The sequence below is a fragment of the Cupriavidus sp. H18C1 genome (assembly GCF_049311595.1).
Classification (GTDB): Bacteria; Pseudomonadota; Gammaproteobacteria; order Burkholderiales; family Burkholderiaceae; genus Cupriavidus; species Cupriavidus cauae.
Window position 1 is genome coordinate 1,726,106 of record NZ_CP186008.1, and the last position, 56,663, is coordinate 1,782,768.

At 68.9% G+C, this 56,663-nt stretch carries 46 protein-coding genes and 10 pseudogenes (2 of these 56 running past the window's edge); 23 read left to right on the plus strand and 33 right to left on the minus strand.

Annotation, left to right across the window (positions count from 1 at the left end; genetic code table 11):
- A protein-coding gene (locus OJJOAM_RS08035; RefSeq protein WP_422649446.1) for an acyl-CoA dehydrogenase family protein crosses the window boundary here: on the plus strand, positions 1-257 show its end. It extends 1,411 nt beyond the left edge of the window; only the last 257 of its 1,668 coding nucleotides appear in the window; the start codon falls outside the window, past its left edge; the stop codon is at positions 255-257.
- A 21-nt stretch (positions 258-278) separates the two neighbouring features.
- On the opposite strand, the gene OJJOAM_RS08040 is transcribed toward OJJOAM_RS08035, so the two are convergent.
- The 3 genes and pseudogenes from OJJOAM_RS08040 to OJJOAM_RS08050 all read right to left on the minus strand — a co-directional run bounded on the left by OJJOAM_RS08040 (position 279) and on the right by OJJOAM_RS08050 (position 3,707).
- Positions 279-737 carry a hypothetical protein gene (locus OJJOAM_RS08040; RefSeq protein ID WP_422649447.1) on the minus strand — a complete coding sequence of 153 codons (459 nt, stop codon included), beginning with the start codon at positions 735-737 and terminating at the stop codon, positions 279-281.
- A 154-nt stretch (positions 738-891) separates the two neighbouring features.
- Positions 892-2,451, minus strand: coding sequence for a GMC family oxidoreductase (locus OJJOAM_RS08045; RefSeq protein WP_422649448.1), 1,560 nt, complete (start codon positions 2,449-2,451; stop codon positions 892-894).
- Positions 2,452-2,752: 301 nt separating this feature from the next.
- Positions 2,753-3,707: pseudogene (locus tag OJJOAM_RS08050) on the minus strand (Kdo hydroxylase family protein).
- 230 nt (positions 3,708-3,937) lie between these two features.
- Between OJJOAM_RS08050 and OJJOAM_RS08055 the strand changes: the two are divergent.
- Positions 3,938-4,474, plus strand: a complete 537-nt coding sequence (locus OJJOAM_RS08055) for an Hsp20/alpha crystallin family protein (RefSeq protein ID WP_422647634.1) — start codon at positions 3,938-3,940, stop codon at positions 4,472-4,474.
- Between the two features lie 31 nt (positions 4,475-4,505).
- The gene (locus OJJOAM_RS08060) at positions 4,506-4,928 is read left to right on the plus strand and encodes an Hsp20/alpha crystallin family protein (protein ID WP_422647635.1); all 423 of its coding nucleotides are present in this window, start codon (positions 4,506-4,508) and stop codon (positions 4,926-4,928) included.
- A 207-nt stretch (positions 4,929-5,135) separates the two neighbouring features.
- Here the strand turns inward: OJJOAM_RS08060 and metK are convergent.
- Positions 5,136-6,301, minus strand: a pseudogene (gene metK, locus OJJOAM_RS08065) (methionine adenosyltransferase).
- A 36-nt stretch (positions 6,302-6,337) separates the two neighbouring features.
- On the opposite strand from metK, the gene OJJOAM_RS08070 reads away from it, so the two are divergent.
- From OJJOAM_RS08070 to OJJOAM_RS08095, 6 genes and pseudogenes are all read left to right on the plus strand, one after another.
- A complete protein-coding gene (locus tag OJJOAM_RS08070; RefSeq protein ID WP_422647636.1) occupies positions 6,338-6,550 on the plus strand; it encodes a hypothetical protein in 213 nt (70 codons plus the stop codon).
- Positions 6,551-6,588: 38 nt separating this feature from the next.
- Positions 6,589-7,442 (plus strand): annotated as a pseudogene (locus tag OJJOAM_RS08075) (lysophospholipid acyltransferase family protein).
- 8 nt (positions 7,443-7,450) lie between these two features.
- Positions 7,451-8,436, plus strand: a pseudogene (locus tag OJJOAM_RS08080) (lysophospholipid acyltransferase family protein).
- Positions 8,433-9,326 (plus strand): lipid A biosynthesis lauroyl acyltransferase, encoded by an 894-nt coding sequence (locus OJJOAM_RS08085; RefSeq protein ID WP_422647637.1) that lies wholly within the window; start codon positions 8,433-8,435, stop codon positions 9,324-9,326. Before OJJOAM_RS08080 ends, OJJOAM_RS08085 begins: the two are co-directional and overlap by 4 nt.
- 110 nt (positions 9,327-9,436) lie before the next feature.
- The gene (gene dapF, locus OJJOAM_RS08090; RefSeq protein ID WP_422647638.1) at positions 9,437-10,309 is read left to right on the plus strand and encodes a diaminopimelate epimerase; all 873 of its coding nucleotides are present in this window, start codon (positions 9,437-9,439) and stop codon (positions 10,307-10,309) included.
- 51 nt (positions 10,310-10,360) lie between these two features.
- Positions 10,361-11,179: a polyphosphate kinase 2 family protein gene (locus OJJOAM_RS08095; RefSeq protein WP_422647639.1), complete on the plus strand. Its 819-nt coding sequence runs from the start codon at positions 10,361-10,363 to the stop codon at positions 11,177-11,179.
- A gap of 133 nt (positions 11,180-11,312) precedes the next feature.
- On the opposite strand, the gene pyrE is transcribed toward OJJOAM_RS08095, so the two are convergent.
- The gene (gene pyrE, locus OJJOAM_RS08100) at positions 11,313-11,996 is read right to left on the minus strand and encodes an orotate phosphoribosyltransferase (RefSeq protein ID WP_006578519.1); all 684 of its coding nucleotides are present in this window, start codon (positions 11,994-11,996) and stop codon (positions 11,313-11,315) included.
- Positions 11,997-12,024: 28 nt separating this feature from the next.
- On the opposite strand from pyrE, the gene OJJOAM_RS08105 reads away from it, so the two are divergent.
- Both OJJOAM_RS08105 and argC read left to right on the plus strand, forming a co-directional pair.
- Positions 12,025-12,801 carry an exodeoxyribonuclease III gene (locus tag OJJOAM_RS08105; protein ID WP_422647640.1) on the plus strand — a complete coding sequence of 259 codons (777 nt, stop codon included), beginning with the start codon at positions 12,025-12,027 and terminating at the stop codon, positions 12,799-12,801.
- Positions 12,802-12,912: 111 nt separating this feature from the next.
- A complete protein-coding gene (gene argC, locus OJJOAM_RS08110; RefSeq protein WP_422647641.1) occupies positions 12,913-13,860 on the plus strand; it encodes an N-acetyl-gamma-glutamyl-phosphate reductase in 948 nt (315 codons plus the stop codon).
- 136 nt (positions 13,861-13,996) lie between these two features.
- On the opposite strand, the gene OJJOAM_RS08115 is transcribed toward argC, so the two are convergent.
- Positions 13,997-14,977, minus strand: coding sequence for a M48 family metallopeptidase (locus OJJOAM_RS08115; RefSeq protein ID WP_422647642.1), 981 nt, complete (start codon positions 14,975-14,977; stop codon positions 13,997-13,999).
- A gap of 147 nt (positions 14,978-15,124) precedes the next feature.
- On the opposite strand from OJJOAM_RS08115, the pseudogene OJJOAM_RS08120 reads away from it, so the two are divergent.
- Positions 15,125-16,457: pseudogene (locus OJJOAM_RS08120) on the plus strand (muropeptide transporter).
- A 79-nt stretch (positions 16,458-16,536) separates the two neighbouring features.
- On the opposite strand, the gene OJJOAM_RS08125 reads toward OJJOAM_RS08120, so the two are convergent.
- The 6 genes and pseudogenes from OJJOAM_RS08125 to argB form a co-directional block, all read right to left on the minus strand.
- Positions 16,537-17,361, minus strand: a complete 825-nt coding sequence (locus tag OJJOAM_RS08125; RefSeq protein ID WP_422647643.1) for an acyl-CoA thioesterase — start codon at positions 17,359-17,361, stop codon at positions 16,537-16,539.
- A 233-nt stretch (positions 17,362-17,594) separates the two neighbouring features.
- A complete protein-coding gene (metW, locus tag OJJOAM_RS08130; RefSeq protein WP_006577582.1) occupies positions 17,595-18,218 on the minus strand; it encodes a methionine biosynthesis protein MetW in 624 nt (207 codons plus the stop codon).
- A pseudogene (gene metX, locus OJJOAM_RS08135) lies at positions 18,215-19,442 on the minus strand (homoserine O-succinyltransferase MetX). Before metX ends, metW begins: the two are co-directional and overlap by 4 nt.
- A gap of 357 nt (positions 19,443-19,799) precedes the next feature.
- Complete coding sequence (gene slmA, locus OJJOAM_RS08140) at positions 19,800-20,474, minus strand: nucleoid occlusion factor SlmA (protein ID WP_149317258.1); 675 nt, start codon at positions 20,472-20,474, stop codon at positions 19,800-19,802.
- Positions 20,471-21,478 (minus strand): pyrimidine 5'-nucleotidase, encoded by a 1,008-nt coding sequence (locus tag OJJOAM_RS08145; protein ID WP_422647644.1) that lies wholly within the window; start codon positions 21,476-21,478, stop codon positions 20,471-20,473. Before OJJOAM_RS08145 ends, slmA begins: the two co-directional genes overlap by 4 nt.
- 54 nt (positions 21,479-21,532) lie before the next feature.
- The gene (argB, locus tag OJJOAM_RS08150) at positions 21,533-22,450 is read right to left on the minus strand and encodes an acetylglutamate kinase (protein ID WP_006579752.1); all 918 of its coding nucleotides are present in this window, start codon (positions 22,448-22,450) and stop codon (positions 21,533-21,535) included.
- A gap of 199 nt (positions 22,451-22,649) precedes the next feature.
- Here argB and OJJOAM_RS08155 point away from each other — a divergent pair, with 199 nt between their 5' ends.
- Positions 22,650-22,895, plus strand: coding sequence for a cysteine-rich CWC family protein (locus OJJOAM_RS08155; protein ID WP_422647645.1), 246 nt, complete (start codon positions 22,650-22,652; stop codon positions 22,893-22,895).
- A 137-nt stretch (positions 22,896-23,032) separates the two neighbouring features.
- On the opposite strand, the gene OJJOAM_RS08160 is transcribed toward OJJOAM_RS08155, so the two are convergent.
- Positions 23,033-23,539, minus strand: coding sequence for a DMT family transporter (locus OJJOAM_RS08160; protein WP_422647646.1), 507 nt, complete (start codon positions 23,537-23,539; stop codon positions 23,033-23,035).
- A 77-nt stretch (positions 23,540-23,616) separates the two neighbouring features.
- Entirely contained in the window at positions 23,617-23,757 is a 141-nt protein-coding gene (locus tag OJJOAM_RS08165) for a hypothetical protein (protein ID WP_422649636.1), read from the minus strand.
- Here OJJOAM_RS08165 and OJJOAM_RS08170 point away from each other — a divergent pair.
- Positions 23,692-24,574 (plus strand): annotated as a pseudogene (locus OJJOAM_RS08170) (LysR family transcriptional regulator). The gene OJJOAM_RS08165 and the pseudogene OJJOAM_RS08170 overlap by 66 nt on opposite strands.
- 271 nt (positions 24,575-24,845) lie before the next feature.
- Here the strand turns inward: OJJOAM_RS08170 and OJJOAM_RS08175 are convergent.
- A complete protein-coding gene (locus OJJOAM_RS08175) occupies positions 24,846-25,316 on the minus strand; it encodes a copper chaperone PCu(A)C (protein ID WP_422647647.1) in 471 nt (156 codons plus the stop codon).
- A 302-nt stretch (positions 25,317-25,618) separates the two neighbouring features.
- Here OJJOAM_RS08175 and OJJOAM_RS08180 point away from each other — a divergent pair, with 302 nt between their 5' ends.
- Together OJJOAM_RS08180 and OJJOAM_RS08185 are read left to right on the plus strand one after the other, a co-directional pair.
- Positions 25,619-27,001, plus strand: coding sequence for an ATP-binding protein (locus OJJOAM_RS08180; protein ID WP_422647648.1), 1,383 nt, complete (start codon positions 25,619-25,621; stop codon positions 26,999-27,001).
- Entirely contained in the window at positions 26,998-27,621 is a 624-nt protein-coding gene (locus tag OJJOAM_RS08185) for a response regulator transcription factor (protein ID WP_422647649.1), read from the plus strand. The genes OJJOAM_RS08180 and OJJOAM_RS08185 overlap by 4 nt, the downstream gene beginning before the upstream one ends.
- Before the next feature lie 182 nt (positions 27,622-27,803).
- On the opposite strand, the gene OJJOAM_RS08190 is transcribed toward OJJOAM_RS08185, so the two are convergent.
- From OJJOAM_RS08190 to glgX, 7 genes and pseudogenes are all read right to left on the minus strand, one after another.
- Positions 27,804-28,109, minus strand: a complete 306-nt coding sequence (locus tag OJJOAM_RS08190) for a hypothetical protein (protein ID WP_422647650.1) — start codon at positions 28,107-28,109, stop codon at positions 27,804-27,806.
- Between the two features lie 133 nt (positions 28,110-28,242).
- A complete protein-coding gene (locus OJJOAM_RS08195) occupies positions 28,243-28,446 on the minus strand; it encodes a CsbD family protein (RefSeq protein ID WP_023264984.1) in 204 nt (67 codons plus the stop codon).
- 108 nt (positions 28,447-28,554) lie between these two features.
- A complete protein-coding gene (locus OJJOAM_RS08200) occupies positions 28,555-29,139 on the minus strand; it encodes a hypothetical protein (RefSeq protein ID WP_006576302.1) in 585 nt (194 codons plus the stop codon).
- 254 nt (positions 29,140-29,393) lie between these two features.
- Positions 29,394-30,725 carry an ATP-dependent protease ATPase subunit HslU gene (gene hslU, locus OJJOAM_RS08205; RefSeq protein WP_422647651.1) on the minus strand — a complete coding sequence of 444 codons (1,332 nt, stop codon included), beginning with the start codon at positions 30,723-30,725 and terminating at the stop codon, positions 29,394-29,396.
- A gap of 115 nt (positions 30,726-30,840) precedes the next feature.
- The gene (gene hslV / locus OJJOAM_RS08210) at positions 30,841-31,377 is read right to left on the minus strand and encodes an ATP-dependent protease subunit HslV (RefSeq protein WP_053820902.1); all 537 of its coding nucleotides are present in this window, start codon (positions 31,375-31,377) and stop codon (positions 30,841-30,843) included.
- Positions 31,378-31,818: 441 nt separating this feature from the next.
- Positions 31,819-32,805, minus strand: coding sequence for a tripartite tricarboxylate transporter substrate-binding protein (locus OJJOAM_RS08215; protein ID WP_149317267.1), 987 nt, complete (start codon positions 32,803-32,805; stop codon positions 31,819-31,821).
- Between the two features lie 319 nt (positions 32,806-33,124).
- A pseudogene (gene glgX, locus OJJOAM_RS08220) lies at positions 33,125-35,315 on the minus strand (glycogen debranching protein GlgX).
- Between the two features lie 230 nt (positions 35,316-35,545).
- Between glgX and OJJOAM_RS08225 the strand changes: the two are divergent.
- From OJJOAM_RS08225 to OJJOAM_RS08255, 7 genes and pseudogenes are all read left to right on the plus strand, one after another.
- Positions 35,546-36,091 (plus strand): Fur family transcriptional regulator, encoded by a 546-nt coding sequence (locus OJJOAM_RS08225; protein WP_422647652.1) that lies wholly within the window; start codon positions 35,546-35,548, stop codon positions 36,089-36,091.
- A complete protein-coding gene (locus OJJOAM_RS08230; protein WP_422647653.1) occupies positions 36,079-37,173 on the plus strand; it encodes a CobW family GTP-binding protein in 1,095 nt (364 codons plus the stop codon). Before OJJOAM_RS08225 ends, OJJOAM_RS08230 begins: the two co-directional genes overlap by 13 nt.
- Before the next feature lie 423 nt (positions 37,174-37,596).
- A complete protein-coding gene (dksA, locus tag OJJOAM_RS08235) occupies positions 37,597-38,286 on the plus strand; it encodes an RNA polymerase-binding protein DksA (protein WP_422647654.1) in 690 nt (229 codons plus the stop codon).
- A 211-nt stretch (positions 38,287-38,497) separates the two neighbouring features.
- Positions 38,498-39,818, plus strand: a pseudogene (zigA, locus tag OJJOAM_RS08240) (zinc metallochaperone GTPase ZigA).
- The gene (locus OJJOAM_RS08245) at positions 39,745-40,329 is read left to right on the plus strand and encodes a hypothetical protein (protein ID WP_422647655.1); all 585 of its coding nucleotides are present in this window, start codon (positions 39,745-39,747) and stop codon (positions 40,327-40,329) included. Before zigA ends, OJJOAM_RS08245 begins: the two are co-directional and overlap by 74 nt.
- 235 nt (positions 40,330-40,564) lie before the next feature.
- Positions 40,565-42,865, plus strand: coding sequence for a TonB-dependent receptor (locus tag OJJOAM_RS08250; protein ID WP_422647656.1), 2,301 nt, complete (start codon positions 40,565-40,567; stop codon positions 42,863-42,865).
- Positions 42,866-43,075: 210 nt separating this feature from the next.
- A complete protein-coding gene (locus tag OJJOAM_RS08255) occupies positions 43,076-44,656 on the plus strand; it encodes an ABC transporter substrate-binding protein (protein WP_422647657.1) in 1,581 nt (526 codons plus the stop codon).
- Here OJJOAM_RS08255 and OJJOAM_RS08260 read toward each other — a convergent pair.
- The 11 genes and pseudogenes from OJJOAM_RS08260 to OJJOAM_RS08310 form a co-directional block, all read right to left on the minus strand.
- Entirely contained in the window at positions 44,646-45,266 is a 621-nt protein-coding gene (locus OJJOAM_RS08260; protein WP_422647658.1) for a GNAT family N-acetyltransferase, read from the minus strand. The genes OJJOAM_RS08255 and OJJOAM_RS08260 overlap by 11 nt on opposite strands.
- Positions 45,251-46,201, minus strand: a complete 951-nt coding sequence (locus OJJOAM_RS08265; RefSeq protein ID WP_422647659.1) for an MBL fold metallo-hydrolase — start codon at positions 46,199-46,201, stop codon at positions 45,251-45,253. Before OJJOAM_RS08265 ends, OJJOAM_RS08260 begins: the two co-directional genes overlap by 16 nt.
- The gene (locus OJJOAM_RS08270) at positions 46,198-46,584 is read right to left on the minus strand and encodes a DUF1289 domain-containing protein (protein WP_422647660.1); all 387 of its coding nucleotides are present in this window, start codon (positions 46,582-46,584) and stop codon (positions 46,198-46,200) included. Before OJJOAM_RS08270 ends, OJJOAM_RS08265 begins: the two co-directional genes overlap by 4 nt.
- Before the next feature lie 179 nt (positions 46,585-46,763).
- Positions 46,764-48,086, minus strand: coding sequence for a hypothetical protein (locus tag OJJOAM_RS08275; protein ID WP_422647661.1), 1,323 nt, complete (start codon positions 48,084-48,086; stop codon positions 46,764-46,766).
- Positions 48,067-48,708: a hypothetical protein gene (locus OJJOAM_RS08280; RefSeq protein ID WP_422647662.1), complete on the minus strand. Its 642-nt coding sequence runs from the start codon at positions 48,706-48,708 to the stop codon at positions 48,067-48,069. The genes OJJOAM_RS08275 and OJJOAM_RS08280 overlap by 20 nt, the downstream gene beginning before the upstream one ends.
- Positions 48,709-49,530: 822 nt before the next feature.
- A complete protein-coding gene (locus tag OJJOAM_RS08285) occupies positions 49,531-52,248 on the minus strand; it encodes a hypothetical protein (RefSeq protein ID WP_422647663.1) in 2,718 nt (905 codons plus the stop codon).
- A gap of 193 nt (positions 52,249-52,441) precedes the next feature.
- Entirely contained in the window at positions 52,442-52,873 is a 432-nt protein-coding gene (locus OJJOAM_RS08290) for a thioesterase family protein (RefSeq protein ID WP_422647664.1), read from the minus strand.
- A complete protein-coding gene (locus OJJOAM_RS08295) occupies positions 52,870-53,406 on the minus strand; it encodes a YbaK/EbsC family protein (RefSeq protein ID WP_422647665.1) in 537 nt (178 codons plus the stop codon). The genes OJJOAM_RS08290 and OJJOAM_RS08295 overlap by 4 nt, the downstream gene beginning before the upstream one ends.
- 62 nt (positions 53,407-53,468) lie before the next feature.
- Positions 53,469-54,410: a hydroxymethylglutaryl-CoA lyase gene (locus OJJOAM_RS08300; protein ID WP_422647666.1), complete on the minus strand. Its 942-nt coding sequence runs from the start codon at positions 54,408-54,410 to the stop codon at positions 53,469-53,471.
- A 65-nt stretch (positions 54,411-54,475) separates the two neighbouring features.
- Positions 54,476-55,418: pseudogene (locus tag OJJOAM_RS08305) on the minus strand (2-hydroxyacid dehydrogenase).
- A 91-nt stretch (positions 55,419-55,509) separates the two neighbouring features.
- On the minus strand, positions 55,510-56,663 hold the 3' portion of the coding sequence (locus tag OJJOAM_RS08310) for a hypothetical protein (protein ID WP_422647667.1). It continues 664 nt past the right edge of the window; 1,154 of the gene's 1,818 nt are visible here — the last part of the coding sequence; its start codon lies beyond the right edge, outside the window; it ends in the stop codon at positions 55,510-55,512.

Genomic DNA, 56,663 nt, shown 5'->3' on the forward strand with positions numbered 1-56,663 from the left:
CGGTGCGCGCCGCACTCGCTTCGCTGCAGGCGATGCTGCGCGCCGCGCCGGAAGAGCAGGAGACCTGCGCGCGCCGCTTCGCCCAGGGCCTGGTGCTGACCGCGCAGGCGGCGCTGATGCTCGCGCATGCCGATGCCGACAGCGCCGAGCGCTTCGTCGCGAGCCGGCTCGAGCGGCAGCATGGGCGCGTGTTCGGCACGCTCGACGGCAGCGCCGCGCAGCTGGGGCGGCTGATCGAGCGGGCCTGGCCGGCTTGATTGCAGGCGTTGCGCTCAGGACTACTCGTTGGACTCGCTGTCGCGCAGCAGACGCCGGCATTCGTCCAGATAGGACAGGCAGCAGGTGCCGCACCACAGGCCCGTGGCCGCGATGATCATTGCCACGCCCGGGTTGAGCGCTTGCGGGTCGCCGCGGACCAGCACAACGGCGCCCGCCAGGCCGATCGGCAGCGACATCGCCGTGGCCATGACCACGGTCGCCAGCGCGCGATGATGGCGCGTCAAGGCCCCGAGGGCGATCCAGACACGCCGCAATCCGTCGGCGCCAGGATCGGGGGCGTGGTTGCCGTCGCTTTCGATCCAGTCGATGCGATGGGACGGCAGCAGGGCCGTGGTGGTGGTGGCGGCGGTGGCGGCGGTGGCGGCGGTGGTGGTGGCGGGCGGCTGGCGATGGCGCGTGTCCACGTCCGGCCAGCCGGCATGCGAGACCGCGGCCCTGCTTGTCCTTGTGTTTTGCACGGTGGCTCTCCCTTCCATGGTGGGCCCACAGGGTAAGGCTTCCGCCCGGCCGCGCGGGCCAAGCGGGCCGCTGCGCCTGTCCCGGCGTACCGAAAAGGGAAAGGAATGCGGCAATTGCTGGAAAAACCGGCGGCCGCCTTACGCAGCGCGCCGCTCAGGCGCGCGCCAGCAAGGTCTCCAGCGCACGCAGCCGTACCCGCGGACCATGGCGGATCAGGTCGTGCGCGCGCTCGCCGATCATGATCGCCGGCGCATCGGCATCACCGCCGGCCAGCGTCGGCATGATCGATGCATCGGCCACGCGCAGCGCCTCGACCCCACGCACGCGCAATTGCGGATCGACCACCGACAGCGCATCGATGCCCATCCGGCAGGTGCCGGCCGGCCGCTCCGCGCCTTCCGCATGGGCGCGGACCAGCGCGTCGATGGCCGCGTCGTCATCGGGATCAGCGCGCACCCCGCCGCAATACAGCGCCTTGCCGCCGAACGCGGCCAGCGGCGGCTGCGCAAGGATGCGCCGCACCAGCGCCACGCCCGCGATCAGGTCGCGCACGTCCTGCGCATCGCCGAGCAGGCCGGCCTCGACCAGCGGCCGCCGCTGCGGATCGCTGCCCGCCAGCCGCAACCGTCCACGGCTGCGCGGACGCAGCAGCAGCACGCGGCAACCGTAGCTCTGGCCATGCCCGTCCCCATCGCCGCGCGCATGGCCCGGCCCGACCACGAAGCGCAGTTGCAGATCCGGTTCGGACAGTTCGGGCTGGCTCCTGAGCAGCGCGCCCGCGCTGACGGGCTCCGCCTCCGCCAGCGTGCTGCGCCGCCCGCCGAGTCCGGCGCCATGCCGCAGCCAGTGCCATGCCGCGGCGAGCGACCTGCCGATCGACGAATCGCCGCCGAGAAAACGCGGCCCGAACGATTGCCGCGGCGACGGCGGCGTCGGCCCGCGCTTGTGCAGCAGCATGCCGACCGGTTGCTGCAGATTCAAACCCACGCCGGGCAGAGGCTGCACGACGCCGATGCCGTGCTCGCGCAGATGATCGGCGGGCCCGATACCGGAGACCATCAGCAGTTGCGGCGAGCCGATCGCGCCGGCGGCGAGCACCACCTCGCGCCGCGCGCGCAACTGGACGAGCCGGCCGTGGCGCAGCGCCTGCACGCCGATCGCGCGGCGGCCTTCGAAGAGAATGCGTTGCGCCTGCATGCCGTGCAGGACCTGCAGGTTGCCGCCGACGCCGCGATGCAGATAGGCACGCGCCGCGCTCCACGGCTCGCCGCGATGGCGCGCGCTCTGGAACCAGCCGACGCCCTCCTGCCGGGGGCCGTTGAAGTCGTCGTTGCGCGGGTGGCCGGCATGGGCGGCCGACTCGACGAAGTAGCGGGCCAGCGGCGAAGGCGCGGAGGGATCGCCGACATGCAGCGGGCCGTTGCCGCCATGCCAGGGGTCATCGTCGCGGCCCATCACGCGGGTATTGCATTCGGCGCGGCGAAAGCACGGCAGCACATCGTCCCAGGACCAGCCGTCGCAGCCGGCCTCGGCCCAGCCGTCGTAGTCGGATGGCGCGCCGCGCAGATAGGGTCCCCAGTCCGGCGCGTCATCGTCGGGCCAGGCGGCCTCGAGCAGGGCGATCGATTCGCTGCCGCTGTCGGCGAGCCTGCCGGCCAGCGCGCACGCCGCCGCGCCGCCCCCGATTACGATGTAATCGAAACTGGTGTCCATTTGTCCCCTCGCACGATGGCAAGTCGGCGCGCCGCTTGCTTCGCGCATCGGGCCGCCACGCAGGGCCGGCGGACGGGGCGCGAACGCGGTCTATGCTGCCCAGTGTAGGCGCTTTGTCGAGGGGCAGAAGGGGAACGCGGCGGGGCCGGACCAGCGCGGCGAAAGGAGGGGAAAAGACGGGAGAAAAGACGCGAGAAAAGACGCGAGAAAAGACGGGAGAAACGGCGGGAGAAAAGACGGGGGGAAAGGGCAGGGGAAAGAAGGCAGGACGCGCTCGCACGCGCCCTGCGCTTGCGGCGTATTACGCCTTCAGCATCGGCTTGCCGAGCATCCGCGACAGCACCGCTTCCGGCGAGTGCGTGTGGTCCGAGATCGCGCGCGGATCGAGGTAGTAGGTCTGCTCCATCATCGCGCGGCCGCGCATCGCGGCGTGCAGCACCTGATCGCTGAAGACGATCCAGGTCGAACCCGGCGGGAAGTGGAATTCCTGCTGCGGCACCTTGGCCTGGTAGTCCAGGTCGGCCTTGGCCATGTCGTGCAGCTGCAGCATGCGATGGTCGTATTCCGAGCGCTCGCGCTTGGTGATATGCAGCTGCTTCATCAGCCAGGCCTGTCCCGGCCACATGCCCTTGGTGCGCGGCACGAAGCGCCTGGCGAAATCGGCGAACGGCTCGCCGACGCGCCACACCCGCGGCGCCTGCGGATCGATGTTGTGGAAGACGCGCAGCAGGCGCTTGCCCAGCATCGGATTGGACGGGAACGAGTCCACGTGCAGCCGCGTATCGTCCTTGCGCCAGCTGACCGGGCGCCCGGCGATCTCGCTGGGCCGCAGCGAGGTGCCGGCGCGCTCCAGATGCGGGCCGTATTCGGGGGAACAGCGACAGCACCAGCCGCTCGCTGTATTCGGCATAGCGCCGGATCAGCGCGTACAGGTCGGCCAGATCCTGGGGGCTGCCCACGGCGCCGCGCACCGCGGTGTCGTTGGCGCGCAGGTTGATGTTCTTGGACTTGCCGTCCGACCAGCGGCTGTCGAGGAAGCGCTCCTCGCCCGGCTCGAAGCGGAAGTGCAGGTCGGGGAAATACAGCACGGCGCCCTGCTCGAGCTCGCGGCGCAGGCCCGCGGCCGTTTCGGCGCGCAGCTGCGGCGCCCAGTCGGTATAGGGCTGCGGGCGGATCAGGTCCAGCCCGCCCTGGGTGGCGGACGGCGCCGCGCCGGTCGAAGGCGCGGCGGGAGGGACAGCGGTTTGAACGGACATGGGATTCCTCGGCATGCTGGCGTGTGCCACGCCTGATGGCGCGATTCTACCGCCGCGCCCCGGGGGCGCTTCGCGCGCCGGCGTCGCGCCATGTTTTCGACTCTTGAAGCGACGGCGTCCGACACTACATTCGTGTCGAAGCGCGCCGGCCAGCGCCGGCACGCAGGGGGCCGGCCGCGCCGGTCCGAATACGAGTCGCTAGGAATAGCAAGGAGCAAGGAGGTAATGCCATGTACGCATCGTTGCTGAGTTCTCCGGGCAGCCTGTTTGCCGAGTTCGACCGGCTGCAGCGCGAACTGCAACAGGTCTTCTCGACGCCGAGCAGCATCCGTGCGGTCGCGCGCGGCGCGTTTCCGGCCGTCAATATCGGCATGACGCCGTCCAGCGTCGAGGTCTATGCCTTCGCGCCGGGTATCGATCCGTCCACGCTCGACGTCAGCGTCGATCGCGGCCTGCTGACCATCGCCGGCCAGCGCAGCGCGCAGATGGAGGGCACGCAGTCACAGGCCGCGCAGGCCGGGCAGACCGACCCGTCCGCCAATCAGCAAGCCGGACAGCCGGGCCAGGCGGGCGCGGGCGCGTCGAGCGCGGGCAAGGACACCAACGTCTATGTGCGCGAGCGCTTCAACGGCAGCTTCCGGCGCGTGATTTCACTGCCGGAGGACGTCGATACCGCCAGGATCGATGCCACCTATCGCGACGGGCTGCTGCGGATCTCGATCGCTCGCCAGGAATCGGCCCAGCCGCGCCGGATCACCGTGAACTGACCCGATGATTGCACCGAGCAGGAGGTTCATCATGAACGATCAAGCCGTCACCCGGACCGACCAGGACCGGAACGTGAATGCGAACATGAGCGGGAAGAACGACAACGGCAATGCCGCCGCCGGCGCGACGCTGTTGCCGCGCGTGGACGTGACCGAGGATTCGACCGGCATCACGCTGCTGGCCGACCTGCCGGGCGTGTCGCGCGACACGCTGCAGGTGCGCGCCGACCGCGACAGCTTGACCATCGAGGGCGAGATTCGCCAGGAGATGCCGGAAGGGCTGGAACCGGTCTATGCCGAGGTGCAGATCGCGCGCTACAAGCGCGTCTTCACGCTGAGCCGCGAGCTGGACAGCAGCGCGATCTCGGCGGTGCTCAAGGACGGCGTGCTGAATCTGCGGATTCCGAAGCAGGCCGAAGCGCAGCCGCGGCGGATCGAGGTGAAGGTAGGGTAAGTGGGAGGTAGGGCGGCGGTGGCCTTTGGGGCCGCCGCTGCCCCTCTCCCGCCCCTTGTCCCGCCCCTTGTCCCGCTCCTTCTCCCGCGAGCGGGAGAGGCAAGCCCCACTCCCGCGCCCCCCTCAGGACGAGAGAGCCGGAAGTGGAGGCGGTCTTTGCAGCCTCGCCCCCGCCAGCATGCCGCAGGGGCGAGCACCCAAGGGTAATTACAGCCCGGCCGCCGCGCGCAGTGCCGCGGCCTTGTCGGTGGCTTCCCACGAGAATTCCGGCTCCTCGCGGCCGAAGTGGCCGTAAGCGGCGGTCTTCTCGTAGATCGGACGCAGCAGGTCCAGCATCTGCACGATGCCCTTGGGCCGCAGGTCGAAGTGCTCCATCACCAGTTTGGCGATCGCCTCGTCCGAGATCTTGCCGGTGCCTTCGGTGTAGACCGTCACGTTGATCGGGCGCGCCACGCCGATCGCGTAGCTGACCTGCACCTGGCACTGGCGCGCGAGACCCGCGGCCACCACGTTCTTGGCCACATAGCGGGCCGCGTAGGCCGCCGAGCGGTCGACCTTCGACGGGTCCTTGCCCGAGAACGCGCCGCCGCCGTGCGGCGCCGCGCCGCCATAGGTGTCGACGATGATCTTGCGGCCGGTCAGGCCGCAGTCGCCCTGCGGGCCGCCGATGACGAAGCGGCCGGTCGGGTTCACCAGGTACTTGGTGTCCTTGAGCATCTCGGGCGGCAGCACCGGCTTGATGATCTCCTCGATCACCGCCTCGCGGATCTGCGCCTGGGTGATGTCCGGCGCGTGCTGGGTCGACAGCACCACGGTGTCGACGCTGTGCGGGCGGCCGTCGACATAGCGCACGGTGACCTGCGACTTCGCGTCCGGGCGCAGCCACGGCAGGCGGCCGTCGCGGCGCAGCTGCGACTGGCGCTCGACCAGGCGGTGCGAGTAATAAATCGGGAACGGCATCAGTTCCGGGGGTTTCGTCGCAGGCATAGCCGAACATCAGGCCCTGGTCGCCGGCGCCCTGGTTCAGATAATCGTCGGAGGCGCGGTCGACGCCCTGCGCGATATCGGGCGACTGCTTGTCGTACGCCACCAGCACGGCGCAGCCCTTGTAATCGATGCCGTAGTCGGTGTTGTCGTAGCCGATGCGCTTGATGGTTTCGCGCGCGACCTGGATATAGTCGACGTTGGCCGTGGTGGTGATTTCCCCCGGCCAATACCACCAGCCCGGTATTGCACAGGGTTTCGGCGGCGACGCGCGCGTATTTGTCCTGGGCCAGGATGGCGTCGAGGACGGCGTCGGAAATCTGGTCGGCGACCTTGTCGGGATGGCCTTCGGAGACGGATTCCGAAGTAAAGAGGAAGTCGTTTGCCACGAACTTTTTCTCCAGGTTAGCTATTGCGTGCCAACCATGTTCAGTCCGGGCGGCGACGCTTTAGCGGTATTTTCAGCACGTCCTGATGAGACGGTATCGCCCCGCAAGTTGTCAGTTAACTCGGCGATGCGCGGTATTATACGCGCCTGCGCGGCGCCGCACACGCGCCGCCGCAACGGTGTGCCGAGGCCATCGGCGCTCGCCGAGGCGATCGGCGGCGGCCGCGAAACAATAAGCGCGGAAGAATGAACCACGCCGGCCCGGGGCCGGCCCCTTGTTGGGACTCCATGACCTTCCTGTTCTGGCTGATTGCCCGCTTGCCGCTGGCATGGCTGCAAGCCATTGGCGGCGTGCTCGGCCTGCTGGCCGCGCGCCTGCCGGGCCGCTACGGCAGGCGACTCGCCGAGAATTTCCGCCAGGCCTATCCGGACGCCACCGACCAGATGCTGGCCGAGGCGGCCCGCTCCACCGGCCGGATGGTGATGGAGATGCCGTATTTCTGGAGCCGCAAGACGCTGAAGGCGCGGCTCGCCGGCTTCTCCGAGCACACCTGGGCGGAACTCGACCGGCTGCTGGACAAGGGCAACGGGCTGATCATGCTGGTCCCGCATCTGGGCTGCTTCGAGGTGTTGCCGCAGGCGTACGCGCTGCGCCACAAGGTGACGGCGCTGTACAAGCCGCCGCACCAGCCATGGCTGCGCGACTGGATCGAGCGGATGCGCACCCGCCCCAACCTGGTGATGGCGGCGGCCACGCCGCGAGGCGTGCGCACGCTGGTCAAGGCGCTCAAGCGCGGCGAGTCGATCGGCATCCTGCCCGACCAGGTGCCAAAGGGCGGCGAAGGGGTATGGGCGCCGTTCTTCGGCAAGCCCGCGTACACCATGACGCTGGTGCAGCGCCTGCAGCAACTGACGGGCGCACCGATCGCGATGGTCTTCGCCGAGCGCACCGCGCAGGGGCCACCTATATCGCCCATATGCGCGTGCTGGAAGACAGGCTGCCGGACGATCCCGTCGAGGCCGCCACCGTGCTCAACCGCACGGTCGAATCGCTGGTCGCCGAAGCGCCGACCCAATACCTGTGGGGCTACAACCGTTACAAGCACCCGGCGGGTGCGGAGCTTCCGCCCCAGGACGGGTGACAGATCCGATGACTTTCCTGTTCTGGCTGATTTCCCGTCTGCCGCTGGCCTGGTTGCAGGCCATCGGCGGCGCGCTGGGCCTGCTGGCGGCGAAGTGGCCGGGCCGCTACGGGCGGCGCCTGACGGAAAACTTCCGCCACGCCTTCCCGACGCCACCGACGAGATGGTGAACGAGGCCGCCCGCTCGATGGGACGCATGATCCTGGAGCTGCCCTATTTCTGGACCCGGCACACCATCAAGGCGAAGCTGTACGACTTCAACGAGGTGGTCTGGCCGGCGCTGGACCGGCTGCAGGACCAGGGGCGCGGCGTGATCGTGCTGACGCCGCACCTGGGCTGCTTCGAGGTATTGCCGCAGTCGTATGCGATGCGCCGGCCCGTCACGGTGCTGTTCAAGCCGCCGCACCAGCCCTGGCTGCGCGACTGGGTCGAACGCATGCGCAACCGCCCGAACATGACCAGCGCGCCGGCCAATCCGCGCGGCGTGCGCATGCTGGTCAAGGCCCTCAAGCGCAAGGAGGCCATCGGCATCCTGCCCGACCAGGTGCCGATCGGCGGCGAGGGCACGTGGGCGCCGTTCTTCGGGCGTCCCGCGTACACGATGACGCTGGTGCAGCGGCTGCAGCAATGGAGCGGCGCGCCGGTCGCCATCGTCGCCTCGATCCGGCTGCCGCGCGGCGGCGGCTATCGCGCCTTTCTCCGCGTGATTGAAGAGCCGCTGCCGGAGGATCCGGCCGCCGCCGCCGCCGTGATCAACGGCGTGGTGGAGGAGCTGGTACGGCTGGCGCCGACCCAGTACCTGTGGGGCTACAACCGCTACAAGCACCCGGCCGGCGCGGAATTGCCGCCGCCGTGGCCGCCCGAGGCGCCCACGCCGTCCACGCCGCCCGCCCCGCCGGCATCGGGCGCCACCCCGGCCACTCCAGCGACCCCGGCCGCCGGGGCCGCCGACATGTCCGCCACGGAACCGACTTCCCCGACTTCGCATCCATGAGCCGTCTTTTCACCTGGCTGGGCATCGGTCTGCTGACCGTGCTCGGCAAGCTGCCCTACCCCCTGGTCGCCCGCTTCGGCGAAGGGCTCGGCAGCCTGCTGTACCTGTTTCCCAGCGGCCGCCGCGAGGTGGTCCGCGCCAACCTGCGCCTGGCCTTCCCCGACAAGTCCGAGGCCGAGATCGCCGAGCTGTCGCGCCAGTCGTTCCGCTCGGTGTTCCGCAGCTTCGCCGAGCGCGGCATCTTCTGGACCGGCAGCGAGGCGCAGATGCGCCGCTGGGTGCAGATCGACGACCAGGCCAACCTGGTCGCGCTCGACGGCGAGCCGCACATCCTGGTCACGCTGCACCTGTCCGGCGTCGAGGCCGGCGCGATCCGGCTGACGATCTATCTGCGCGACCACGTGGGCCGCTCGGGCGCATCGCTCTACACCAAGCAGAAGAACGCGCTGTTCGACGGCTTCCTGAAGCAGGCCCGCGGCCGCTTCGGCGCCAACATGATCGCGCGCAACGACAGCGTGCGCGACATCATCCGCTGCCTGAAGAAGGGCGAGGCGCTGCAGCTGATCTCCGACATGGACTTCGGCGAGCGCGACTCGGAATTCGTGCCGTTCTTCGGCGCGCAGGCGCTGACGCTGACCTCGGTGTCGCGGCTGGCGCGGCTGACCGGCGCCAAGGTCGTGCCGATCTATACCGAGCAGTTGCCCGACTATCGCGGCTACGTGCTGCGCATCCTGCCCGCCTGGGACAACTATCCGGGCGAGAGCGTGACCGAGGACACGCGGCGGATGAACGCCTTCTTCGAGGACTGCATCCGCCCGCGCATCGCCGAGTACTACTGGGTGCACAAACGCTTCAAGCATCGCCCGCCCGGCGAACCCGAGATATATTGACGTTCGGCCGGCATATCGGCGGCCGCCAACCCAGAAACAATGACACCGGCCGTCCGCGGCCGCCCCCGGTTTCCGGTCCTGACCGGTCCCGGCATTTCCCGACCCGCGCCATGAAAATCCAGTTCACCAAGATGCACGGCGCCGGCAACGACTTCGTCGTGCTGGACGGCATCCACCAGACCCTGAACCTGAGCACCGAGCAATGGCGCGCGCTGGCGAGCCGGCATTTCGGCGTGGGCGCGGACCAGATCCTGATCGTCGAGAAGCCGACCCGGCCCGACGTCGACTTCCGCTACCGGATCTTCAATGCCGACGGCGGCGAGGTCGAGCACTGCGGCAACGGCGCGCGCTGCTTCGTCCGGTTCGTCACCGACCATGGCCTGACCGACAAGCGCTCGGTCCGCGTCGAGGTGATGAACGGCGTCATCACGCTGACGCTGAACGACGACGGCCAGGTCACGGTCGACATGGGCGCGCCGGAGTTCGAGCCGGCGCGCATCCCGTTCCTGCCGGAGGAGCTGCCGACGCGGACCGAGGGCGGCGACACGCTGTACGGCATCGAGACCAATGGCCGCACCGTGTGGATTTCGGCGGTGTCGATGGGCAATCCGCATGCGGTGCAGGTGGTCGACGACACCGAGCGCTTCCCGGTGCGCGAGGACGGCCCGGTGATCGAGCACCATGCGGCCTTCCCGAAGCGCGTCAATGCCGGCTTCATGCAGGTGGTCGACCGCAACACGATCCGGCTGCGGGTGTTCGAGCGGGGCTCCGGCGAAACGCTGGCCTGCGGCACCGGCGCCTGCGCGGCGGTGGTGGCCGGCATCCGGCGCGGCTTGCTCGATTCGCCGGTCAAGGTGCATACGCACGGCGGCGACCTGACCATCGCCTGGGACGGCGACGGCACTCCGGTGCGGATGACGGGCCCTGCCACCACGGTATTCGAAGGTTCGATCGAGCTGGACGCGCTGCAGCCGCGCGGCTGACCTGCCCCAGCGACCCTGCCGGAACCCCGGCACCTACGCGGAGAAGCGCCCATGCCCGACACGCCGCTCGACCCCTACCGGATCGCCAACGGCAAGGGCTTTCGCCTGGACCGCTTCGATGCGGGCGCCAGGCCCTTCTCCAGCGGCGACAAGACCAGCGACCGCGCCCGCCTGACCGAGCTGTCGACGCATCTGGACGAGCAGCAGGACATCTTCTACGCCGAGCAATCACGCAAGCTGCTGGTGATCCTGCAGGGCATGGATACCAGCGGCAAGGACGGCACCGTGCGCGGCGTGTTCCGCAGCTTCGATCCGCTGGGACTGCGCGTGGTCAGCTTCAAGGCGCCGACCTCGGAGGAGAAGGCGCGCGACTACCTGTGGCGGGTCCATGCGCAGGTGCCGCGCACCGGCGAGATCGCGGTGTTCAACCGCAGCCACTACGAGGACGTGCTGATCACGCGCGTGCATGGCTGGATCGACGCGGCCGAGTGCGAGCGCCGCTACCGGCAGATCCGCCATTTCGAAAGCCTGCTGGCCGAGACCGGCACCACGCTGGTCAAGTGCTTCCTGCATATTTCGAAGGACGAGCAGAAGTCCCGGCTCGAGGCGCGGCTCGCCGATCCGCAGAAGCACTGGAAGTTCGATCCCAACGACCTGGCCGAGCGCCGGCACTGGGACGCCTATATGGACGCCTACCAGGACGCGATCGCCGCGACGGCGACGCCGGAGGCGCCCTGGCACGTGATTCCCGCCGATTCGAAGACGCACCGCAACCTGATGGTCGCGGAGATCCTGCGCGAGACCTTCGCGCGGCTCAAGCCGGCCTATCCCCCGTCCGCGCCGGGGCTGGACGAGCTGAAGGTCGAGTAGTCGTCGAATAGTCGAAGTCGAGCGGGGGGAAGCAAGGATTGGGGCCCAACGGGCGCGGGGGCTCGAGCGCCGAGCGCCGAGGGCCGAGGGCCTTGCGGGGGCTTGGCGAGGCCCGGCCTGCGGGCCCCGAAGATCAGACGCCGTAGCGCTGGCGATAGGCCGCCACCGCGTCGCGCGAGGCGCCCAGCGCCGGGTCCTGCGCGGCGTCCAGATACGCCAGCAGGTCCGCCAGCGAGGCGATCGCGATCACCGGCACGCCGAATTCGCGCTGCACGTCCTGCACCGCGGAATGGGCGCCGATCTGCTCGGCGGTGCCGCTTCGCTCCATCCGGTCCAGCGCAATGAGTACTGCGGCCGGCTCGGCGCCGGCAGCCCGGATCATCTGCACCGATTCGCGCACCGAGGTGCCGGCCGAGATCACGTCGTCGACGATCACCACCTTGCCCTGCAGCTTCGCGCCGACCAGCGTGCCGCCCTCGCCGTGGTCCTTGGCTTCCTTGCGGTTGTAGGCGAAGCCGACATTGCGGCCCATGCCCGCCAGCGCCACCGCGGTGGCCGACGCCAGCGTGATGCCCTTGTAGGCCGGCCCGAACAGCATGTCGAATGCGACACCCGAGGCCAGCAGGGTTTTCGCATAGAATTGCGCCACCTGGCCCAGCGTGGCGCCCTCGTTGAACAGCCCCGCGTTGAAGAAATACGGCGATTTGCGTCCCGCCTTGGTGACGAACTCGCCGAAGGACAGCACGCCCGCGTCCAGCGCGAAGCGGATGAAGGTCTGGCTGAGGTCGTCCGCCGCCGGCGTGGTTTGCTGCGTCATCTTTTCTCTCTTCAAAAAATTTCCCGAGATGTTACGGATTATCAGTGCCAACCTCAACGGCATCCGCTCAGCGGCCAAGAAAGGCTTCTTCGACTGGATGGGCAAGCAGGACGCCGACATGGTCTGCGTGCAGGAGCTCAAGGCGCAGGCCGCCGACATGACCGAGGCCTTCCTGGCGCCGCACGGCTATCACGGCTACTTCCACTACGCCGAGAAGAAGGGCTACAGCGGCGTCGGCCTGTACACCCGCCACAAGCCCGAGCGCGTGATCACGGGCTTCGGCAACGCCGAGTTCGACAGCGAGGGGCGCTATGTCGAAGTGCAGTATCCGCATCTGGCCGTGATCTCGGTCTACGTGCCGTCGGGCTCCAGCTCCGAGGAGCGGCAGCTGGCCAAGTACCGCTTCATGGAGGCCTTCCTGCCCCATCTGCTGCAGCTCAAGGCCAGCGGACGCGAGATCGTGCTGTGCGGCGACGTCAACATCGCGCACAAGGAAATCGACATCAAGAACTGGAAGGGCAACCTGAAGAACTCCGGCTTCCTGCCCGAGGAGCGCGCCTGGATCGGCGAGCTGTTCGACGTGCACGGCTATGTCGACGTATTCCGCAAGCTCGACCCGCGGCCCGAGCAATACACGTGGTGGAGCAACCGCGGCCAGGCCTACGCGAAGAACGTCGGCTGGCGCATCGACTACCACCTGGCGACGCCGAAGCTCGCCGACACCGCCCAGGCCTGCTCGATCTACAAGGACGAGAAGTTCAGCGACCACGCGCCGCTGTCGATCGACTACGACTTCCCGCTGTAGCGGAAGCCCGGGGACGCCGGGACGCCCGGCCGCCGGGGCGGATTGCCGCTGCGGTGCCCGGGCATCCTCGTTACAATGCACCCCTCACCCGTATTACCAAGCGAGTCCACCATGGCATTCAAAGTGTTCGTCGACGGCCAGGAAGGCACCACCGGCCTTCGGCTGCTCGATTATCTGTCCGGCCGTTCCGATGTCGAACTGCTGCGCATCGCGGAAGACAAGCGCAAGGATCCGGCCGAGCGAGCACGCTTCCTGAACGCCGCCGACGTGGCCTTCCTGTGCCTGCCGGATGTGGCCTCGCGCGAGGCGGTGTCGCTGGTGACCAACCCGAATACCTGCGTGATCGACGCCAGCACGGCGTTCCGCACCGCCGACAACTGGGCCTACGGCCTGCCGGAACTGGTGCGCGGCCAGCGCGAGAAGATCCGCGCCAGCAAGCGCATCGCCGTGCCGGGCTGCCACGCCAGCGCCTTCGTGCTGGCCGTGCGTCCGCTGGTCGATGCCGGCGTGATGCAGGCCGACTACCCGGTCACCGCGTTCTCGCTGACCGGCTACAGCGGTGGCGGCAAGAAGATGATCGCGGACTTCGAGGCGGGCGGCAATCCGAAGCTCGACAGCCCGCGCGCCTACGCGCTGGGGCTCGAGCACAAGCACCTGCCCGAGATGCGCGTGCAGACCGGCCTCGCGCAGGCGCCGATCTTCAGCCCGATCGTCGGCAAGTTCTACAAGGGCCTGGCTGTCACGGTGCCGGTGTTCCCGGATCGCCTGGCGCGCAAGGTCACGCCGGAGCAGGTCGCCGAGATCTACCGCAAGCACTATGAAGGCGAGCAGTTCGTCCGCGTGATGCCCGCCGCCAGCGACGAGCATCTGGACAACGGCTTCTTCGACGTGCAGGCCAACAACGACACCAACCGCGTCGACCTGTTCGTGTTCGGCTCGGCCGACCGCATCGTGCTGATCGCACGGCTGGACAACCTCGGCAAGGGCGCGGCCGGCGCCGCGGTGCAATGCATGAACGTGCATATCGGCGCGGACGAGGCGACCGGGCTGACCGCCTGACGCTTTCCTGCCTCGCCAATGCAAACGGCCCCGATTCGGGGCCGTTTGTGTTTGTACCGGGTTTATGCGCCGTCTATGCGCTGTTTAAGCCAGGCTTGTCCCCGGGCTTCCGGCAAGACTGCCGGGCGCCGGCGCGCTACCGCTTGAGCGGCTGCTGCTTGTCCTCGTCGCCGCGGTCCACCGGCGCGTTGGCCAGGCCGCCCATATTGGTCCGGTACGCCGGCAGCCGCTCGACCGTGGTGCCGATCGCGCGCGCGTACAGCGGCAGTACCTCGGGCATGTGCCGCTGCAACTCGGCGATGCGCGACTGGCCCGACGGGTGCGTGGAGAGGAAGTCCATGCTCGCGCCGGCCGCCGACGACTGCGACACCTTGCCCATCTTCTGCCACAGCGTCACCGCGGCGCGCGGATCGTAGCCCGCGCGCGCGGCGATATCCATGCCGACCAGATCGGCCTCGGTCTCGTCCGAGCGCGAGAACTTCAGCGTCAGCAGATGCGCGCCGGTGCCCAGCGCCAGATTGCCCAGATTGCCGAAGCCGAACAGCTGCGAAATCACGTTGGCGCCGAGGTTGGTGATCTCGGCCTTGGCGGCGCGCTCGCGCGCGTGCTCCTGCAGCGCGTGGGCGATCTCGTGGCCGATCACCATCGCCAGCTCGTCGTCGGTCGGCTTGATCTGGTCGAGAAAGCCGGTGTAGACCGCGATCTTGCCGCCGGGCATGCAGAACGCATTGACCTGCTTGGCCTTGATCAGATTGACCTCCCACTTCCAGCCCTTGGCGCGGTCGTTCCAGCGCGCGGCCTGCGGCAGGATGCGTTCGGAGATCGTGCGCAGGCGCGCCAGGCGCGGATCGTTCGACGGCGCCAGCGCGCCCCTGGCGCGCGCCTCCTGCTTGATCTGCTCGTACTCCTGCGCGGCCTGCTGCTCGATCGCCTCGGCCGGCACCAGCTGGCTGACCGCGCCGCCGCCGCGCTGCACATTGACGCCGTCGGACTGCGCCAGCGCGGCGGGCGCGCCTAGCAGCGCCACGGCGCCGAGCACGGCCAGCGTCAGCCGGCGCAGCGGCGCGACGAGGGCAAGCGAACGCGATGAGGGAACGGCAATGGAGGGAGCGGACATGGCCAGGCGCAAGGGAAGGGGCATTGTTTCAACAGAATGCGACAGACATCACGAAGGCTGATGCAATAATACACGGCGCCCGATCGCCTCCCAGGGCCCTCCAGGCGCCCCAACCGCCTGCTGCGCCCGGCCCCTGCCCCCGCCTTCATGACCTTCCAAGACTATCTCGATATTTTCCGCAATCGCCGCATCGGCGCGATGCTGACGCTGGGCTTCGCCTCCGGCCTGCCGCTGGCGCTGACCTCGGGCACGCTGCAGGCCTGGATGACGGTCGAAGGGCTGGACATCAAGACCATCGGCTTCTTCTCGCTGGTCGGCCAGGCCTACATCTTCAAGTTCCTGTGGGCGCCGCTGATGGACCGCTACACGCCGCCGTTGCTGGACCGGCGGCGCGGCTGGCTGCTGCTGACGCAGATCGGCCTGGTGCTCGGCATCGCCGGCATGGCCTTCTGCCCGCCGCGCGAGGCGCTGTGGCTGCTGGCGGGGCTGGCCACGCTGGTGGCCTTCCTGTCGGCCTCGCAGGACATCGTGTTCGACGCATACAGCACCGACGTGCTGCGGCCCGCCGAGCGTGGCGCCGGCGCGGCGGTCAAGGTGCTGGGCTACCGGCTGGCGATGCTGGTATCGGGCGGCCTGGCGCTGTGGCTGGCGGACCGCGTGCTGGGCTGGCAGCAGATGTACCTGCTGATGGCCGCGCTGATGGCGGTCGGCCTGCTGACGCTGCCGTGGGCGCCGCGCGCCGAGTCGCCGCCGCGCGCGCCCCGCTCGCTGGAGGAGGCGGTGGTCGGCCCGCTGCGCGACTTCTTCGGGCGCACCGGCGCGTGGTGGCTGCTGGGCCTGATCGTGCTGTACAAGCTTGGCGACGCGCTTCGCCGGCAGCCTGTCGACCACCTTCCTGATCCGGGGCGTCGGCTTTTCCGCCGGCGAGGTCGGGCTCGTCAACAAGACGCTGGGCCTGGCGGCGACCATCATCGGCGCGCTGTTCGGCGGCACGCTGATGGTCAGGCTGGGCCTGTACCGCTCGCTGATGCTGTTCGGCGTGCTGCAGGCCGTGTCGAACTTCGGCTACTGGCTGCTGGCGGTGACGCCCGCCCATCTGTGGTCGATGGGCGCGACCATCGCGGTCGAGAACCTGTGCGGAGGCATGGGCACCGCGGCCTTCGTCGCGCTGCTGATGGCGCTGTGCAACCGCTCGTTCTCGGCGACGCAGTACGCGCTGCTGTCGGCGCTGGCCTCGGTCGGACGCGTCTATGTCGGACCGACCTCGGGCTATCTGGTCGAATCGTTCGGCTGGGCGCCGTTCTACCTGGGCACGGTGGTCGTGGCGCTGCCGGGGCTGCTGCTGCTGCGCGCCATGCGCGGAACGGTGGAGCGCTACGAGAGCCAGACGCGTACGCCGCGCGACGAGGCCGGCGCCGTTTCGGCCGTTCCGCTCCCGGCAGATGGCCGGGCACAGGGCAAGGGCGTTCGCGAGGGTTGATGCCAGGGTAGGCAACCGCCCTGCCCTCTCTCTCCCTCCCGCAAGCGGGAGAGGGCTGGGGAGAGGGCAGCCGGCCCGCCTACTGCTTGTAGTAGACGATCTGATGCGAGCTCGCCAGCAGCTCGCCGTCCGGGCTCCACAGCTGCGCGCTCTGGTCGAAGAAGCCCTGCCGGAACACCTGCGCCCGCGCACTGCCCAGCGCGTGGCGATCGCTCAGCGCCGCCAGCGTGGCGGCATCCGCGTGGAAATAGGTCGTCAGCGAGACCGTGCCGGCCGGCACGAAGCCGGCGCGCTTGAGGAAGATGCGCGGATAGAAGCTGTCGCACCAGGCCGCGATCGACGCATAGTCGGGCGTGCGCGCCGGGTGGTCGCGCAGCCAGAACTGGGTCAGGCTGTCCGGATGCTCGGTGCCGGGCTCGGCCGATGGCTTGGCGCCGCGCACCGGGCGCATCTCGTAGGACCGGAACCAGCGCACCGGCGCGAAGCCGGTCGGCAGCGGCGCGATCGCGTCGGCCGGCGGCACGTCGGGAAAGACGGCCTCGCCGCAGCCCCAGGTGTCGCGCCGCACCGCAAACACCGCGCTGGCGGTGGTCGCCACCTCGCCGTTCTGTACCAGTTCCAGCGACCAGTGCTGGGTCGAGCGGTTGGTGCGCGAGGGCCGCGCCTCGATCGTGAACGGGCCCTCGGCGATCGGTCCTGCGAAATTGACGGTCAGCGCGATTGGATCGCCGAGCCGCTGCGGATGCTGCAGCGCCGCCTGCAGCAGCGTCGCCGCCGTGATGCCGCCGTACGGCCCGATCATGTTCCAGTACGACTCGGTGGTGCGGCCGGTAAAGCGGTGCTCGCCGGCGGGGGTCAACGCAATCGCGTCGTCGAAGGGATGGAGCTCGGGTGTCGCGGACATGGGGCCTCGCCGAAAAGCGAACGATCGTTCGTAATTTCCGTACGGTAGTCGCCTGAGTGGCCGCACGTCAAGTGCCGGCGGCCCCGCCCGAAGCCGCCCCGGAGGCCGAACAGACTCGGGCCGAGTAGTCAGGACGATGAGTCAGGCCGATGAGTCAGGCCGATGAGTCAGCCGATGAGTCGGGCCGAAGTAGCCAGGGCGGCCCGTCAGACCGCCCCCCCTCGGACCGACCCTCAGGCCGAACAGACCCGATACACCGCAAGGCTGCCGCGCCAGTTGACGCCCCAGTTCACCGTGATGCCCTCGTGCATCACCACGCGATCGAGGATGCGCAGCCCGACCTTGGGCGCCAGCGCCTCGAAGTCGCTGATGGTCAGCACGCGCACGTTGGGCGTGTCGTACCACTGGTAGGGCAGCGACTCGGACACCGGCATGCGGCCGCGGAACACCGACAGCCGGTGCGGCCAGTAGCCGAAGTTCGGGAACGACACGATGCACTCGCGGCCCACGCGCAACGTGTCGCGCAGCACCTGCGCGGTGTTGTGGATCGTCTGCAGCGTCTGCGACAGGATCACGGTGTCGAAGCTCTTGTCCTCGAACAGCGCCAGCCCGCCCTCCAGGTTCTGCTGGATGACATGCACGCCCTTCTGCGCGCACGCCAGCACGCCCTCGTCGCGGATCTCGATGCCGTAGGCCTGCACGTCGAGCTCGTCCTGCAGCACGCGCAGCAGGCTGCCGTCGCCGCAGCCCAGGTCCAGCACGGTGGCATTCGGCTCGATCCAGCGCGCGATCGCGCGGAAATCCGGCCGCCGTGCCAGCACGCCGTTGGCCGCTTCGGTGATGGACTTGGCATTCATGCGCCGATCTCCCGGGCAATGCGTTCGTAATAGGCGCGCATCAGGTTGTGGTAACGCGGATCGTCGAGCAGGAAGGCGTCGTGGCCGTGCGGGGGCATCGATTTCGGCGTAGCTGACCGGCCGCTTGTTGTCGAGCAGCGCCTTGACCAGCTCGCGGCTGCGGCTCGGCGCAAAGCGCCAGTCGGTGGTGAAGCTGGCGACGAGGAAGCTGGCTTTGGTATGCGCCACGGCGCGGGTCAGGTCGCCGCCGAAGGTCAGCGCCGGATCGAAGTAGTCGAGCGCGCGCGTGATCAGCAGATAGGTATTGGCGTCGAAATACTCGGCGAACTTGTCGCCCTGGTAGCGCAGGTAGCTCTCGACTTGGAACTCGACATCGAACGAGAAGCGGATGTCCTCGGCCTTGAGCTCGCGGCCGAATTTCGCCGCCATGTCCTCGTCGGACAGGTAGGTGATATGGCCGATCATCCGGGCCACGCGCAGGCCGCGCTTGGGCTTGACGCCATGCGCGTAGTAGTTGCCGCCGTGGAAGTCGGGGTCGGACAGGATCGCGCTGCGCGCGACCTCGTTGAAGGCGATGTTCTGCGCGGACAGCTTCGGCGTCGAGGCCACCACGATGCAATGGCGCAGCCGCTCCGGATACATCAGGCTCCAGGCCAGCGCCTGCATGCCACCCAGGCTGCCGCCCATCACCGCGGCGAACTGCTCGATGCCGAAGGCGTCGGCCACGCGCGCCTGCGCATTGACCCAGTCCTCGACCGTGACCACCGGAAAGGTCGCGCCGAAGGGCTGGCCGGTGGCCGGGTTCAGGCTCATCGGACCGGTCGAGCCGAAACACGAGCCCAGGTTGTTGATGCCGATCACGAAGAAGCGGTCGGTATCGAGCGGCTTGCCGGGGCCGACCATGTTGTCCCACCAGCCCACGTCGCGCGGATCGTGCGCGTAGACGCCCGCCACGTGGTGCGAGGCGTTCAGCGCGTGGCACACCAGCACGGCGTTGGTGCGCGCGGCATTGAGCGTGCCGTAGGTCTCGACCATCAGGTCGTAGTCGGCCAGCGACGAGCCGTTGCGCAGCGGCAGCGGCTCGGCGAAATGCATGCGCTGCGGCGTCACGATGCCGACCGAATCGGACGGCAGCGGCAGCGCGGCGCTGGAGGCGGCGGAATCTGCGGAAACGGCGGCAGCGGCCGGTTCCGTCTTTACGGACGGCGAGGCAACGTCAGTCATGTAGGCGGCCCGTGTGCGACGGGCATGAAAAAACCCGACCGGTCTTGCGTTTGGAATCACGCAGCCAAGTCGGGTTGTTGTCGCGCCGGATGCTTCGCTGTCCGCCGCCGGTGGCGTTGTCCCTGAAAATCCGTTCCTGTCGAATCGCGAATCGGAGAGGGGCGCCGACCAACCTCTTTAGCCGCATTTATAGTGGCGAGGAATTTCCCCTCGCCGCGCGCCCGCAAGCCAGTCATCAAATCGGCGCGACCGGCAGATTATAGAGCAAAGCGATAGACATCAGCAGAAGACGCGCGCGGCAACGGGATATCGACGGCCGCAGTCGGGCTACGCGGGATCGAACGAGATCGGACGGGATCAGCCCAGCAGCACGCGCAGCTGCGCGTCGATCTGGCCCGCCGGCAGCTTGCGAAAGCCGCTCTTGGCATAGCGATGCCAGTGCCCCTGCACCGTCGCGACGATCAGCGCGGCGCGCGCCGAAACGTCGGCGTCCGCGGGAAACGCGGCCTGCGTCGCGGCGACCTTCAGGCATTGGCGGATCGAGGCCTCGATCCGGTCCACCAGCTGATTGATGCGTTCCTGCAGCCGTTCATGCTCGCCGACCAGCGCCTCGCCGGTCAGCACGCGCGTCATGCCCGGGTTCTTCTCGGCGAACGACAGCAGCATCCGCACGATCGCCTGCACCTGGCGCAGCCCGTGTTCCTCCTGCGCGGTGATCTGGTTGATCAGCCCGAACACGGTCTGCTCGATGAAGGCGATCAGGCCCTCGAACATCTGCGCCTTGCTGGCGAAATGCCGGTACAGCGCGGCCTCGGAGACGCCGAGGCGGGCCGCCAGCGCCGCGGTCGTGATGCGTTCGGAGCGCGGATGCTCGAGCATGCCGGCCAGCGTCTGCAGGATCTGCACGCGCCGCTCGCCGGGACGCGGGCGCTTGCGCGCGACCACGGCCTCGGCAGCGCCGCCGCCCTCGCCCTGCTGGCCCCGCTCGTCCGCGTTCGCGGCCGGCGCGGCTGCCTCGTTGCTCTGCGTCATGACCCGTTTCTCCGCATTCGTCGATGGAGTTGATGCACCGATTGTACTTTTATGTCCACATAGCCCGGCCGGTGCACCATGCGGGCCCGATTGCGGATCCGATCGCGAGCTGCGCTGCCCGCTGCGATGCCGGCTGCGTTCCCACCTGCGTGGCGGCCAAGCTGCTGCGCCTCGGTCGAGAGCCGCGCCGCGGGCGCCTGGTTCTCGGCGGCCACCAGCGTCACCGCCTCCTGCCGGGCCGCGCGGTCCGCGTCGCGGTCATGCGCGTGGCGTTGCGCCTCGGCGCGCAGGGCCGCCTGCTGCGCGGCATCGCGCGCGGCGCCCGCCGGCACGTCGTGCGGCCGGCTCGCCGTCATCGAACGCAGATAGCCGGTGATCCACGCGGTGCGTATCCCCAGGCCAGCATAGCGCTTCAGGTGCGAGACCGTGTCCTCGACCAGCACGGCATGGCCCGGCGCGATCCGCAGCCGGGCCAGCACACGGCGCAGCATGCGCCGATCCGGCTTGGGCCGCAGATCGCCATGGACCCACATCTGCTCGATGGCGATCACGCGCTCGAAGCAGTGCTCGATGCCGGCCACGCGCATCACCGCGCGCGCATAGTCCTGCGGCGCGTTGGTCAGCAGCACCTTGCGGCCCGGCAGGCGGCGCAGCTGGGCGGCCAGGCCGCGGCGCACGCGCACCATCTGCGCGATGTCGGGGAATTCGTGCGCGGCGCGCAGAAAGTCGGCCGGATCGACGCCGTGATGGCGGATCATGCCGAGCAGCGTCGCGCCATAGCGCTTCCAGTAGTCGACCCGCACGCGGCTGGCGCTGGCCTCGTCGCAGGCGAGCACGCGCGCCACGTAGGCGGTCATCGCGGCATTGATCGCCGGGAAGATCGCGTGCGAGGCGTCGTGCAGCGTGTTGTCGAGGTCGAACAGCCAGACCGTGTCGCCGGCGTTGTTGCCGGCCGGGCGATGCCGCAGGCGGAGAGGGGAGCGGCGGGAGGCGTGGGAAGGCACGAGGGGGAAGGCGCCGCGCCGCCGCAGCGGCCGCGGGCGCCTGGTTGCGGTACGTCAGTGCGAGCGGATCATGGTGCCGAACGCCTGTTCGGTCAGGATTTCCAGCAGCAGCGAATGTTCGATGCGGCCATCGATGATGTGCACCGAGTTCACGCCGCTCTTGGCGGCGTCCAGCGCCGACGAGATCTTCGGCAGCATGCCGCCCGAGATGGTGCCGTCGGCGAACAGCTCCTCGATCTCGCGCGCCGACAGGTCGGTCAGCAGATTGCCCTTCTTGTCCATCACGCCCGGGATGTTGGTCATCATCACCAGCTTCTCGGCCTTCAGGATCTCGGCCATCTTGCCGGCCACCACGTCGGCGTTGATGTTGTAGGCCTGGCCGTCGTCGGAGAAGCCGATCGGCGAGATCACCGGGATGAAGGCGTCGTCCTGCAGCGCCTTGACCACGGCCGGGTTGATCGCCTCGATGTCGCCGACATAGCCGATATCGATGAACGCGCCCGGATTCTCGCGGTCCGGCATCTTCAGACGCTTGGCGCGGATCAGGCCGCCGTCCTTGCCGGTCAGGCCGACCGCCTGGCCGCCGTACTGGTTGATCAGCATCACGATGTCCTGCTGAACCTCGCCGCCGAGCACCCACTCGACCACTTCCATGGTCTCTTCGTCGGTAACGCGCATGCCCTGGATGAAGGTGCCGACCTTGCCGACCTTCTTCAGTGCCTCGTCGATCTGCGGGCCGCCGCCGTGCACCACCACCGGGTTCATGCCGACCAGCTTCAGCAGGATCACGTCGCGCGCGAAGCCATGCTTGAGCTTCTCTTCGGTCATCGCATTGCCGCCGTACTTGACCACGATGGTCTTGCCATGGAACTTGCGGATGTAGGGCAGCGCCTCGGCGAGGATCTCGGCCTTGAGGGCGGGGGCGATGGCGGCCACTGCGGTTGCGGTGGGCCCGGAGGTATCGGAGGTCATGGCAATCCGTGAAAATCGACAGGTATCATGGCAACGCGGCGCATCCGGCGCCCCGCGGCAGGCGCCCGAATTTTACAAGAAACGGGGTGGCGCGCTAGCCAGAGGGCCGAGCGGAGCCTGCGCAGGGCGCCAACGGTGCGTCCGACGGCCCATCGGCCGTTCTTTTCATGCAACAACCACGCCAACGGAAACCACTGCGATGCCAGGCAAAGGCGCGGGCCGTCCGGCCTCGAGCACCGATCCGGCCGCCGTGCTGACCGGCCAGTTGCGGCCGGTCGAGCAATGCGCGGCCTGCGGGACGCGCTTCGTCTGCGGCCATGCCGCGGGCCTGCCGCATTGCTGGTGCGCGACGATGCCGCTGCTGCCGGCGCGGCTGATCGTGCCGGGGCAGCACTGCCTGTGCCCGGATTGCCTGCGCGCCCGGCAGGCGCAGGCCGGAGAGTGAGCCAGTGAGCCAGTGAGCCGGTCAGCGACGCGGATCCTCCATTGGACCCTGGCATCTCAAGGCGGAAGCAAGCGCTGGCCGAAGGGCCGAAGGGCGAGCCGTTCAGCGACCCGGCCTTCCCCCTCGGTCCTGCCGTCTCAATCCAGCGCCGCGCCCACGCGCGCCGGTCCACTCCACTGCATCGCCACCACGCCCAGCACGATCAGCAGCGCGCCGCCGAGCCGCGGCGCTGTCAGCTCGCGCACCGCGAAGCCGGCCAGGCCCGCATGGTCCATCCACAGCGAGGCCAGCATCTGTCCGGCCACCACCGCCGCGATGAAGCCGCTGGCACCGAGCCGCGGCGCCAGCATCAGCGCGGCGGTCAGGTAGAACACGCCCACCGCGCCGCCGATCCACATCCACGCCGGCCCGCTCGCCCAGCCGGCGCCCGGCGGACCGACGCGCAACGCCAGCATCAGCACGACCACCACCGCCAGGCTGACCAGCAGCGACACCAGCGTCGCCCACAGCGGATGCCCGAGCGCACGGCCCAGCGCGGCATTGGCGCCGGCCTGCAGCGGGATCATCGCGCCGGCCAGCGCGGCGATCAGTACCGGCAGCGCGGCCGCCAAGGCCGGAGCCGCGGGATGGGACGAAGACAGCATGCGCAACCTCCTCGATTCGTTCGAAAAGCGACCGCGCCAGTCTGCCCCTACGCCGGATGGATTTCCAATTCTGGTTTCTAACGTTTAATATTCGCCGGATGAATAATCTGCGCAACGTCGACCTGAACCTGCTGGTCGTGCTCGAAGCCCTGCTGGCCGAGCGTCATATCTCGCGCGCCGCGCTGCGGCTGCATCTGAGCCAGCCGGCGGTCAGCCACGCGCTGGCCCGCCTGCGCCAGTTGCTGGACGACCCCGCTGCTGGTACGCGGCCAGGGCGGCCTGGTGCTGACGGCGCGGGCGCACGAGCTTTCGGGTCCGCTGGCCGAGGCGCTGGCGCAGGTGCGCATCCTGCTGGGCCCGTCGGGCTTCCAGCCGGCCACGGCCAGGCGCACCTTCCGTCTGGCGATGTCGGACTACGGCGCGATGGTGGTGCTGCCCAACCTGCTGCGCGCGGTCCGCAAGGCCGCCCCGGGCATCGAGCTGGTGGTGACGCAGGGCAGCCGCGAAGCGATGTCGGCGCAGGTGGCCGACGGCGAGGTCGATCTGGCGCTGGGCGTGTTTGTCTATCAGCCGGAAGGCGTGCGGATGGCTTCGCTGTTCGAGGAACACTACGGCTGCGCGGTCGATGCCGCGACGGTGCGCGACCATGGCCGGCTGGACCAGGTCGCCTACCTGGCCCGCTCGCACGTGCTGGTGGCCGCTCACAGCGAAAAGGTCGATCCGATCGACGCGGCCATCGCCAAGCACGGCGGGCGCCGCAAGATCGCCTGCGTGGTGCCGCACTGGAGCGTCGCGCCGGCGCTGATCGCCGGCACCAATCTGGTCCTGACCACGGCCCGGCGCAGCCTGGCGGCGCTGGAGGACGATCCGCGCTTCGCGGTGTTCGAGCCGCCGTTCGCGTTCCCGGGCTTTACCTTCAGCGCGATCTGGCACGAGCGCAACGATGCCGATCCCGGGCATGCGTGGCTGCGCGAGCGGCTGCTGGCGGTTGGCGCGGGCCAGGGGCTGGACGAGGCGATCAGCCTGCGCGGTTGATCTGCGCAGTTGACCTGCGCCGTTGATTTGCGCCGTTGATTTGCGCCGTTGATTTGCGCCGTTGATTTGCGCCGTTGAACTGCGCGGTTGAACAGCGCGATTGGGCGGCGCGACTGAAGCGAGTGAGCGGCGCGGATTAGCGGCGCGACCGAGCGCCCCGACTGAGCGACCCGATTGACCGACCCGACTGAGCGGCGCGGATCGCCCGCGGCGGATCGTCCGGTTGCTTGCCTCGGCGATCCGCGCCCTCGCGTTTCAGAGAGCCAGTGTTTCAGTGCTTGTGGTTCGCCGCCGCGCCACCGCCGTGCGCGGGCGCGGTCAGGCCGCGCACTTCGGCCTCGACGCGCTGCTCGATCAGCTTGCCGCCCTGCTCGAACTTCAGCGTCACGGGCACCTTGTCGCCGACGTTCAGCGGCGCCTTCAAACCCAGCAGCATCACGTGGTAGCCGCCGGGCTTGAGCTCGACGTCTTCCATCTTCGGCAACGGCAGCGCGTCGAGCGCGCGCATCCGCATCACGTTGCCTTCCATCTTCATCTCGTGCACCTCGGCGGTCGCCGCCACCGGGGTCGACACGCCGACCAGGCGCGCGTTCTGGTGCGCATGCAGCGTCATGAAGACGCCGGTGGCGGTCTGCGCCGGCACGGTGCCGCGCGCCCATGCGTTGCGGATGTCGACCTGGGCGACCGCAGCGGTGGAAATCAGCGCGCAGCATGCGGCGGCGACGAACAGCTTGGCTTGCATCTCTATCCTTTCTCGGTGCAATTCGTTCAAACGAGGCGGTCCAGCGGAGCGGGAAGTCCGCGTCAAAAAGCGTCCGCGCAAATACGTCCGCCTGGGAACGTCCGCCTGAAAACGTCCGCCTGAAGGCGTCCGCTGAAAACGCGATTAGACCATGAACCGCCGGGGCGTCAGGGCCGTGCCCGAAGACCGCACACGGGCCCATGCGGCGCAATCCGCCAGTCTGGCAGTGCCCCGCGGCGTGACCAATGCGGCATGGTGTCGCACGACAAGGCCGGCCGCGGCGCCATTGCTACACTCGCGGCATGACGACGACCGCCCACGCTGCCGCATCTGCCGCCAGATCTGCCGCCCCATCCGCCGGCGATCCCATCCGCGCGCAAGGCCTCGGCGCAGACAGCCTGCTGAGCCTGCGCCGGGTGTACTGGCTGCGCTGGGCCATCCTCGGCGGACAGGGACTGCTGCTGGTCTGCGCCGAGACGCTGGCCGGGCTGCAACTGCCCTACCGGCCGCTGCTGACGATCTTCGCGCTGCAGGCCGTCTTCAATCTGCTGACCGCCTGGCGGCTGCGCCAGCATGCGCGCGCCGGCTCGGTGCCGGGCGATGCCGAGCTGATGGGACAGTTGCTGGTCGACCTGACCGCGCTGTCGGCGATCCTGTTCTTCACCGGCGGCGCCACCAATCCCTTCGTCTCCTTCTATCTGCCCGGGCTCGCGCTGGCGGCGGCGATCGTGCCGTGGCGGCAAGTGGTCGCGCTAGCGCTGTACGCGCTCGCCTGCTATTCGCTGATGCTGTTCGAATACGTGCCCCTGCACCTGCACAACCCGGACAACGCGGTGGTCTACCACTTGGTCGGCATGTGGCTGAATTTCGTCGCCAGCGCGGTGATGATCGCGCTGTTCGTCGCGCGGCTGTCGGGCGTGCTGCGCGAACGCGAGGCGCAGCTCGCCGACGCGCGCGAGCGGCTGCTGCGCGAGGCGCGGGTCGAGTCGCTGAACGCGCAGGCGGCGACCGTCGCCCACGAGATCGGCACGCCGCTGGCGACGCTGGCCGTGATCGCCGGCGAGCTGCGCGCCGACGCCGCCGACCCGGCGCGCGGCGGCACCGCGATCCGCGACTACCTGGCCGACCTGCATACGGTCGAGCAGCAGCTGACGCTATGCCGCGGCATCCTCGCGCGCTTGCGCGACGCGAACCGCGCCAGCGCCCTGCAGCCGGTCGGGCATTGGCTGCCCGCCTTCGCCGACGGCTGGCAGTTGCGCCATCCGCAGGCGCGCGTCGAGACCACGATCGCCGCGGATGCGGCCGACGTGCCGATCGAGCCGGCGCGGACCGGGCAGATGCTGACGATCCTGCTCGACAACGCGGCCCGCAGCCAGCAGACCGCCGGGCGCGGCGACCTGCCCCTGCGCCTGTCGATTGCACTGGAACCGCGCAGCGGCGCAGCGGGCGAACTGCTGCTGCGGGTGATCGACCATGGCGCCGGCATGCCGGCCGCGCTGCGCGCGCGCCTGGGCGAGACGCCGGTGGCGAGCACGCACGGCGGCCAGGGCATCGGCGCCTATCTGGCGCAGAGCGTGGCGCGCCAGATGGGTGGGCGGCTGCTGTGGCAGGACCGTCCCGAAGGCGGCACCGTGGCGGAGCTGCGGCTGCCGGCCACCCCCGATTCAACGGAGCATGCGGCATGAACCTGACGTCCAGCGCTTCCCTTTCCCCGGCTGTTGCCGCGGGCAACGACACCGGCGCGCCGTTCCTCGTGATCGACGACGACCCGGTGTTCTCGGACACGCTCGCCCGCGCGCTGACCCGCCGCGGCTTCGCGGTCGAGGTCGCGCACAACCGCCAGCAGGCGCTGGCGCTGGCCGAGAAGACCGCGTTCCGCTATGTCACGCTGGACCTGCATCTGGCCGCCGCGCCGGAGGCCGGCGTGACCGCGCCGGCCGACTCGGGGCTGCAGCTGGTGGCGCCGCTGCGGGCGATGCTGCCGCGCTCGCGCATCCTGGTGCTGACCGGCTACGCCAGCATCGCGACCGCGGTGGCGGCGGTCAAACAGGGCGCGGACGAATATCTGGCCAAGCCGGCCAACGTCGATTCGATCCTCGCGGCGCTCAAGTCCGGCATCTCGGAAGAGGCCGCCGAGGCCGCGCTGGAGGATCCGCTGCCGTTGTCGGTGCCGCGGCTGGAGTGGGAGCATATCCAGCGCGTGCTGGCCGAACATGGCGGCAACATCTCGGCGACCGCGCGTGCGCTGAACATGCATCGGCGCACGCTGCAGCGCAAGCTCGCCAAGCGGCCGGTTTCGCGGTAGGGGTTCGATCGGTGACGGCGCGCACGACGTCGTTGTGCGTGTCGTTGGGCGTATCGTTGGGCGTGTCGTTGGGCATCACACGGACGCAAGCACGGACGCAAGAAAAAAGGGCCTGCAATCGCAGGCCCTTCTTCTTTGCGCATCGTTCTTGCATCGCCTCGCGGCCATCGCCGCGCGGCGGCTCACAGGCGCAGTTGCACGTAGTCCCAGCCGAGGTCGTCGCCGCCATCGGCCGCGCGATTGACGGGGCCGGCGGCTCCGGTCGTGGTCGTGCTGACCCGCAGCGCGTCGAACGCATGCCGGTTCGAGCGCGCGCCGTATTCGGCGGACTCGCTGACGAACACCGCGTGCGAGACCTTGACCTTGCCGTCGCCCGTGGCGGCATCGATGCGCGTCGCTTCGCTGCGGTCCGGCACGGCGCACAGGAACGCTGTCGCCCCCGCCAGCCCGGCCAACACGCCCGCCGACATCAAACCGATATGCTTCATTCCGGACCTCCTGCTTACGGCCAACCTGCGGCCCAACGAGGCGCAAGCTTCTCATCGTCGCGGCAGGCGTGCCAGCCCGCTTACCAACGCTTACCTGGCTTACCTGCCGTCAACGGATGTCACCAGGCGGCCATCACCACCGGGTGTCGCGCTCCCACTCGCGCATTTCTTCCTCGGCGCGCTCCTTGGTGTAGCCATAGCGCTCCTGGATCTTGCCGGCGAGCTGATCGCGCTTGCCGTTGATCTGCGTGAGGTCGTCATCGGTGAGCTGGCCCCACTTCTCCTTGACCTTGCCCTTGGCCTGCTCCCATTTCCCTTCGATCTGATCCCAGTTCATGATCTGCTCCTCGATCTCGATTGATACGTTGGCGTCAATACGTTGGCGTGGTGCTTCGCTTGGTACAGCGATGTTCAGCCGGCCGCGTCGGCCGCGGCCGGCCGTTCATCAGCGGTTGTACTTCGCCTTGACGTCAGCCTCGCAGCGATCCTTGGCGTCGCCCGACATCGCGTCGCACTTCTCCTTGTCCGCCTTGTAGGCAGCGTCGCTGGTGTCCTTGCGAGCCTCGCGGCGCGCCTCGGCCACATCGGTGCGCGTACCGCCGCCGGCAGCCGCGCGGGTCGTCTTGGCCTCGCCCAGCGCCTTCTCATGCGCCGTCTTGGCTTCCTTCACGCAGACGTCCTTGTCGTTGCCCTTCTTGTCGTCGCAGCGTTCCTTCGCGACTTCATACTCGCGATCGGCCTTGACCTTCAGGACCTTGGCGCGGGCGGCCTCGGTGCCATCGCGGCGGGCCTCGGCCTCGGCCTTGGCCACGTCGCGGTCGCGCTTGGCCTCGGCCTCGCAGACGTCCTCGGCGTTGTCCTTCATGGCGTCACAACGGGTCTTCGCATTCTTGTAGTCGGCGTCGGCCCGCGAGACGGCGGCGTCATAGTCGGCGCGGGCGCCGGACGGCGCGCTCTGCGCCAGCGCAAACCCTGCCGGTGCGGCAACCATCATCGAACACACTGCAGCAGACAGCCATTTCTTCATCATGTCGCGCTCCTGTCGTCATCAAACGGTCAGAGGTCGCAAGGCCCGACGCTGGCGTCCGCCTTGCTGTCTCGTCGTATATGAAGGTTATGTGGCGAGCGCTTTTCCAAGCAGGCGGGGGCTTCCGAAAGGGGGAGTAAGACGATTCCCACATGCAAAGAACACGTCACCGCGGCGCGGCAGGGACGAAAAAAGCGCCTTCCCATCGCTGAGAAGGCGCTCTTCGGAGAGGCGCTTTGGGGCGGAATCGCTGCCGCTTACAGCACGTAGCGCGACAGGTCCTCGTTGGTGGACAGGTCGCCCAGCCGTTCGTCGACATAGGCGGCGTCGATCGTCACGGTCTCGCCGCTCGAGCGAGTGGCGTGGAACGACAGGTCCTCGAGCAGGCGCTCCATCACCGTGTACAGCCGGCGCGCGCCGATGTTCTCGACCTTCTCGTTGACCGAGTGGGCGATCTCGGCCAGGCGGCGGATGCCGTCCGGCGCGAACACCAGCTCGACCTGCTCGGTCGCCAGCAGCGCCTGGTATTGCTTGGTCAGGCTGGCGTCGGTCTGCGTCAGGATTGCCTCGAAGTCGGCCACCGACAGCGATTCGAGTTCGACGCGGATCGGGAAGCGGCCCTGCAACTCGGGGATCAGGTCGCTCGGCTTGGACAGGTGGAACGCGCCCGAGGCGATGAACAGGATATGGTCGGTCCGGATCATGCCGTACTTGGTGCTGACCGTGGTGCCCTCGACCAGCGGCAGCAGATCGCGCTGCACGCCCTGGCGCGACACCTCGCCGCCGCCCAGTTCGCTGCGGCTGGCGATCTTGTCGATCTCGTCGAGGAACACGATGCCGTTCTGCTCGACGTTGGCCAGCGCCTTGTGCTTCAGGTCCTCATCATTGACCAGCTTGGCCGCTTCCTCGTCGATCAGCAACTTGAACGCTTCCTTGACCTTCATCTTGCGGCGCAGCTTCTTGCCCTGGCCCAGGCCGGCGAACATGCTGCGCAGCTGCTCGGTCATGTCCTCCATGCCCGGCGGGCCCATGATGTCCAGGCTCGGCACCGCGGCCGCGACCTCCAGCTCGACTTCCTTGTCGTCGAGCTGTCCCTCGCGCAGTTTCTTGCGGAAGACCTGGCGGGTGTTGGAATCCTTTTCCTCGGGCTGCGAGAAGCCGATGTCGCGCGGCGGCGGCAGCAGCACGTCGAGCAGGCGGTCCTCGGCGGCATCCTCCGCCTTGGTGCGCACCTTCTTCATCTCGGACTCGCGCGTCTGCTTGATCGCCATTTCGACCAGGTCGCGCACGATGGTATCGACGTCGCGGCCGACATAGCCGACCTCGGTGAACTTGGTGGCCTCGATCTTGATGAAGGGCGCGTCGGCCAGCTTGGCCAGGCGCCGCGCGATCTCGGTCTTGCCGACGCCGGTCGGGCCGATCATCAGGATGTTCTTCGGCGTGATTTCCTGGCGCAGCGGGTCGGCGACCTGCTGGCGGCGCCAGCGGTTGCGCAGCGCCACCGCGACGGCCTTCTTGGCCTTGTTCTGGCCAATGATGTGTTTGTCGAGCTCGGAAACGATTTCCGACGGAGTCATGGTGTGGGACATGGGTCTCGGTATCCGGGTATCCGTTCAATGAAGGCCGGCCGGGGCGCCACTACCGCGCAGCGGCGCGGTGGGACGCCCGGCGGGCGTCACGTGCGGGGAAGCGTGATCCGGACGCTCACTCGAGCGTCTCGATGACGAAATTGGTATTGGTGTAGATGCAGAGCTCGCCGGCGATGCGCAGCGATTTCTCGACCACGTCCTTGGGCGAGAGCTCGGTGTTCTCCATCAGCGCCTTGGCGGCCGATTGCGCATAGGCGCCGCCCGAACCGATCGCCGCGATGCCGCCTTCGGGATCGAGCACGTCGCCGTTGCCGGTGATCACCAGCGTGGTGTCGCGGTCGGCGGTGATCAGCATCGCCTCGAGCCGGCGCAGCGCGCGGTCGGAACGCCAGTCCTTGGCCAGATCGACCGCGGCGCGCGTCAAATTGCCCTGGTACTTCTCCAGCTTGGCCTCGAAGCGGTCCAGCAGCGAGAACGCATCGGCGGTGCTGCCGGCGAAGCCCACCAGGACCTTGCCGTTGTAGATGCGGCGCACCTTGCGCGCGGTGCCCTTCATCACGATATTGCCGAGAGTGACCTGGCCGTCACCGCCCAGGGCAACCTGGTTGCCGCGCCGGACGCTGACGATGGTAGTGCCGTGATACTGTTCCATGGTGGCTTCTGAGTTGGGTTCAGGCAGCTACTTGGCGGCGGCCCGACGGAATTCAAGGGCGGGCGCCGACGGTGCGGGCAAGGCACATTCGCCGCGGCTCCGCCCGCGTCTTGCCAATATAGACGGCCGCAGCGGGGCCTTGCCTCTGCCGCTTGCTCCCGGTCGCCGGTCCTCGGCCCCGGCCTCTTGCCCCGGCTCCTTGCCCTGGCTCCTTGCCCTGGCTCCTTGCCCCGGCTCCTTGCCCCGGCTCCTTGCCCCGGCTCCTTGGCCCGACTTCTTGCCGCAGTCCCTTGCCGGCCTCTCCCCCGCCTCCGCAGCGCGAAGCTTTCAACGATGCCAGAAACAAAAAGGCCACGCGTTGCCGCGTGGCCTCGGATGCCGCTCCATCCCGCCGCGCTGCGCGGAGCGCAGCGGCGGCGAAGCGGTCAGCGCCGCCTTGACTCAGTCCGCATAGACGCCGGCCTTGCGAATCACCGGGGTCCACTTGTTGATTTCGTTGCCGAGGAAGGTCTTCAGCGACTCCGGCGTGGCGCGCTGGGCCGGCACCGCTTCGGCGCCCAGTTCGGCCATCTTGGCGCGGAAGCCCGGGTCGGTCACCGACTTCTGCAGCGCCGCCGACAGCTTCTCGATCACCGGCTGCGGCGTGCCCTTCGGTGCGTACATCGCATGCCAGATCTTGACCTCGATGTTCGACAGGCCCTGCTCGGCCGCGGTCGGGATGTCCTTGAACGCCTCGACGCGGCGCGGCTGCATCGCGGCATAGGGCTTGAGCGCGTTGGCCTTCAGCTGGCCGGCGATGTTGGTGGTCTGGTCGCACATCAGGTTGACCTGGCCGCCCAGGATATCGGTCAGCGCCGGCGCGGTGCCCTTGTACGGCACCGTGGTCAGCTCGGTCTGGATCGCGCTCTGGAACAGCAGGCCGCACAGGTGCGAGGCCGAGCCGATGCCGGCGTTGGCGAGCGACAGCTTGCTGGCGTTGGCCTTGATGTACGGCAGCAGGTCCTTCAGCGTGTTCGGCGGCAGGTTCTTGTTGCCGACCAGCACCATCGGCACGTCGGCGATTTCGCCGATGTACTCGAAGTCCTTCAGCGGATCGAAGCCCAGGTTGCGGTACAGCGCCGGCGCGGTCGACATGCCGATATGGTGGATCAGCACGGTGTGGCCATCGTTCTTCGACTGGGCCACCTTCTTCGCGCCGATCGTGCCGCCGGCGCCGCCGAGGTTCTCGATCACGATGGTCGCGCCCAGATGCTTGGACATGACCTGCGCCAGCTCGCGCGCCACCTTGTCGGTCGGGCCGCCCGCGGCGAACGGCACCACGGCCGAGACCGGCCGGCTGCCCGGGTAGTCCTGCGCCTGTACCACGCCAGGCAGACCCAGTGCGGCGGCCGCGAGGGCGGCGGCCACGGTTTTTGCAACGTGTTTCATTATTTCTCCTGATTTCCCCGACTTCCCGTCGTGCAGACTGCCATGCCGCCCAGCCACCGTGGCGGCGTGGGCCGCCTCACCGGAGGCCGCGGCTTGGAGCCGCCATGCTATCAACGGCGACTTACCCGAAATATCAGGAAATACCCGGGCCGAAGCGGCGCCGGCGCGGGTGCCGAAGGCGAGCCGAAGCAGGCCGAAGCGAGCACCAAAGCGAGGGCCGGAGCGGGGGCGGAATCAGTGCCAAATCAGGGACGAAGCAGGGCCAAATCAGGGCCGAAGCCGGCCGCGCGCCGCCTCCCGGATCGGCCGCGCTTCGATGTCATTGCCCGCCCGGACCGGGCTCGGCGTCCTCCGTCAGCACGCCTTCCAGCCGTTCGAACACGCGCCGCGTCGCGCCGCGCGCCTCGAGGGCGAACAGCAGCAGCGAGCGCCCGGTGACCTGGTAGACGTCGCCGGACGAGAACTCCGGCAGCTCCTCGCGCACCGGCATGTTGGTGTCGATCAGGCAGGTCCACTGGTCGCTGCCGGGAATCTGCGGCAAGGTGAACTCGACCACGTCGTGATAGGCGTTGAACACCAGCAGCAGCGTCGCGTCCGAGGCCAGGCGGCGGATGCCGGTGGCGCGCGCGCGGCCGTCGATGACCAGGCCGAAGCAGCGCATCGAGGCGTCGTCCCAGTGTTCCGGCGTCAGCTCGTCCCCCGCGGCGCTGATCCACTTGACGTCGGCCACGCCCAGTTCCTCGTCGACCTCGCCGGTCAGGAAACGGCCCCGCCGCAGCACCGGCAGCGCGCGCCGCAGCGTGGTCAGCTTGCGTACGAACTCGATCAGGGCGCGGCCGCGCTCGTCGATCTCCCAGTCGACCCAGCTGATCTCGTTGTCCTGGCAGTAGGCGTTGTTGTTGCCCTGCTGGGTGCGGCCGAACTCGTCGCCCGCCACCATCATCGGGGTGCCTTGCGAGAACAGCAGCGTCGCCAGCAGATTGCGCTTCTGGCGCTCGCGCAGCTCGACGATCTCCGGGTCGTCGGTCGGCCCTTCGGCGCCGCAGTTCCAGGAACGGTTGTCGCTGGTGCCGTCGTTGTTGTCCTCGCCGTTGGCGTCGTTGTGCTTGTCGTTGTACGAGACCAGGTCGTGCAGCGTGAAGCCGTCGTGCGCGGTGATGAAGTTGACGCTGGCCCAGGGCCGCCGCCCGCTGTGGTTGAACTTGTCGCCGGAGGCGGTGACCCGCGCCGCCAGTTCCGGGGGCGACGCCCTCCTCGCCGCGCCAGAAGTCGCGCACCGTGTCGCGGAACTTGTCGTTCCACTCGGCCCATCCGGCCGGAAAGCCGCCGACCTGGTAGCCGCCCGGGCCGCAGTCCCACGGCTCGGCAATCAGCTTGACGCTGGACAGGATCGGGTCCTGGCGGCAGGCCTTCAGGAAGCCGCTGCCATAGTCGAAGCCGCCGGGCTCGCGCCCGAGGATCGTGGCCAGGTCGAAGCGGAAGCCGTCGACCTGCATCTCGGTGACCCAGTAGCGCAGGCTGTCCATCACCATCTGCAGCACGCGCGGATGCGACAGGTTCAGCGTGTTGCCGGTGCCGGTGTCGTTGATGTAGTAGCGCTTCTCGTCCGGCATCAGCCGGTAATAGGAAAGGTTGTCGATGCCGCGGAACGACAGCGTCGCCCCCAGCTCGCTGCCCTCGGCCGTGTGGTTGTAGACCACGTCGAGGATGATCTCGAGCCCGGCCTCGTGGAAGCGGTCGATCATCTGCTTGAGCTCGCCGACCGCGCCCGGCTCGCGGGCAAAGAAGCGCGGATCGGGCGCGAAGAAGCCGATCGTGTTGTAGCCCCAGTAGTTGGTCAGGCCCTTGTCGAGCAGATGGCTGTCGTTCAGGAAGACATGGATCGGCAGCAGCTCGACCGAGGTCACGCCCAGCGCCTTGATATGGTCGATCACCGCGCGCTGGCCCAGGCCCTCGAAGGTGCCGCGCATCGCCTCGGGCACCGCCGGATGGCGCCTGGTGTAGCCGCGCACGTGGGTCTCGTAGAAGATGGTCCGCTCCCACGGCACGCGCACGCTCAACGGGTGCTCCCAGGTGAAGGCCTGGTCCACGACCTGGCACTTGGGCATGAAGGGCGCGCTGTCGCTTTCGCTGAAGCTCAGGTCGTCCTGCCCCATTTCATAGCCGAACACCGCCGGATCCCAGCGCAGCTCGCCTACGTAGGCCTTGGCATACGGGTCGAGCAGCAGCTTGTTCGGATTGAAGCGATGGCCGTTGGCCGGATCGTAGGGCCCGTGTACGCGATAACCGTAGACCGCGCCCGGCGCCAGCCCCTGCACGCGGACGTGCCAGACCTCGTCGGTGTATTCGGGCAGCGCGATGCGCTCGATCTCCCGTTCGCCGTTCTGGTCGAACAGGCACAGCTCGACCTTGCTGGCATGGGCGCTGAACAGCGCGAAGTTGACGCCGTCGCCGTCCCAGGTGGCGCCCAGGGGAAACGGCAAGCCTTCGCTGATGGTGTGGTTGGACATGGCGTGCGGCACTCCCGTGTGGAAACGATGGTGCGGAGCACGGCGCATGCCCGGGCGCCGGCCATGGAACGCACGCCGGCGCTTCCCATATTTCCCGCCGCCGGTCCGGCAGCGTTGTCAAAACTACAGAGGCGCGGCGATCGGCCGCCAGCTCAGGCCATGAGGCTCCCGGGCGGCCCGCTCTCGCAACTGAATTGCATCTCCGGGGGGCACTATGGTTAAATCGCCCCATGTCTTCGCCCACTCCCAGCCTGCCGGCCGCCGTCGATGCGGCACAGGAACGCCTCCGGGCGCTGGGTGCGCGCGTCACGCAACCGCGCGTCTGCATCCTGGCTTGCCTGATCGGCAGCGACATCCCGCTGACCCACCAGGCCGTGATCGACCGTCTCCCGGGCGGCGCCGAGGCGATCGACCGCGTCACCGTCTATCGGGTGCTCGACTGGCTGGTCGAGCAGGGGCTGGCGCAAAAGCGCGCCGGCAACGACCGCGTGTTCCGCTTCAGCCTGATCGAGCACGAGGCGGCGCGCGCCGAAGTCCATCGCCGGCACAGCCATTTCCATTGCAGCCGGTGCGACCGCACCTTCTGTCTGGACGCCGACAGCGCGCCGCCGCGGCAGGCCGCGCCGCGCGTGCCGAGCGGCTTCGCGGTCGAACACGTCGAATTGACCGTCAACGGCATCTGCGCCGAATGCGGCGCGCGCACCGTGGCCGACGCGCCCGCCAACGGTGCCGCTGACGCTTCCCCCCATCCCGGAGAACCAACATGTCCAAACTGATCCCGGTCACGATCCTGACGGGCTTTCTCGGCAGCGGCAAAACCACGCTGCTCAAGCGCATCCTCAACGAACAGCACGGCATGAAGATCGCCGTGATCGAAAACGAGTTCGGCGAGGAGAACATCGACAACGAGATCCTGGTGCAGGACGGGCGCGAGCAGATCGTGCAGATGAGCAACGGCTGCATCTGCTGCACGATCCGCGGCGACCTGGTGCAGGCGCTGTCGGACCTGATCGGCCGCCGCGACGCCGGCGAGATCGACTTCGACCGGGTCGTGATCGAGACCACGGGCGTGGCCAACCCCGGCCCGGTGGCGCAGACCTTCTTCATGGACGACGAGATTGCCTCGCGCTATCTGCTCGACGCGGTGGTCACGCTGGTCGACGCCAAGCACGGCAACCAGCAGCTGGACAAGCAGGAAGAGGCGCAGCGCCAGGTCGGCTTCGCCGATGCGATCTTCATCACCAAGGCCGACCTGGTGTCGGCCGACGAGCTGGCCGACCTGCGCCATCGCGTGCTGCAGATGAACCCGCGCGCGCCGATCGGCACCGCGCATTTCGGCGAGGCGCCGATCGACTCGATCTTCGACCTGCGCGGCTTCAACCTGAACGCCAAGCTGGAGATCGACCCGGACTTCCTGCGCGCCGAGGAGCACGACCACGACCATGACCACGAGCATGGCGAGCACTGCGGCGCCGACTGCGGCCATGACCACGAACACGCGCAGGGCCATGGTCATCACGACCACGGTCACGGCCACAACCACCACCATCATCACCACCACACCGACCGCATCGGCTCGTTCGTCTTCCGCAGCGAAAAGCCCTTCCACTACGGCAAGCTCGAGGAATTCCTGTCCGGGATCCTGACCGTCTACGGCGAGAAGCTGCTGCGCTACAAGGGCGTGCTCTATATGGAAGGGGTCGACCGCAAGGTGGTATTCCAGGGCGTGCACCAGCTGATGGGCAGCGACATCGGCGGCAAATGGGAGGACGAAACCCCGAGCACCAAAATGGTGTTTATCGGTGTCGACCTGCCCAAGGACGCCATTCTGAAGGGCCTGGCCAACTGCCTCGCCTGATTATCGGTGCCCGCCGCGGGCCCGCTCCGGGCCTCGGTTTCCGTCATGCAAGCGCCATGCGGGCGCCCTGCTTACCGCACTGCGGCACCCGGATGGGTGACACGGCGCCGCCGCTGCACGGTGATACGCAGCGTGCGCGGCTCGGTGAAACACCGAATATCCGGTCCGGTTTTCCACCGTATCTCCTGGTAATTTGTTCAAGTACAATAAGCCGGATGTGATGCGGGCAGCGCGGTCTTGCCGCCGCCTGCGTCGTATGCAGGGCGGCGGTTGTCGTCAGCATCAGACGGCCGTCCTCCGGTGCGGCCGCTGTGCTCGTGCGATGGCCGTCGAACGCGCGGGATCTCGTGCCGCAACGTTTCAGGCGTTGCCGCTGGGGCAACGACGCCGACCGATGTCGACCGACGCCGAGAAAGGGATCCCATGGTAGCCGCAGCAAAAACCAAAGAAAGCCGCAGCAAGACCGCTGGTACTGCGGCCGCTACGACGAAGGCGCAGGGACAGCAAGCTGCGCCTACCCCCCGGAACGGCTCGGCGCAGGCCGGTACCGGAGCGGCAAAGGGAGGCACGCGAAGCAGCAAGACTGCAGCAGCCAGCCAGAGTGAAACGGTCGAACCGCGCAAGCGGACCGACACTGCATCCGCGCGGAACACGACGCCGCCGGTCGCATCAACAAGAGAATCAGCAGCAACCATGAGCAGCAATAAACTTCTGACTGAAGCTGAAATCCTGAAGATGGACGACAAGGACTACATGAACGAGGCCCAACTGGCCTTTTTCAAGAACCGCCTTGAACAGCTGCGCGACGAAATCCTGAAGAACGCCGACCAGACCACCGAACATCTGCGCGAAACGGTCATCGTGCCGGACCCGGCGGACCGCGCCACGATCGAAGAAGAACATGCCCTGGAGCTGCGCACGCGCGATCGCGAGCGCAAGCTGCTGAAGAAGGTCGAACAGTCGCTGGCCCGCATCGAGTCGGGCGAATACGGCTGGTGCGAGGAAACCGGCGAGCCGATCGGCGTGCCCCGCCTGCTGGCCCGCCCGACCGCGACGCTGTCGCTGGAAGCCCAGCAGCGCCGCGAACTGCGCCAGAAGCTGTTCGGCGATTGAGGCCTGCGCCCCTCGATCTGCGCTGTCAACGGCCCGGAATTCCGGGCCGTTTGCTTTTGTAGCCCGAGGCACCCGCCGAGCCGTCGCCGCCAGGCGACAGCGAAGGTGCCGCGGCCACGCATTTCTGCTACAGTCGCAACCTTGTTGCAATAAGCCGGCGATCCGCCCTGCGCGCCGCCGCGCGACATCCCCTTCCATCCTCCAGATCGCCATGGCCGACCGTCTTCCCGTCACCGTATTGGCCGGCTTCCTCGGCGCCGGCAAGACCACGCTGCTGCAGCACGTGCTGGCCAACCGCGAAGGCAAGCGCGTGGCGGTCATCGTCAACGACCTGGCGGACGTCAACATCGATGCGCGTCTGGTCGGCGAGGGTGTGCTGGCGCAGGCCGGCGAGCGGCTGGTCGAGCTGTCCAACGGCTGCATCTGCTGCACGCTGCGCGAGGACCTGCTGGTCGAGATCGCGGCGCTGGCGCGCGAGGGGCGCTTCGACTATCTGCTGGTCGAATCGACCGGCGTGGCCGAGCCGCTGCCGATCGCCGAGACCTTCACGTTCGAAGACGAGCATGGCCACGCGCTGGACAGCCTGGCCCGGCTCGACACCATCGTCACCGTGGTCGACGCCGCGCATTTCCTGCGGGACTTCGACGAGGCCGACTATCTGCGCGACCGCGGCCAGGCCCGCGACGACGAGGACGACCGCACCGTGGTCGATCTGCTGATCGAGCAGGTCGAGTTCTGCGACGTGATCGTGCTGAACAAGATCGATCTGGTCGACGATGCCGAGCGCGAGCGGCTGATGGCGCTGCTGCACGTGCTGAACCCGCGCGCCGAGATCGTGCCCGCCAGCTTCGGCCGCGTGCCGCTCGACAAGGTGCTCGACACCGGCCGCTTCGACTTCGAAGCCGCCGCGGCCGCGCCGGGCTGGCAGGCCGAACTGCGCGGCGAGCATGTGCCCGAGAGCGAGGCCTACGGCATCGGCAGCTTCGTCTACCGGCGCCGGCGCCCGTTCCACCCGCGCCGCTTCGCCGATCTGATCCATACCGAATGGCTGCGCCAGCATGGCAACGTGCTGCGCTCGAAGGGCTTCTTCTGGCTGGCGAGCCGCATGGACGTGGCCGGCAGCTGGAGCCAGGCCGGCGGCGTGTGCCGCCACGGCGGCGCCGGTGCCTGGTGGGCGGCGGTCGATCCGGCCGACTGGCCGCAGGACGACGAGACGCTGGCCGCGATCCGCGCCGACTCGGAAGTCGACGGTGCGCCGGCCCCGTTCGGCGACCGGCGCCAGGAACTGGTGCTGATCGGCCAGAACATGGACCGCGCCGCGCTCGAGGCCGCGCTCGATGCCTGCCTGCTGACCGATGCCGAGATGGCGGCCGGGCCCGAGGCCTGGGCCGCATACGATGATCCCTTCCCCAGCTGGGAAGACGCGCTTCGACGACGGGGACCACGATCATCACGAACATGATCACCGTCACGATCACGATCACGATGGCGGCCCCTGCGACTGCGGCCACCATGGCGGACATGCGCACTGAGTTGCTGCGCACGCTGCGGCGCCGAGGCACAGACCGCCTGACCGGTGGACTGTGGGCCTTGTGGCTGGTGCTGTGCCTGATGCTGGCCCAGCATGCCGGCCTGGTTCACCGCGTCCAGCATGGCGGATCGCCGGCCGGGCTGATGTCGTCCGGCTTGATGTCGGCAGGGCTGACGTTGGCCGGGCACGCATCGCCCACCGCCGCTGCGACCGCGACAGCCGCGCGCGACGACGCCTCCGCCTCCGCCTCCGCCACCGATGCCGATGCCGATATCGACGCCGGTACCGGCACCGACAGCCACGCACCGGACAGCGCGCGCGCGTCGACCCACTCGTGCGTGCTGTTCGACGCCGCCACGCAGGCCCCCGGCGCCTGCGGCGCGCCCCCGATGCCGCTGCTGTCGCACGGCAAGCCGCTGGTGCCGCCCGGCATCACCTGGCGCTGGCCCCACCTGCCGCCGCAGCGCAGCTTCCTGACGCGCGCCCCACCCGCTTCGCTCGCCTTCGCCTGAGCCCGGCCGCCCTCGCGGCCGCTTGTTGACGACCCGGCGATCCCGACGTTCGACCACGCTGACCGGCACGACGCCCAGGACATGCCGCCGACATCCCGGCGACATCCCTGGCGACATGCTGGCGACAGGCCCGCACTCCCATGCCATCGCGGCGGGGCGTGCCTTGCCGCGCCAGCCGGGCAATGAGTCAGCGATCGCGACCGATCGCCCCCCGATGTCCTTCGCATCGCGAGCCATGAATCCGACCCTGCAACGCACCGCCGCACGCCGTTCCTCCCACGCTTCGGTCCGCCCGGCGTACGACCTTCTGCAACAGCTGACGCAAGACCTGTCGCATCGGCTTGGCACCCGCCTGACGCCGCTGGCCGCCGTCGCGCTGTGCCTGGCGGCACCGGCCGCCTGGGGCCAGACCGCCCCGCCCGCCGCACCGGCCGCGGTGCCGGCTGCCACCACTGCCGCCCCTGACACCAACGCCGCATCGGCCGCCCCGGCCGCCCCTGCCGCGGTGCCGGCCACCACCCCCACGTCAGCCGCCCCAACCCTCGGCGAAGTGGTGGTCACCGCCAACCCGCTCGGCAGCGACCTGAACTCGCTGGTGCCCGCCGTCTCCACGCTGCAGGGCGACAACCTGGCCGTGCGCCAGAACAGCACGCTCGGTGAAACGCTGAACAGCCTGCCCGGCGTGTCGTCGACCTACTTCGGGCCGAACTCGAGCCGGCCGGTGATCCGCGGGCTCGACGGCGACCGCATCAAGGTGCTGCAGAACGGCGGCAGCAGCATCGACGCCGCCACGCTGTCCTACGACCACGCGGTGCCGCTGGACCCGCTGGTGGCCGAGCGCATCGAAGTCGTGCGCGGCCCCGCGGCGCTGATGTACGGCGGCAATGCGATCGGCGGCGTGGTCAACGTGATCGACAACCGCATCCCCAAGGCGCCGATCGAAGGCGTCACCGGCGCCACCGATCTGAGCGCCACCATCGACGGCGACGCGGCGCGCAATGCCAGCGGGCTGGTCGAGGCCGGCAACGGCAAGTTCGCGATCCATGCCGACGCGTTCGCCCGCAAGACCAGCGACCTGCGCATCCCCGGCTTCGCCCGCAGCGAGCGGCTGCGCAACAGCCAGCCGCTGGAGGAAGGCGAGACCGAGGTCCGCGGCCGGCTGCCCAACACCAACGCCGAGCAGCACGGCGGCGCGCTGGGCGGCTCCTACACCTGGGCCGACGGCTTCGTCGGCGCGAGCTACAGCGCCTATCGCAACGACTACGGCACGCCCGCGGAAGACGAGGTGCGGCTGAACATGAAGCAGGACCGCTTCGCGCTGGAAGGCGAGGCGCGCAACCTGTCCGGCACCACCGGCGGCTGGTTCGAATCGGTCAAGGGCAAGTTCGGCTATACCGACTACGAGCACAAGGAAATCGAGGGCGGCGAGACCGGTACGGTGTTCAAGAACAAGGGCTGGGACGCCCGCATCGAGGCGCAGCACGGCAACATCGGCCGCATGCGCGGCGTGATCGGCGCGCAGTTCGGCGCGACCCGCTTCTCGGCGCTGGGCGAGGAAGCCTTCGTGCCCAGCAGCGACACCGACAATGCCGCGCTGTTCGTGTTCGAGGAGATGCCGCTGGACGCGGCCGGCAACCTGAAGCTGAACCTGGGCGGCCGCATCGACCATACCAGCGTCAAGGCGACCGCCGGCGGCAACGAACGCTTTGCCGACGCCAACCGCAGCTTCAACGCGGGCAGCGCCTCGGCCGGCCTGCTGTACAAGCTGGGCCCGGCCTGGTCGCTGACCTCCAACGTCGCCTACACCGAGCGCGCGCCGACCTTCTACGAGCTCTACGCCAACGGCCCGCACGTCGCCACCGGCGCCTGGGAACAGGGCGATCCGAACGCCAACAAGGAACGCGCGACCTCGGTCGACCTGGGCCTGCGCTTCAAGCAGGGCGACCACAGCGCCGGCGTGTCCGGCTTCTACAGCCGCTTCTCCAACTATCTGGCGCTGTCCGCGACGGGCAACGCACGCAACGAGGAAGGCGAGCTGGTCGCGCCCGGCAGCGCGGACGCCCTGCCCGAGCTGCGCTACCTCGGTATCCCGGCCACGCTGTACGGCTTCGAGGCCGAAGGCAAGACCCGGCTGGCGCGCAAGCTGCTGACCGGCAGCGACACGCTGGACTTCGAGGCGCGTGCGGACTACGTGCGCGGCGAGAACCGCGAGACCGGCGAACCGCTGCCGCGGCTGGCGCCGCTTCGCCTGGGCGGCGCGCTGGTCTACGGCGCCGGGCCGTTCGGCGCGCGCATCGACCTGACCTGGGCCGCGAAGCAGACCCGCGTGCCGGTCAACGACACGCCCACCGATGCCTACACGATGCTGGGCGTCGCGCTGACCTACAAGATCAAGAGCGGGCGCACGCAAACCCTGCTCTATCTGCGCGGCGACAACCTGACCAACGAGGAGGCGCGCAATGCCACCTCGATCCTGCGCGACATCGCGCCGATGGCGGGCCGCAGCGTGCGGGTGGGCATGCGGACGACGTTCTAGCGGTGCGCGCCGGTGGCCGGGCACCGCTTCCCGGCTACCGGGGCGACGTTTCATCGCGGTGCAACAGGCACTCGACCGGGGCGCGCGGGGGCCTGCCGTGGCCTGGCCTGCCTGCTGCGGGTGCAGCGCCGCGCCGCGGGTCTATCCGTCTTGACACTGCAAGAGCGCGGTCCGGACAATGCCGCACACCTCAACCGACGGGAGTGCCCGATGCCATTCGTTCGTCGTACCCTGCGCGCCGCGGTGCTGGCCACAAGCCTGGCCTTCGGCGCCGCCGCCCTGCCCGCGCACGCGGCCAGCCTGACCATCGGCCTGTCCGGCGATATCACCTCCCTCGATCCGCACTATCACAACGTCACGCCCAACGCGAACGTCGCCGAGCACATGTTCGAGACGCTGATCGCCAAGGACGAGAAGATGCGCTTCAAGCCGGCGCTGGCGCTGAGCTGGCGCGCGGTCGACGAGACCACCTGGGAGGTCAAGCTGCGGCCCGGCGTGAAGTTCCACGACGGCAGCGAATTCACCGCGCAGGACGTCGTGTTCTCGCTGGCGCGGCCGGCCACCGTGAAGAACAGCCCGTCGCCGTACACGATCTACACCAAGGGCTTCAAGGACGTGGTCGCGGTGGACAAGCTGACCGTGCGCATCACCACCCACGGCCCCTATCCGCTGGTGCCCAACGACCTGTCGACGATCTACATGGTGTCGAAGCAGGCCGCGGGCAACGCCTCCAGCGACGACTTCAACAGCGGCAAGGCGATGGTCGGCACCGGGCCGTACAAGTTCGTCAGCTTCCGCAAAGGCGACCGCATCGAGTTGACCCGCAACGACGCCTACTGGGGCAACAAGCCGCAATGGGACACCGTGTCGCTGCGCATCCTGACCAACGACGCGCCGCGCGTGGCGGCGCTGCTGGCCGGCGACGTGCAGGTGATCGAGAACGTGCCGACCTCGGATATCCGCAAGCTGTCGGCCGATCCGGGCGTGTCGGTGTTCAAGGTGCCGACCTTCCGCATGATGTACCTGCACATGGACAGCGACCGCGAGGTCTCGCCCTTCGTCGCCGACAAGGCCGGCAAGCCGCTGCCCCGCAATCCGCTGAAGGACGCGCGCGTGCGCCAGGCGATCTCGAAGGCGATCTCGCGCCAGGCCATCGTCGACCGCGTGATGGAAGGCGCGGCCGAGCCGACCGGCCAGCTCGTCAACAGCTCGCTGTTCGGCCACGTGCCGGGCCTGAAGCCCGATACCGCCGATGCCGCGGCGGCCAAGCGGCTGCTCGCCGAGGCCGGCTATCCCGACGGCTTCCAGCTGACGCTGCATACGCCGAACAACCGCTATGTCAACGACGAGCAGGTGGCGCAGGCGATCGCCTCGATGCTGACCCGCATCGGCATCCAGACGCGCGTCGAGGCGATGCCGTCGGCGAGCTTCTTCACGCGCGCCAACAAGCTCGATTTCTCGTTCATGCTGGCGGGCTGGGGTGCCGATACGGGCGAGGCCGGCTCGTCGCTGAAGTCGCTGCTGGCGACCTACGATCCCGCCAAGGGCTGGGGCGCCTCGAACCGGGGCCGCTACAGCAACCCGGCGCTGGACGCCAAGCTCAGCACCGCGCTGACGACGATCGACGACCGCGCGCGCGAGAAGCTGCTGCAGGAGGCGACCGAGATCGGCATCAAGGACTACGGCGTGATCCCGCTGTACTACCAGATCAATGTGTGGGCGGCGAAGAAGGGCCTGACCGTGATCCCGCGCCAGGACGAACGCACCTACGCGTTCAGCATCACTCGCTGACGGCCCGGGGCGAGGCCGGCGCCGGAGCCGGGACGGAAGGCATCACCGACTCCGGCACCAGCGAGTAGATCGCCGCGCGGCAGGGCACGCCGCGCAGCACCAGCCGGTTGCGCGCGATGCATTCGAGCAGCGCGCCGGTCTTCTCGGCGACGCGGCGGCTCGCCAGATTCTGCTCGGCGGCGACGATCTCGATGCGGGTCAGATGCAGCCGGTGAAAGCCGAAGCAGGCCATCATCCAGGCGGCGCGCGTGGCAAGTCCCTCGCCCTGCCGGCTCTTGCGGACCCAGTAGCCCAGGTTGGCCATGCGGTTCTCGGTCGAGATCTGGTTCAGCGCGACGCCGCCGAACAGCACGCGGCCGTCCTGCGAATAGATGCCGATGTCGTAGGAGAGCCCGGCCGCGAGATTGTCGGCGCAGGTATCGATCCACAGCTGCGCGTCGCGCACGCTGTAGCGCAGGTGGGCCCATGGCATCCATGGCGCGAGGCTCGCCATCGACTCCTGCACCGCGGCGGCCAACTGCTCCGCGTCGGCCTGTCGAAACGGGCGCAGCGAAAACCCGTCGCCACGCAGGATCGGCACGGTCCCCATCGCCCTCAATCCGAATTGCACACCGTCTCGCCGTCGACCGTTGCCGCGCTGGCCTTGACCAGGCCCGTCACGACCTGCTCCAGCACCTCTGGCAGCGGCGCGCCGTCCAGATAGCGCAGCCGCACGCGCTCGAGCAGCGGTGCCTGCGCCATCCATTGCAGCAGCGCGCCGCGCGTCATGCGCCGCTGCTCCAGCAGCTTGAACTTGACCAGCACCTTCAGCGCGTGCGCGGCGTTGCGGCGCGGATCGGCGCGCAGATAGTCGAGCCGGCCAGTGGCGCGCTCCAGTGCCGGGCCGACGTCGGTAAACGGGCTGCCATGGCCGGGAATCACCAGCCGCACATCGAGCTCGGCGATGCGCCGCAGCACGGCTTCCTGTTCGGCGAAGCCGCTGTCGCCGTCGAGCTCGGGAAAGATCACGCCGAAGCCGTGCTGCCACAGCGCATCGCCGGAAATCAGGATGCGCTCGGCCGGCGCGAACAGCATCACCGCGTGGGGATCGTGGCCGGGGGCGGCGATGACCTGCCAGTCCAGGCCGCCCATCCGCATCGATTGGCCGTCCTCGAGCAGCGCATCGAAGGCGAAGCGATCGCACTGCTGGCCGGTGGCGCGATAGGTCAGCGCATCGACGTCCCACTGCGCCACCGCGCGGGCCTCGGCCGCCGGAATCCACGTGCGAGGCTGCCAACGCCGCTGCAGCAGCGCATTGCCGCCGCAGTGGTCCGAATGCAGATGGGTATTGATCAGCCGCTTCAGCGGCTTGCCGTCGAGCGCGGCCTCGACCAGGGCCAGGGTCTGCTCGGCGTGGCTGACATAGCCGCTGTCGACCAGCACGGTATCGTCCCCGTCGATCAGCAGCACGTTGTTGGCCGACAGCCAGCCGCGCTCGAACACGCGGATGCCGGCGGGCAAACTCCGAGCCGGAGTGTTCGGCTCGCTGGCGGTGGATTGCGTCATCGCCGGCCTGCTCGCATCGTGTCGGACGTATCGGACGGACGGGACGTATCGGACGTGCGGGACGTATCCGGCGTATCCGACGTATCGGGCGTATCCGACGTATCGGACATATCGGACGGGCGGGACGTACCCGACGTGCCGGACATGGTGGCCGTGTCCGCCGCGACGGCGCGTTGCGGCAGCGCCTGCCAGATGGTGCGCTTGTCGTCGTCGCTACGGTTGGCCCAGCCCGCGATCTCGTCGATAGTGCGGAAGCAACCCTCGCAATAGCCGTGCTGGCCCATGCGGCAGACGTCGCGGCACGGCGAGGCCACCGGTCTTGCATATTGGGCGGCAAGCGCCCGGCGGCGCAGGTCGGCGATCAATTTCGGGTCGGCTGACATGGGGACGAATGGCCTGGCTGATCGACGCAGTGTAGCGCCATTGGCGGGACGGCACAGCCCTGCGGGTCGCGCGCCTCGCCATGCGCGCGCGATCAGCAGGATCAGCAGGAACAGCAGGAACAGCAGGAACAGCGGGAACAGCGGGAACAGCGGGATCAGCGGGATCGGCGGAACCGGCCTCAGACCGGTACCGGACCATGCGCGCGCGGCACGGCGTGCAGCAACGCCCGGTATTGGCGGCGCGCCTCCGTCCAGGCCCGGCGACTGCCCGCGTCCGCGGGCGCACGGGCGAACCAGCGCGACACCTCGGCGAGCAGGCCGGCCCGTGCCCGCTCGCGAGCCGGCAGCGCGGCGATCGCCTGCCACAGCGCCTGGCGGCAGCTGTCGAAACCGCGCCAATCGGCGGGCCGCGCGCCTTTGAGCCCGGATTCCATCTGGACCAGCATCGGCAGCAATTCGCCTTGTTGCTGGGACGACAACCCCGGCAGCAGCGCGATCGCATGCCGCACCGTGGTCAGATGAAAGTGCTCCTCGTACGACGGATAGAAGGGCGCGCGCACCACGCACAGCGTGGCGATCATGCTCAGCACGCTGGCAAAGCGCAACTTCCCGACTTGTCTCCATACCGCATCGACGAAGGCCGGAACCGCCTCGGCGGCCCAGGCCGGCCTGCCGACCTTCGCCAAGCCATCGTGCAATCGCAGCATGGCATCGGCCATGGCGACCAGCGCCGAAACCGTTCCGGACAGCAGGCCCGCTGGCGTGTTCTCCAACTGCACCAATGCCCGGGTCAGGCCGACGATTCGGGGTTGCCAGACTTCGTCCAGGCGGACGTCATGGCGATGGCACTGCGACACCACGGCGGCGAGCAGCGAGGCGTGCAGTGCCGCGTTCGGCAACGGCGGCTCCATCGCGGCCAGTCCCACATCGATCCACAGCGGGGGGATCACGCGGTTGCGCGACAGCGCGACGATCCACTCGGCCTGCTCGATCTTCGGCAGGCAGATCAGCGCGCTGTCCAGCGCATCGCCGTATTGGCCGTAGTCCTGCAGCGTGCGGGCGCGGTACCAAAGCGCCAGGGGTTTCAGCAGGCGATGCTGGACCGCCAGCGCCACGACCCGCTCGAACAGTTCCATCGAATGCGGCCCGGTGTACAGGCGTGCCGGCAGGGTGGCCAGCATTGCCGCCTGCTGCTGCGGCGTCAGCCGCTCGAGCCGGGGCAGCAGCATCGACTCCCACTGCTCGGCATCGGCCATGCAGGCCAGGCATCTCGCGATCTGGCTCGCGTCCGCCTCCGCCACACTGTCTTGCGATTGCGATTGCGATTGCGATTGCGATTGCGATGGCGATTGCGATGGCGATTGCGATGGCGATGGCGATGGCGACGGCGACGCCGGCAAGGCGGCCCACATGGCGTCCCAGGCCGCCAGACGGGCGTGCTGGGCCAGCAGCGCGAACAGCAGCACTTCGATGTTGCGGCGATCATGGCTTGGCAGGTTCACCGCGTTCTCCAGCCATTTGCCTGCCGCGAGGCGAGCCGTGTTCCTGAGGCCCTGGTCCGGCAGCGCGGCCAACGCCTGCAACAGCGCCTTGACCAGAATGGCGGCGGCCTGGGTCGGCCACGTGGTTGCCGTGGCCATCAGGTGCTTCCATAGCGCCACGTCCGTGGGGGACGTCGCTTCCCCCGCCTCGCGCATCGGGCGCGCAGCCGTGCATCAGCATGGCTAGCGACGATCTCGGCAACAGTGCCGCGAGCGCATGGGCGCTGGCCGCGGGATCGAGTTCGGCAAGCTGCAGGGCCTGCATGGCCATCGGCACTGCCTTCGACGGCGACAAGCGGGACGACTGGGCAAGCAGGCCGGTCAGGCCATCGATGACACGGCGCCGCTCGGCCGCCGGCACCACGCGCGCGGCCAGCACCCAGCACGAGTCTGGCACCAGCATCGAGCGCACGCGGTCGGTAATCGACAGCGTCGGGTTCCTGCTCAGCAGGAGTGCCGCGTCGACCCGATCCGCCAGTGGCAGGCGTTCCAGCGCGCGACAGAGTTCGTGCGCCAGGCGCTGGATGTCCCGTCTTTCGTCGCGGTCGATACATGCCAGTTGCGCCAGCTGGCCGGCGAGCACGCGCAGCGGCGCCGCACCGCCGTCGCCGTCGGGAAACGCCGCTCGAATCGCAGCGAGTACGATGTGCCGGCCCTCGCCACGCTCGCTGGGAGCCAGCACCGAAATGCGGCCGGCCGCCTGTTCCAGTGCCTCGTTGCGCGTCGATCGATCCGGGGGGAACGGCGAACGGTGCGTCCGCGGCTTTCGCCAACACGTGGGCGACCGCGCGGCGCAGCCCCGCCAGGGTCATCCACGAGGTCGCGTGCAGCAAGGGCACGCAGTGCGCCATCGGTTTGGCGAAGCGGGAGCAAACCTGCCGCAGGGCATGGCAGTCCTGTGGACTGAGCCTCGCGCTGATCGCGTGCAGCAAGGACAGCGGCAGCGCTTCCAACCGTGACAGCGTGCCGGCGTCGCGCCGATCGCGCATCGCGGCGCGTTCGCGCTGGCATCGCACTTCCTGTTGCATCGCGCGCGCGGACAGCGCGAACATCCAGGACTCCATCTCGCGACAGTCGCGCTGGCTCAGCGTCCACCGCGCCCCGCCCTCCAGCCGGAACAGCGACCGTACGACGTCGAGCAGCCTGTCAATCCATCTGTCGACCAAGCGGCGCGGCCCACCGCCCGCATCGAGGCGGATCGCGACAAAGGTGTCGTCGTCCAGGCGATCGATGCGGACCGGCTTACTGCCGCGGAAGCGGAAGACGCCGACCGTTTGCGCGCCGCCGGACGGCGGACGCCCCAGGCGGGACAGCGCGGCAATGCTGTCCGCATGAGCCGGCTCGTAGCGATATTTGGGAGGAAGCGGCATGGGCGAACCTCGTCAGAGCGCAAAGGGGCACGGTATCAACCCGGTGCCGGCGCAGCGATAGGCATCGCGCCCGCGGGCGCGGCCTCTGGCGACAATGCCGCCTTGGCCAGGCCGCGCCAATGGGCGACGCAGGGCTGATCCACGGCCGGGAGGCGATCACACAGCGCCGCGTAGTCGGCCAGGCAATCGAGCCACATCGATCGCAGGCTGTCGTTCTCGGGCGGACGGGTCAGCCAGGGTCCCGCGGCGGCCAGCATGCGCAACCGATGCCCCGCCGGCACGGCGCTGCGCAACATGTTCCACTGCGCCTGGCGGGCGGCATTGAATCCGCTGCTGCCCGCTTCGATATGCGCGCTGGCCAGCTCGACCAGCAGTTCGCCACGCTGCGCGGTCGGCACGCTGGCAGCGCTGCGCGCGACCAGTCCGATCATATGAGCGAGGCTCGATCGGGACAGATAGTCGTAGAACGTGGCGTCGGTGTTGCGCCGCGACCCCGCATTGCGATCGAGCAGGGCCTGGACGACCGCCATCCGCATCGAGGCCGGCGTGCGTTCGATCCAGGACCAGATCCGCTGCACGATCGCATCAGCCGCGTGCACCTCGTCGCGGCGCTTGCTCAGGCCCGCCGCCATGGCCGTGGTGTTGCCGAGCACGGCCACCGCGGTGGCGAACTTCTGCTGCGTCTCCTTCTGTTCCTGCCCCTGCACCGGCGCGCTGGCCTCCAGCTCGCCGGTCAACGTTCGGACGTGGCCAAGCCGCTCGCGTAGTGCGCCGCCGGCGCGAATCTCCCGCTCGTAATGCCAGGCCATCAGCATGGCCAATCGGATGCGGGCGGGGCCCTCTTGCGCGCTCGTGCGCGGCGTCTCCAGCCGGCGCATCGCCAGCGCGGCGGCGTTGGGCGAGCTGGCCTCGCCCTGCATCACCTGATGCAGCGCGTCGAACAACCGGGCCGGCTCCATTCGGCGGAGCAGCGACTCGACTTCGCGCCGCTGCCCGCGCGACAGCGAGCCGGCCATGTACCACCACAACGCGGCCCTGGGGCTGTCGTGCCGCACTGCCAGCCACATCGATTCCTCGAGCACCGCGGCCAGGCAGCGCGGTTCGTCGCGCATGGCCTCCAACGGCAGCATCGTCAGCAGCCTGGCACGCAGCGCGGGCGCGAGCGGAGCGCCGCCATGGCGATCGTCCAGAGGCGCCGGCCAGCCCGCCAGCGACGGCACGCACCACAGCATGTTGATCAGCTTGCCGGCGAGGCGAACGGCATGCGCCTCATCGTCGTACCGGCCATTGCGCCAGTCGGCCCATCTGGCGTGCCAATAGACGCCACGGTCCTCCAGCGGCAGGAGGTGGATCAGCCCGGCACCGAGGTCGACCCGCTGCGATGCCGACAGCGAAGCCGTCTCGATCCAGGCACGGAACGCCGAGGTACAAGCCAGCGCGGCCGGCTCCGGCAACTCACGCAGCCTGCCACGCAGGCCGTGCACGAACGGTTCGCACATGCTGGCCGGCAACGCACAGGCTTGCTGAAACAGCGAGCGCCACCGCGCCTCGTCCTGTGCGGCATCGCCACTGGGGACCCATGCGTTGCCCAGCGTTTCCAGCAGGATCGCCCTGGAGGCGGCGCGATCCGATGCGCCCCCTTCCGCATCGCTCAACACGGCGTCTTCGATGCCGGCGAGCAGCATGCCTTGGCCGGCCAGGGCGTCGCCTCGCTCGAACAGCGCGCGTAGCAGGTTCCGTCCCGCGCGGACCCGCTCCGACGCCGGCAGCCGGACCACCACGGTCAACCAGTTTTCCGCGGTGCAGGTGAGCGCCGTGAATGCCAATCCCGCTTCCCGCGGTCTCGGACTGTCCAGCACCGCGGACAGCGCGGCGTATTGCAGCTCGGCCGGCAAGGCTAAGATCATGCCGAGGAGACGATCGGCGATGGCATGACGTTCGGCATTACAAACAGGATTGAGGGCCGTGGCGATCGCGGCAAGCACGCCGGCGCGCGCGCCGGCATGGTCGAGGCGCTCCGCGGCATCGAGCAACGCCGCGCAGGCGGCCGGCTGCTGCCCATTCAGCAGGACACGCACGCGCGCGGCAAGCGCGGCGAGAACGGCCGTGCGGTCGGCCATCGGTACCGGCCATGCGGGGTCCTGTCGCCGATGCCAGCTGGCCATATCGTCAATGACGGCGAGCATGGCCGACAACGACGCGGCATTCGACACCTCGCGCATGGCGCGCGCGACCAGCGACTGGCTGACCATGGCGCGCTTCGCGTCCTTGCTGACCGTGGCGAGCGCCAGCACGTCGTCAGGCTGCAGGAACCTGCACACCTGACGCCACAGGACCGACAGCACATGCGTTGGCACCTGCATTGTCACGGGTAGGCCGTGGGCACGGGACCCCGGTTCGGCCCGCGCGTCCGCCGCGGTACGATCCGTCGCGACAGACCCCTCCGGCCGGCGGGCAGACCACCACGCCCGCTCGATCCGTTGCCGCTGCTTGATGAGCCTGCGGGCGTCGCGCGCCGCGATGGCCCAGCTGCGGCCGCCCTCGAGACCAAGCAGGGTGCGAAGCCAGTCGATCAGGCGCTGCCAGGGCGACCCAGGCTCGGCGGCGTGCACGCGTTCGGCGCGCACCGGCTTGCCGTCGAGCCAGACGATATTGACGGGGTAGGCGCGCCGGAACACGGGCTGCAGGCGTTCGACGTCTTCGAGGCGCGGCGGCGGCGGGCCGTGGTAGATGTACTTGAACGATTCGGGCATGGCGTTCCGGCAAGACCGGTGAGCATGACGTGGGGAGGCGGGCCTGACCCGGTATTGTTCCCACGTGGTGCCTTGCCGCTTGTCAAAAGCGCGGCAAACGCAAGCCTTTCAAGCGACGTAACGCCATCGTGTCGCCGATGGACCCCGATGGCCCCGACGGCCCGTTGCGGACCACGGCGCCGGCGCCGAATCCTTACACGCCGCCCGCCCGTTCCCGCTTGGCGGCGACCTTGTCGTTGAACCGCGCGGCGTCGATCAGATGGCGCTCGTGCACGCCCTCGGAAATCTTGTCCTCGCCATCCCAGGCGGACAGCTCGAAACGCAGCTTGCGTCCCTCGATCGCCGTCAGCACACCGTTGACCGTGACGGTCATGCCGGCCGGCGTCGGCGCCAGATGCGTGAAGCTGACCAGCGTGCCGAGCGATTGCTCGCGCGGCCAGTCCAGGTACTCGCGCAGCATCTGCAGGCAGGCGCATTCCATGATGCCGACCATGTAGCCGGTGGCCAGCACGTCCGGCATCTCGGGACAGCCGGGCACGTCGTCGTAGAGATTCGGCACGGTCGCCTTGGGCGGCACCGTATAGCGCCAGGTGAAGGCGAGGCCGGGCTTCAGATCGGGGCTCATGCCGCGCCCTCCTGGGCCACGTCGGCCACTTCCGCGCCGGTCATCGCCTGCAGCTGCTGCGGGGTCAGGTTGAACACCGCGTGCGGATGGCCGGCGGCGGCCCACAGGCTGTCATGGCGGAACAGGTCGCGATCGAGCAGCATCACCGGTGCGACCGCATGGCCGATCGGGCAGACGCCGCCGATCGCATAGCCGGTCTTCTCGCGGACGAAACGGGCATCGGCCTTGCCGAGCGCGCCGACGCGCGCGGCGACCTTGGCCTCGTCGACGCGATTGCTGCCGCTGGCGATCACCACCACCGGCGCATCGTCGTCGAGCCGCCGAAAGACGATCGACTTGGCGATCTCGGCGACGGCGCAGCCCAGGCCGGCGGCCGCCTCGGCCGAGGTCTTGCCGGTCGACGGCAGCATCACGATCGGCTTGTCATGGCCCAGCTCGGCGAGCAGGCGCGCCACGCGCTGGGCGGATTCGGGCAAGGCGGCCTCGGGGGCGGTGCCTGCGGACAACGACAAGGGTTGGGCGAGCTTATGCATCGGGCTTCGATCTCCGCGCGTTCTTGTTTTTGTTTGGAAAGGTCGGACAGGCTCAGGCTCAGTCAAACGCAGGCCGCGGCGTTCCCCTCGGCCTTGTCGGCGGCCCATTTGGTCAGCAGCGCGCGGCCGACCCGCGAGTTGTTGGCGCGGCCGATCGCCTGCGAGATGAAATCGCCGGCGTGCACCACCTGCTCCAGGTCGATGCCGGTGCGCACGCCCATGCCGTGCAGCATGTACAGCACGTCCTCGGTCGCCACATTGCCGGTCGCGCCCTTGGCATAGGGGCAACCGCCCAGGCCCGCCACGGAGGCGTGGAAGATCTGGATGCCGACGTCGAGGCTGGCGAGGATGTTCGACAGCGCCTGGCCATAGGTGTCGTGGAAATGGCCGGACAGGCGGTCCAGCGCGAACTCGGCTGCGGCGGCGCGCATCACCTCCTGCACGCGGGCCGGGGTGCCGACGCCGATGGTGTCGGCGATGTCGATCTCGTCGCAGCCGAGATCGCGCATGCGGCGCACCACGTCGACCACCGCCGCGACCGGCACCTCGCCCTGATAGGGACAGCCCAGCGAGCACGAAATGCTGCCGCGCAAGCGGATGCCCTTCTCCCTGGCCGCGGCCGCGACCGGCTCGAAACGCGCGATCGATTCGGCGATCGAGCAATTGATGTTCTTCTGCGAGAACGCCTCGCTGGCCGCGCCGAAGATCACCACTTCATCGGCGCCCGCCGCCACCGCGCCCTCGAAGCCTTTCATGTTCGGCGTCAGCACCGAATACAGCGTGCCGGGCCGGCGCTGGATGCGCGCCATCACCTCGGCGCCGTCGGCCATTTGCGGCACCCACTTGGGCGACACGAAGGAGGCGGCCTCGATATTGACGAAGCCCGCCTCGGTCAGCCGGTCGATCAGCGCGACCTTGGTGTCGGCCGGCACCATCGCCTTCTCGTTCTGCAGGCCGTCGCGCGGCCCGACTTCGACGATCTTCACGTAGTTGGGTTGGTTCATCGCTGCTCCTCGTCTGGTGGTGGCCGCCGCTCGCGGCGGCGGTCCGGTTTTGCGTGGCGCGCCGGTCAGTAGCCGCGCTGCAGATCGACCACGCCGGCGATCGGCCGGCCGTCCCGCAGCGCGCGGATCTTGTCGGCGATCTGCGCGATGCTGTCCTCGCGCAGCGTCAGCGCCGAGATATGCGGCGTGATGGTGATGCGCGGCTCGGCCCAGAACGGATGTTCGGGCGGCAGCGGCTCGGTGCGGAACACGTCCAGCGTCGCGCCGGCGATCTGGCCCTGCTGCACGGCGGCCAGCAGATCGTCTTCGACCAGGTGCGGGCCGCGCGCGACGTTGATCAGATAGGCGCCCTTGGCCAGCCGGTTCAGCAGCGCCGCGTCGATGATGTTCTCGGTTTCCGGCGTCAGCGGCAGCACGTTGACCAGCACGCGCAGCCCGTCGAGGAAGCTCGCCTGCCCGGCCTCGCCGGCATGGCACTGCACGCCCTCGACCGTCTTCGGGGAGCGGCTCCAGCCGCGCACCGGGAAGCCGAATGCAGCCAGCGTGCGGGCGATATGCGCGCCCAGCGTGCCGACGCCCATCACGCCGATGGTGAAATCGGCGCGGCGATTCGGCTTGAGGAATTTCCAGGTGCCCGCCTGCTGCTGCGCCGCATAGTCGTCGAGCCGGCGGAAATAGCGCAGCACCGCGTGGGTCACGTACTCGGCCATCTGCGCGCCCATGCCGGCATCGTCGAGCCGCACGATCGGCACGCCGGCCGGCAGCGCCTCGGGATCGCTGTCGCGCAGCCGCAGGATGCCATCCACGCCGGCGCCCAGATTGAACACGGCCTTCAGGTCCTGGCGTCCCTTCAGCATCTCGAGCGGTGGGCGCCAGACCACGGCATAGTCGACCGGCTGTCCCTGGCTCTCTTCCCAGGTGACGCACTGCGCCTCGGGCAGGGCCTGCGCAAACCCCCTCGATCCACGGCGCATAGCGGCCATCGGGCACGTACAACTGCAGCTTCATCGCTTCTCCACGTCTTTGGTCTTGTCCCGGCGTATTGTCTCAGACTCTTTGGACGGCGACCCCGTGGCCGAAGGGAACCCGGCTGCGCAGCTCAGCCGAGCTTTGTCCAGTACTCGATCCGCGCACGGGCCGGGCCATACGGGTCGGCGGGCAGCGCCTTTACCCTGCTGACAAACGCCGCCCGCGCTTCCCGCCATTCACGTGCCTGCTCACTGGCGGCCGGCGCCTTGCCGAACCACAGCGCGATGCGCTCCGCGACCTCGACAAACTGGTGATCCGGCACGGCCATCGCCTTGGTCCAGATGCGCTTGTGCAGGTCGTCGAACCGGTTCTGGTAATTCGGGATCCCGTCGACCATGAATTCCGCGGAGGCCAGTTCGGCGAGGATCGAACCAGCGGCCGGCAGGTCGGCGTCCACCGCCTGGACGGCGCGCCGCAGCGTCGTCTGCGTCCAGAAATGCGGTTCCTTGCGCATGTCGTGCGGCGGCGACGGCGGCGCCTTGAGGGCAGCCAGATCCTGCAGCATCGCTTGCCTTCCGGCGGACGGCAGCCGGCGGGCCAGTCCCCAGGTACCCTCGAGCAGCATCTCGATGCGGTGGTCATACGCCGGGTCCGGCTTGCGCAGCGCCTGCAGCGCGATGCTGTTGACCAATTGCGCCAGGGCTGCCACCGCCGCTGGGGTGTCGCCGCCGCGCATGCCTCGCACCAGCGGCAGCAATGCTTCTGCCACTTGCAGCGCCGAATGCAGCTCGCCGCCGTTGGCCAGCAACGACTTGTCGCACCGTCTGGCCAAGGCGGTCAACGCACGGGCACAGGCATCGGTGGCCTGGTCGGTGGCGCCTCTTCGGGTCATCGCCACCAGTTCGTTCAGCTCCGGCTCCAGCGCGGGAAGCAGCTCGACGAGCTCGTGCGCCGTGTTGTTTCCATTCCGGCCGGTCTCCAGCCACTGCGCGAGCACCTCCGCTCTGGCCGGCCAGGGAACATGGGTCACGATCGACGCCAGCAGGTCCTCCTTGGGAACCCATCGGCATTGCAGCAGCGGGGCGGCCGGCCCACCGCGCTCCAGCAATGCCAGCGCCACCTCGTGAATGGCGGCCATCAGATCGGGTTTGTGCAAGGGAGGATCGGAGTCCCGCCCTCTGGTCAGCAAACGGGTCAACGCAAGCAGCATATCGGCGCACTGCTCGGGATGCGTGTCGACGATGTCCTTGCAGAACGCGACCACGCGCTGCCACCGTCCTTGCA

Bases quoted from the DNA above. Each gene is read 5' to 3' on its own strand.
- dksA (WP_422647654.1), top strand. From the start codon at position 37,597: ATGGTAGCCGCAGCAAAAACCAAAGAAAGCCGCAGCAAGACCGCTGGT.
- pyrE (WP_006578519.1), bottom strand. From the start codon at position 11,996: ATGACGCAGCAAACCACGCCGGCGGCGGACGACCTCAGCCAGACCTTC.
- OJJOAM_RS08250 (WP_422647656.1), top strand. From the start codon at position 40,565: ATGAATCCGACCCTGCAACGCACCGCCGCACGCCGTTCCTCCCACGCT.
- OJJOAM_RS08265 (WP_422647659.1), bottom strand. From the start codon at position 46,201: ATGACGCAATCCACCGCCAGCGAGCCGAACACTCCGGCTCGGAGTTTG.
- OJJOAM_RS08105 (WP_422647640.1), top strand. From the start codon at position 12,025: ATGTTACGGATTATCAGTGCCAACCTCAACGGCATCCGCTCAGCGGCC.
- OJJOAM_RS08225 (WP_422647652.1), top strand. From the start codon at position 35,546: ATGTCTTCGCCCACTCCCAGCCTGCCGGCCGCCGTCGATGCGGCACAG.
- OJJOAM_RS08055 (WP_422647634.1), top strand. From the start codon at position 3,938: ATGTACGCATCGTTGCTGAGTTCTCCGGGCAGCCTGTTTGCCGAGTTC.
- hslV (WP_053820902.1), bottom strand. From the start codon at position 31,377: ATGGAACAGTATCACGGCACTACCATCGTCAGCGTCCGGCGCGGCAAC.
- OJJOAM_RS08270 (WP_422647660.1), bottom strand. From the start codon at position 46,584: ATGTCAGCCGACCCGAAATTGATCGCCGACCTGCGCCGCCGGGCGCTT.
- OJJOAM_RS08230 (WP_422647653.1), top strand. From the start codon at position 36,079: ATGTCCAAACTGATCCCGGTCACGATCCTGACGGGCTTTCTCGGCAGC.
- OJJOAM_RS08185 (WP_422647649.1), top strand. From the start codon at position 26,998: ATGAACCTGACGTCCAGCGCTTCCCTTTCCCCGGCTGTTGCCGCGGGC.
- OJJOAM_RS08295 (WP_422647665.1), bottom strand. From the start codon at position 53,406: ATGCATAAGCTCGCCCAACCCTTGTCGTTGTCCGCAGGCACCGCCCCC.
- OJJOAM_RS08095 (WP_422647639.1), top strand. From the start codon at position 10,361: ATGCCCGACACGCCGCTCGACCCCTACCGGATCGCCAACGGCAAGGGC.
- argB (WP_006579752.1), bottom strand. From the start codon at position 22,450: ATGACCTCCGATACCTCCGGGCCCACCGCAACCGCAGTGGCCGCCATC.
- OJJOAM_RS08300 (WP_422647666.1), bottom strand. From the start codon at position 54,410: ATGAACCAACCCAACTACGTGAAGATCGTCGAAGTCGGGCCGCGCGAC.
- OJJOAM_RS08190 (WP_422647650.1), bottom strand. From the start codon at position 28,109: ATGAAGCATATCGGTTTGATGTCGGCGGGCGTGTTGGCCGGGCTGGCG.
- OJJOAM_RS08125 (WP_422647643.1), bottom strand. From the start codon at position 17,361: ATGTCCGCGACACCCGAGCTCCATCCCTTCGACGACGCGATTGCGTTG.
- slmA (WP_149317258.1), bottom strand. From the start codon at position 20,474: ATGACGCAGAGCAACGAGGCAGCCGCGCCGGCCGCGAACGCGGACGAG.
- OJJOAM_RS08115 (WP_422647642.1), bottom strand. From the start codon at position 14,977: ATGTCCGCTCCCTCCATTGCCGTTCCCTCATCGCGTTCGCTTGCCCTC.
- OJJOAM_RS08155 (WP_422647645.1), top strand. From the start codon at position 22,650: ATGCCAGGCAAAGGCGCGGGCCGTCCGGCCTCGAGCACCGATCCGGCC.
- OJJOAM_RS08060 (WP_422647635.1), top strand. From the start codon at position 4,506: ATGAACGATCAAGCCGTCACCCGGACCGACCAGGACCGGAACGTGAAT.
- OJJOAM_RS08045 (WP_422649448.1), bottom strand. From the start codon at position 2,451: ATGGACACCAGTTTCGATTACATCGTAATCGGGGGCGGCGCGGCGGCG.
- OJJOAM_RS08175 (WP_422647647.1), bottom strand. From the start codon at position 25,316: ATGCAAGCCAAGCTGTTCGTCGCCGCCGCATGCTGCGCGCTGATTTCC.
- OJJOAM_RS08255 (WP_422647657.1), top strand. From the start codon at position 43,076: ATGCCATTCGTTCGTCGTACCCTGCGCGCCGCGGTGCTGGCCACAAGC.
- OJJOAM_RS08200 (WP_006576302.1), bottom strand. From the start codon at position 29,139: ATGATGAAGAAATGGCTGTCTGCTGCAGTGTGTTCGATGATGGTTGCC.
- OJJOAM_RS08070 (WP_422647636.1), top strand. From the start codon at position 6,338: ATGTTCAGTCCGGGCGGCGACGCTTTAGCGGTATTTTCAGCACGTCCT.
- OJJOAM_RS08215 (WP_149317267.1), bottom strand. From the start codon at position 32,805: ATGAAACACGTTGCAAAAACCGTGGCCGCCGCCCTCGCGGCCGCCGCA.
- OJJOAM_RS08180 (WP_422647648.1), top strand. From the start codon at position 25,619: ATGACGACGACCGCCCACGCTGCCGCATCTGCCGCCAGATCTGCCGCC.
- OJJOAM_RS08290 (WP_422647664.1), bottom strand. From the start codon at position 52,873: ATGAGCCCCGATCTGAAGCCCGGCCTCGCCTTCACCTGGCGCTATACG.
- OJJOAM_RS08285 (WP_422647663.1), bottom strand. From the start codon at position 52,248: ATGCCCGAATCGTTCAAGTACATCTACCACGGCCCGCCGCCGCCGCGC.
- dapF (WP_422647638.1), top strand. From the start codon at position 9,437: ATGAAAATCCAGTTCACCAAGATGCACGGCGCCGGCAACGACTTCGTC.
- OJJOAM_RS08160 (WP_422647646.1), bottom strand. From the start codon at position 23,539: ATGCTGTCTTCGTCCCATCCCGCGGCTCCGGCCTTGGCGGCCGCGCTG.
- metW (WP_006577582.1), bottom strand. From the start codon at position 18,218: ATGAATGCCAAGTCCATCACCGAAGCGGCCAACGGCGTGCTGGCACGG.
- OJJOAM_RS08195 (WP_023264984.1), bottom strand. From the start codon at position 28,446: ATGAACTGGGATCAGATCGAAGGGAAATGGGAGCAGGCCAAGGGCAAG.
- OJJOAM_RS08085 (WP_422647637.1), top strand. From the start codon at position 8,433: ATGAGCCGTCTTTTCACCTGGCTGGGCATCGGTCTGCTGACCGTGCTC.
- OJJOAM_RS08245 (WP_422647655.1), top strand. From the start codon at position 39,745: ATGATCACCGTCACGATCACGATCACGATGGCGGCCCCTGCGACTGCG.
- hslU (WP_422647651.1), bottom strand. From the start codon at position 30,725: ATGTCCCACACCATGACTCCGTCGGAAATCGTTTCCGAGCTCGACAAA.
- argC (WP_422647641.1), top strand. From the start codon at position 12,913: ATGGCATTCAAAGTGTTCGTCGACGGCCAGGAAGGCACCACCGGCCTT.